This is a genomic window from Exiguobacterium sp. s145, assembly GCF_018618835.1.
Classification (GTDB): Bacteria; Bacillota; Bacilli; order Exiguobacteriales; family Exiguobacteriaceae; genus Exiguobacterium_A; species Exiguobacterium_A artemiae.
Genome location: NZ_JACSMV010000022.1, coordinates 1 through 51958 on the forward strand (window position 1 = coordinate 1; position 51958 = coordinate 51958).

Consider the following 51958-nt stretch of genomic DNA (forward strand, 5'->3'; position numbering starts at 1 on the left):
CGAAAATCTAGATGTAGCCATAGAAAAAGCTCCCTTCAAAGTAGACAGTTTTTGTTATTTCAACTGTCTACTTTTTGGGGAGCATATCATTGCTCCGAACCTGCTCCTTTTTCTTAACGCTGGATCCAGACTGCTCCAGCAGAGTTATCTTTCGCTTCACCGATGACTTGTACTTTAAGACCGTTGTTCGGGAGCAGTTTTCCTGCATCCGGAATCAATTGATCGATATACGATTTAGAATCATCAAACTTCGTTACGCCCGCAAGTCCTTTGTAATCGTAAAGACCACGTGATGGCGAATCGATGAGCCATGCTGGTGCTTTGTCGAAGCTGAAAGCCGCATCCGCGATTTGGTAACGTGTGCTTCCTGTGACGACTGGTTGTCCTTTGAGTGTTCCAACGATTGCTTTTGGATGCGAATCGACGACACCGAGGAATCCTTCACCCGGGTGAACGCCAACCCAGTTGTCTGTGAAGCTGCTATCGGCATACCAAACGACGAGACCCGTGTTGTATTTCACGCCACGTGCATGCTCAAGTGCTTTATCTGAGCCTGCATAGTTCCGCCATTCGAGGTAGTATGCGTTGTCCGCATAGCTGAAACCATCCGAAGCCACGAAACCGTCCAATTTAAATTTCGGAGTACCTTCTGCATCGTCTTCAAAGACGACTTTTCCGTCGACTGTCAGTTTTGCGTTATCAAGCGCAAAACCATCGAGGGCAAGACCGGCATCCCCTGTGTAGTCGAACGTTAATGTAACCTTTTTACCGGCAAATTCGCTGAGGTCATATGATTTGTCGACCCATGCACCTTTTGAAGATTCAGCGCGTTGATCGCCGTCCGTATCCTCGTCACCGATGACATCGATTACTTTTGATACGCCGCCAGCTGTTGCTGTGACTTTCAAGAAGTCATAATCGAATTCGACATCGAAGTATGCTTTGTAGTCAAACTTCGCAGATGTCGCAGCCGTCAAATCAAACTCCGGTGACGTCATTGACGTGTGGAGATCATTCCCTTTTGTGCTGTAGTAATACTTTTTACCGAAAGCTGGAGCGATTCCTTTAACCGGCTTTTTCGGTAAGTTCACTTTGATGATTCCAGGATTTTTTGATTTCGTGACACTTTGATCGAGGTATGAAGCCGTTCCCGCTTTTGAAAGTGAATCGAAATCAACGTTCTGGATGTTCGCCCAGTTCCCGCCCATGACGTTCTGGAAGAACTCTTTATTTTGTGGTGAGAAGCTTGTCGGTTCTGCTCCGGCAATTCTACCGTTCCAGCTACCGCCACTCATGATCGACCATGAAGCAACCGGCTCACCTTGACCTGTATACTGTGTATCATACTCATCCGGAAGTCCAAGATCGTGTCCGAATTCGTGAGCGAAGACGCCGACTGCACCGTCTTCCGGTTGAACCGTATAATCGAAGGCTGCCATCTTGCCGCCCCAGTTTGTAGAATTTGAAGTTGTATTCGCAACAGGATAAACTCCATCAAGTGTCCAACGGTGCGACCAGATTGCGTCGTCGCCGAGTGTACCGCCGCCTGCTTCTTGTCCTGTTCCGGCATGAAGAATCATCAAGTGATCGACGAGACCGTCCGGCTCATTCTGGTTGCCGTCACCGTCTAAATCGTACTGATCAAATTGATCATACTCTGCCAGGTTAATGCCGGATTTTACAGCTGCATTCAACGAATCTTTAACGAGACCGCGTGGTCCTTTTGCCCCCGGAAGGTTATCATTGCCGCCTTTCGGATTGTCTGAACCATAATCTTTTGCCGTCCCCGGTACTGTTAACCAGTTCGATACTTTCCCGTCGACTGAGTAGCTGCCGCCGGATTGTTCTTCGTAATATTGTTTGAACGTCTTGACCTTATCGCCGTTGAACAGCTCGAATTCTTTATCCCCGAACATCAGGTCTTGATAATGTTTTTGGTTAAAGTCGTTCGAATACATGTATCCCGGTTCTTGAACGACGTTGTTATGCTTGAAGTCGCTGTATTCGACAAGTAAGACGAGTACTTTGTCTGTGCGGGTAGCACCATTGTAAGCTGCTTGTTTGGCTTTATCGACTTTGACAAACCCATCTTTTTTACCTTTTTTGTAGTTATTGTGATTTTTAGCGAGTTGTTTCGCCAGTTGATCTTTCTGTTTCGTCAAGAAATCCTTTGTTTTTTGATCAAATTTCGCTTCTTTTTCCGTCTCATGATCATGATCGGCTTCCGGTTTCCCGTTTGCTTTTTTATCAAGATACTTTTGAACGGCTTTTTGTTTTTCTGCTGCAGATGCTGCTTTTGAGACGACCCCACGTTTTTCAAGCACTTTCAATAGACGTTCCTGATCAACCGTGTTTAAATCCATCGGTGCACCGGCTACTGCTTTTTCAGCAGCTTCAACAGATTTTACCTTCCCACCAGGTAAAACTGGACCAACGGCAAATGCGGCTGCCGTGATTCCGGATAAGACGGCTAAGCTAAGCTGTTTCTTTTTTCCCACGTGAACTGACCCCCTATGTAGTAGTGAAAAGCATGACTGAGATAACTTTTCTGAATATTCAAATCATATATTGTTTTAGTTGCTTAATCAATTACTTTTAGAACAATTAGTACTTTGTAACTATACCTATTTTTGGAATTTAGTTCATTTTTACGGAAATTGACCGATATTAATAATAAACCGTTCATCAATCGTTCCCCTCATTTTTTAAAAGAGAACAGATTGTCGGTTACGTATCGCGATACGCTACATACATGACTTAATTCAAAAAGGAGGCAACTCATGACACATCTCCAAAAATTCGAACGACAACTTTTGAAAAATTACTTGATTGGATCCTTTGTCGCTGTTTTCGGCGTCGGCTGTCTATTTATTTTCGAAACGTTGACATTCGATGCACGAGAACGTGTAACTTTGCTGACAATCATGTTTCTCTCTGTTGTTTTAATGTTCAGCTTCGAATATACGATCTATCGAAAACATATGCGTCCGCTCTATCAGTTCTTCCAGACATCGACTCCAAGCCAAGCACAACTTACTGCTGCTTTTCGGACGACTCACCGTTTTCCGTTACTGACCATCAAACGGATACTCGGACCTCATTTCCTGGGATTATCGATTCCTTCTTCTTCCTTAACGGCACTCGCCATTCATTTCCAATGGCTCGAAATGCCGTATTATCTGATCGGTCTTGCTTGCTTCGGTGCCATTCTCGTTGCCATCTTGCATGCTTTGATCGAATTTTTCTTAACGTATCGTGTCACGGAATCCATGTTGGCAGAATTAACGGTTCAATCGCAACAATATGGTCATGGTGAGCTTATCCTGACCAAAAAGGACTTCATCAGCCTCCGGCAAAAAATGTTAATCAGTACACTGATCATTGGTGTCTTCCCGATTTTATTGTTCGTTCTCGCTTCTGCCGTCCAGCTGACAGAGAACGAGAGCCTGCGCTCCTACTGGAGTTGGTCGACCTTAATCTTAATCGTCATCCTTTGTCTTGCGACATTTTGCAGTTTGCTTCTATATGAAAATATCCAAAAACCGATTTTGGCTTTGCAAGAAGGAGTTGCCCAGATTGAGTCGGGTCAGCTGAATACGATCAACAATCCTTTTTCCGATGAATTCTCTCAATTGGTTGGCGGCTTTAACCTGATGGTCGAAGGTATCCAAGGACGTGATCAGGAAAATGAGCAGTTACTCGATAGTTTGTTTACCTTGTTTGCTGCGACACTGGATGCCCGGGATCCTTATACCGCCGGACATTCCTTACGTGTTGCGGAATATTCGGTTGAGATTGCCCGGGCCGCCGGCTTGGCCGACGATCAAGTCGAGCTGTTGCGTAAATCTGCTCTTTTACACGACATTGGAAAAATCGGAATCCGGGATGATGTTCTCTTGAAGGAAGGACGCTTAACTGGTGAGGAATTCGATAAAATCAAACAACACCCCGTCATCGGCGTGCATATTTTATCGCAAGTTCATCTCCCGGAGAAGTTACAACCGATTCTTCCTGGGGTAAAGTACCATCACGAGCGTTACGATGGGAAAGGTTATCCAGAAGGTTTGGCGGGAGAATCGATTCCTGTCTTCGGACGGATCATGGCGATTGCTGATGCCTATGACGCGATGACATCCGATCGACCTTACCGGAAAGGAATGCCCGTTGCAAAAGCACTCGCCATTTTGGAAGAAGGTAGCGGGACACAATGGGATGCTTCCTTTACACAACTGTTTCTTGATTTGAAGAGACCTCCTGTCATCACTGCCTCTTGATTTTCATGAAAGGAGTTTCTTATGCACCCTAAAATTGTCGATCGTCACGAATTGTATGTTGTCGGACTTGGTTTGACATGCGAAGAAAATGAATTGCATACACTCATGCCGGAACTGTGGCGTGAATTTTCACGACGCTCGCATGAAATTCCCGCTGAACCGGGAAGTTATCCACTTGATTTGTCACTTGGACAACGCGGGACAAAACATATGCAGTGTATCGGTCTTCCGGTAGAATCGCTTGAGCATATTCCTAAAGGGATGAAAGGACATCACATTCCTCCTGCCCGTTATATTTTTTGGAAACATGAAGGGCCTGACATTGAGATTTGGAAATCGTTCGAGAAGATGCAGCGCTTTGCACAGAAGCAAGGTATTACACTGGATCCGCTGAATTTTAAAATTGACGAGACACGTGACAATACACATCATCTCTATCAACGTATCCTTTAAAACCGCTCTCTTGAGCGGTTTTTTTCTGTCATTCCTTATTTTTTTCTGTCACTTAACTATTCAGTCCGGGTATTAAGTACTATATTCAGAAAATTCTAATTAATGCGAACGGCTTATTCTCGTTTCATCCTTTCTTTGGCATAGTTAGACTCAACCCAAACAAGGAGGCGATTTATTTTGAAAAAGTTTCTCGCTACATCGCTTGTCGCAAGTGTACTTGTCGTTCCTACAGTCGTCGGAGCAGAAGGTCTTCAAGCCGGTAAACTGACGAAAGCATCATCAGAACCAGCTGCATCAATCGTTAAAGAGTACGTCAACAAAAAAGGTGATTTCTCTGTCCAAGATGTCCAAAAAGATGGATCATCTAACATCGTACGTCTCCAACAAGAAGTGGATGGCGTCCCGGTCTTCGGTAGTGTCGTCGTCGGTAACGTTGCGAAAGACGGTACTTTGAAAGCAGTCGTAAATGATGCAATCAACGTCAAAGGGAAACCTGGTCTCGCTAAAAAAGCATCACTCTCTGAGAAAAAAGCACTTAAACTTTATCAAAAAGCCATCAAAGCAACAGAATTCGAAGTGGCTCCTAAAGCAGAACTCGTCATCTATCCAGTCAAAGACGACGCGGTCTATGCTTACAAAGTCACATCAACTGTCCTCGCCGGCAAAGAGCCGTCACGCTGGACTTACTTCATCGATGCGAATTCAGGTAAAGTTCTTAATAAATACGACCAACTCGCTCACGCAAAACCGGTCAACACAGTTACCGGAACGACTTCTGTCGGTACAGGTACTACGGTTCTCGGAACTACTGCCACTTTCAACACAGTGAAGAGCGGTTCTTACTACTACTTACAAGATTCGACACGCGGTAAAGGGATCTACACGTACGATGCAAAAAACCGTAACACGCTTCCAGGTTCGCTTTGGGCGGATCTTGATAACCAATTCAATACAACATACGACCGTGCCGCTGTCAGCGCGCAAGTTAATGCAGTAAAAACGTATGATTTCTACAAAAACACTTACGGCCGCAACAGTTATGACAACGCAGGTGCTGCACTTAACTCTTCAGTCCACTATTCAACGAGCTACAACAATGCGTTCTGGGATGGAACGAAGATGGTCTATGGTGATGGAGACGGTTCAACATTCACATACCTCTCTGGCGCACTTGACGTTGTTGCCCACGAATTGACGCATGCCGTCACAGAATACACAGCTGGACTCGTCTATCAAAATGAGTCGGGTGCCATCAACGAAGCGGTTTCCGATATCATGGGAACAGTTGCTGAATACTCAGTCGGATCGAACTTCGATTGGCTTGTAGGAGAAGACATCTATACACCTGGTGTCAGCGGCGACGCACTCCGTTCGATGTCTAACCCGGCTGCTTACGGCGATCCGGACCACTACTCAAAACGCTACACAGGTACACAGGATAACGGTGGTGTCCACACGAACTCTGGTATCGTCAACAAAGCCGCTTACCTTCTCGGTAACGGTGGAACACACACTGGTGTCACAGTCACTGGTGTCGGCGTACCGAAACTCGGCGCAATCTACTACCGTGCCCTCAACGTTTACTTGACTCCGAACTCGAACTTCAGCTCGCTCCGTGCAGCAGTCGTTCAATCAGCGAAAGACCTTTACGGTTCAACAAGTGCAGAAGCAACAGCAGCAGCGAAATCATTTGATGCTGTCGGCGTCTACTAAGAAAACTTCCTCCCAAGGATTTTCGACCTCCTGAGTCCATGACTCGGGAGGTTTTTTTTACGAAAAAAAAACGATCTGTCAAAGACAGACCGTTCCGGTTTATTTCCCTGGGTCACGCGCGAGACGAAGTCGCGTTGATCCATTGTCCGGGAAAGCTTTCAATTGTAATTTCTCACCCTGGTACCATGTACCGTAACTCGTTTCAACGACAGGTTCCCCTAAAGCCGACAGACCGGAGGCTGATGCATTCGTCCAGTCGATCGCTTCGACGATTCCGTCGGATACGACAAGCAGATAACCCGCATTTGAGAAGTGATACGTGTTGACGGCATCTTTTTGCGTATTCCCGAGCTTACCGTACTTCGCTTCGAATTTTTCGAGCGGCTGCCCGAGGTATTGTTCCGGCTTCTCGATTGGTTGATTGGCAACGACTTGTGATAATGTCTCAAGCAATGTCTTGTCTTTGACGGACGACGGAACATCCATCCGGACATCTGTTTCCGGAATATAACCTTCGACAGCATCACTCAATTTCAAGTGAACCATCCCGTTCTCCGCATCTAAAATTTCATAGACATCCCCTAAATCAGCTTTATAGATAACGCTACTCCGATTGGCATCCTGATAGACATCCGCAAAAGGACGCGTGACCCATGCAGCTTGGCTGATTTCTGGTTTATCCGTCTTTTTCTTGGCTTTCTTCTCTTTTTTCTTTTGCTCAGCCGACGCTGATTTTTTCGTATCTTTCGCTTCTTTCTCTTGTTCGCCTCCGGTCGTTTTCGGTGACTCGACGGTCGACGTCGCTTGGCTGGCATCATTCGTCGACACCATATAACCCCATCCGCCGACAATCAGGACAGTCGCCAAAATACCGCCCAACGCAACGCTCCGGCGATTCCGCTTTTGCTTCCGGCGTTCTTTCCGGGATAACCGTTCTTGTTCTTTCTGTTGTTCATTTTGACTCATCTATTGTTCCTCCTGAATTGACCTAGACACTTTTTTAATCACTATACCACCGAATGCTGTGCCGGCAGTGGTTAAATTTCGATGACAGTTCTGCCTTGATGGGTTCCGTCAAGAAGTGACGCGACGACGTTTGAAATCTCACTCAGGCTTTTTGTATCGACCCACTCCCGAATCGGCAGTTTCCAGTCATTCGCCAGTTGATGCCACAGACGCACCCGTTCAGCAATCGGAAGTTGAACAGCATCAATCCCGATCAACCGAACCCCCCGTAAGATAAACGGATACACCGTCAACGTCATCTCGGCGCCTCCGACATTCCCGCATGTCGTAACCAGTCCACCGTATTGAACAGAGCGAATGACGGAGGCAAGCAACGGTCCTCCGACCGTATCGATGATGCCGGCATATATACCTTTTTTCAACGGACGGGCCGTCTCATCCAAAAACGATTGCCGGGATAAGACTTCTGTCACGCCTTCCTGTTTCAACCGATCGACTTCCGCTTCTTTGCCGGTGACGGCATGGACGACGAATCCCAGTTTCAGCAGAAGCGCAACGGCAATGCTGCCGACACCCCCGGTCGCACCGGTCACGAGAACCGGTCCGTCCTCCGGCTTGACCCGTTGCAAAAGTTCGTCGACGGATTGAGCAGCCGTTAATCCTGCTGTACCGTAAGCCATTGCTTCAAAGGTCGTGAATCCGTCCGGCAATGGTGTGATCCAGTCCCCCGGAACACGTATGTATTCTTGAAAACCACCGGACGTATTCATCCCGAAATCAAATCCATTGACGACAACCGCTTCCCCTTCTTGAAACCGCGGATCAGTTGACGTGACGACATGTCCTGCTGCATCCACTCCCGGTATATGCGGATATTCTTTTGTCACTCCCCGGTTGCCCGTAACCGACAGTGCATCCTTATAATTGATGCAGGAATAGTCGACGTGGATCAAGACATCTCCTTCGGGCAAGTCGGCAATGTGCTTCGTTTCCAGTGTTCCTGTAAATTCCCCATCCTGTTCCCGAACAACAAATGCTTTAAATGTATCTTTCATATCCAAGTCCCCTTCCATGAATCACTTCCAGTAAGCTATACCCGAACACTGTCCCCGGCATACCTGTTCTTGTCCGATTCCCATGAAAAAAACCGCGAATGCCGAAGCATTCACGGTTTTTGGCGTCTGACGAAAAGAAACTGGTTTTCCGCAGGTAGTCACGGGTGACAGGTAAACATGTCATCGGTCATGGGTCATTGGTGTGCCGTGGCCGTCGAGATTCCCGATTGGAAGAGGTTTGTGTCAGAAGCGCCGTCCTTGATCAGGAGTCTCACCTGATCAAGGCTTACATATAACGTGTACCGTCAAAATCAATTTCCGTCCGGTAATTGGCGGCGTTGATCGCATTGGAAATCCGGTGCGCTGCCCGTTCAACTTCCTGTGCTTTGATCCGGTATGCATCCGGATCGTACAGGGCATGCCGAATGACCGTCGTTCCTTCAAATCCGTATTGGAATTCACGTTTCGGACGGGCCGCAAGTTCTTGGAACTGGGTTGCCTTTGCCCGAAGTTGCGTTGCCAATTCAATCGCTTCGACGAGAGGCATTTCACCTTCCGTCGTCTCGATCATGGTCGACAAATTCGCTGCGTACACTAACCGATCGAGTGTCCGCATATCCCGTCGGACTTCATCCATCGCTGACTCGACATCCGGCAGCGTGCGTTCCTGAGCGGTCGGCAAAGCCTCACCTTTTTCAAGATCAACAAACGCAATCCGGTCCACTTCCTCGACCAGCTGTTCGAGTTGCTTCCGTAAGATACTTTTTAGTTTCACAGCATCTGCTAAGTACATCTCTTCAGTCCCCCATTTCTTGATACCGTTCTTCTAACCAGTACGCCTTACCGGTCAGAAAAGTTTCACTTCAATTGTCCGAGATAGGCGGAAAAGTCTTGCTCAATGTCGGTCAGTACCGTTTTTGTCATCTCAGACGATCGATTCGGATCATAGCGGACCGTCTCGTACAGCTGTTGCAATTCAGGCGACGGCTGAAAACCGATCCGGGCAAACCATTCCCGGAACGACTCCGTTTCCCGGCGTTTCAGTTTTTGCGGGAGATGACGGTTGAACAGGACGACCTGTTGCCGGACCTGTTCAACCGGTAATGGTGGCAGTTCGTCTGCTGGATTCGTTTCTTCCAGGCGTTTTTTGATTCGAACCGAACGGGGGCTTATTCCCTCTTCCGCAGAGTTCCATTTCTTCCGTTTCCGGAAACGGCGTCCGATCAGAAACAGTAAGATCACCCCGGCAAGACCGGTTGCGACCAGCAAATACGGAAAGCCCTTTTCACCTTCTTCACCCTCGCCTTTTGCGAATGAGTGAAAGCCAAGAGAAATGAATTTTTCTTTTTCTGGTTTTCCACCGCCTTCTCCTGGTTCATCCGTCTCATATCCATATTTAATTTGTCCAGGCGGTAATTCTTTTTTCTTAAACAAGTACGACCACCAAAACGTCAACGGTTCAGATTCACAGTTGCTTACACAACTCGGCTGCTGACCACCACCCGGAAACACTTCGACGTTTTGTAAAGCACCGTATCCTGCCTCAGCCAATGGTTTTATGATGCCAAGTCCTAAAATGACCACACCTATCAAAATAAGCAATCGACTTCGAAAGCGCACGTCCTCACCTCGTTAATGTCATTTTTATCCATTATATACGAGTCTGACCCTAATTATCGGAATTTTTTGTTTTTTAAAGAAAAGAGCTTGAATCCGGAGTGGGACGGGAAAAGGAAAGAAGTGATTTTTAGAGAGGGGTTTCAAGTATGTTGAACTTAGATCATACACATGATCCATATCAAAACGGACAACTGATTGCAGAATATACCGAAACGAAATCAAATCAAGAGGCCGTCTTCCGGGCGGAGCAACTGATGAAAGACAGCTCATTCGTCGCGCCGCGCCGTACACCTCACCCGAGCCGGTATCTCCGGTCCTTGATTTCACCGCTCTTTTTGACGGATCGGGATAAACACATCCTTCCGTTGACGAAAGCGTTCGTCAGTGAACAAGATGAAGTCCGGCCCAGCTGGTTCGGACGGCTGACGTATGAATTCGAGCAATTGATCAGTAACGTCGAAAAAGTCGATGTCAAAGACTATGGGGCGGTCGGTGACGGCGTGACCGACGATACGCTCGCTTTTAAGGAAGCACTCGCGGACGGGCACCGGCAAGTCCACGTTCCGGCCGGCACGTATCTGGTCCGCGGCATCCGCCTGCCGAGTTACACGATTTTGACCGGGGACGGAAAAGGACAGACAATTTTAAAACTGCATGACGCGGCACCGAAAGGACGCCGGTTGATTACGAATCAAAATTACTTACTCGGCAATCATCATCTGCTCGTTGAACGGATGACACTGGATTGGAACATCGAGCGGATCGGTGACGCCAAAAAAAGTAGCACGTGGGGCAATCATTCGAGTTGCTTGACCTATGCGCACGTGACGTACGGGTGGGTCTTTGACGTCGATGCGGTCAATCCGGGATTACACTGCTTTGATATTTCAACTCCGTACTACAACTATAACGGTGACGGGGCACGGGCCAATCTCAGCAGTTCGTTCATCTGGTTCGACGGTCTGACCGGATCCGGATTTGGTGATGACGGGATTACGACCCATCACAGTGACCATCTGTTCATCTCGAACTGTTTCATGCATGATCCGAGCGGACGCGCCCATGCGGCCGGCTTCTCGAACTCAAACGGGATTGAGATCGATGACGGTTCCCGGGATGTCTGGTTATTTAACAATGCGACGACCCGCTGCTTCGGCGGTCTTGAAATCAAGGCGCACGCGACGTCATCTGCCGCATCGACCGTTAAAATCGTCGGGCATCTGTCTGTCGATGATCACCGGTCATTTAACTTCCGTCATATCGGTCATCATCAAGCAACGGATCCGACGTCCCAAACGGCATACAACATCATTGCGACCCGGCTGATTGCCCAGACACCGCTGTATACGCCCCTGTATCAAAACTCGAAGCCGCGTGCTCTTATCGTCTCTGCCTATCGAAATGTCGTCATTCACGATTTCACGGTCCTCGGTGATCCGTATTATGATTATCAGGAACAGCCGATGATCGGGATTCAATACAAAGCCCGAAACGTCACATTGAGTCAGGTCAAGATGAGCGGCTTCCGTCAGGCGAAAACGGATATCCAGGTCTTCGGCGGAGACAACCGGGCAGAAGACGTCCGGCTGATTGATGTCCGGATTGAAGATTCAGCCAAACACGGCATCACGATTGGTCCGAACATCGAACACGTCCGGTTGACAAATGTCGCCATTAAGGGCGATGGAACAGTCGGTCTGAACGCCAAGTCTGAGCCGGAACTGGAACGGTTTATTGCGACCGGCTACAAAGTACCGGTCCGGACACACGCTACATTAAGTTGATTCACGAAAATAAGGCTGCTTCGACTCGTGTCGAAACAGCCTTATTTCATTGTGCCCGTAAATAGGCGAGGACCCGCGTATCAATCGACCGATCCGTCTGTTCCCGCATCTCGAAGTTTTCCGTATGCAGATACGTCCGGAACGCTTCTGCAAACGAACCGCGGTATCCGAGTTCAAGCAGCTTATCCATCAACTCCGATTCGAGCGCATCATCAATCGGTTTAATTTCTTCCGGCTTACTTGGTTGTAAATAGAGTGTATGCAACTGATAAATCCGCTCCAGTTCCTGAATCGGACTCGCATGATCATCGACACGCAAATCAATGTACCGGTCATTAAAACCACCGTAACCGCCGCCTTCTTTGACGACTAACAATGCTGCAGACTGCATGCCCCGTGAATCTCCGCCTGCTGCCTGACCGGCCGCAAGTGCCCGAAGCAACCGTTCTGCCAGTGGTCCTTCTGTCGTCTCAAACACACGCGCCATTTCCTTGACCGTATTGCCGTCGACGAGAATATTCCCTTGTGCCGCAAAGTGTTTTCCAGCGATGCCGCCGGCCCAGTCGTTGCATCCGTCACCTGTGAACGTCGCGCTCTTACCCGATGCATCCACGATTCCGACTTGGCGATCGGCCCGTCCTTCATCCGCTTCCGTCAAGCGTTTTAAGACTTCGTCCGCCGACTTACCTTCTTCAATCATTCGCAACCCTTCCGGTCCATAGGCTGTATTCGCAAACGATTGTGTCGCAATTGCGCCAACACCGGCTTTCGCAAACGGTACGGCACTGCCGACTGCTAAAAATTTAGATTGAACCGCTACACCCCAAGCCTGTTCTTTTTCACAATACCCAACGATTGAATATGTCATCTGTCTAAAATCCCCCTTGATTGTCATACGTATCCGTTCGTCGTAGGAATTCCCGTTTCCTGCATGTGAAAAACCTTCCGTTCATTTCGAACGAAAGGTTTGAAACGTACTTATTGAATTCCGAGGACGACTGCAAGCAGTAATGCACCACATGCCAGGACAATCCAGATTGCAAACAGTTTCCAGACGAATCGTAACCATTTTTCGTACGGAATACCGGCAATCGCCAGGAACGCCATCAAGTGCGCACTCGTCGGGAAGATCATATTCGTCAAACCGTCACCGTACTGAAAAGCGAGAACTGCGACTTGCCGCTCAATTCCGAGCAAGTCGGCAAGCGGCGCCATGATTGGCATCGTCGTTGCTGCTTGACCGCTTCCGGACGGGATAAAGAAGTTCGTAATCAATTGGACGACGTACATCCCGATGACGGCAAGGGACGTCGGTAACTGACCGACGGCATTCGACAAACCGTAAATCACGGTATCGATGACCCGACCATCTTCTAAAATGACGACGATTGCCCGGGCAAAACCAACGATCAAGGCACCAAACGTAACGGCCTTGGCTCCGTCGATTAAACTTTCGAATGTCCGGTTGACACCCATCGTCACGATTCCTGCGAGCAAGCCGATAATCAGGAACGAAGCCGTCAGTTCCGTCAAATACCAGCCCCACTCAAAGATGCCGATGACGTTTAGCGTGATTCCGCCAACAAGCACAACCAAAACAAACAGATGTTTTTTCGAGAATTGAGAAAAAGTTGCTGTTGTTTCTTGTTTCCGATGTTTCTCAAGGTCATGCACAAGACTCTGTTCCGGATTTTTTTTGACTTTCTGCGCATAGTTCATGACGTAAAGAATCGTCACGACTAAAAAGACAAGATAGACCGCCGTCCGGTAACCGAGTCCGCTGAACAACGGAACTTCCGCAATCGACTGCGCGACTCCAACCGTAAACGGATTCAGCATACCTCCAGCAAATCCGACGGCGGCACCGAGACTGACGATCGCCGCTCCCGTCATCGCGTCATAACCAAGGGCACGTGCCAACATGATGCCGATTGGGACGAAGATAATGGTTTCTTCCGCCATTCCAATTGTCGCACCGGCAACGGAAAAGACGAACATCGTCATCGGGATCATGATATGCCCTTTTTGACCGAACCGATTAATCAATTGATTGATGCCGGATTCAATCGCGCCCGTTTGCCGGATGATTCCAAACACACCACCGACCAAAAAGATGTAAAAGATAATGGCGGCACCTGCCTCCATCCCTTTTGGAATGGCTTCAAACAAACCGAAGAAATTGACGGGTGCAGATTCAACTGCACGATACGTCCCATCAATGACGACCGTTTGTCCGTCCTGCTTTTCGCGATCAAACTGACCGGCCGGTAATGTATACGTCAAGATGACTGCAATCAGTAAAATTCCCATGATAATCGCGTACGTGTGAGGCATCTTGAAGAAGGAGCGCTCCGAAGCATCTGCCTGTGGTTTTCGTTCATTCATCCATTTGCCTCCTGACATACCTTTAATTTTTTAAGTCTCTTCAAAGATAATGCCCTATTTTTGGAAAAAATAACAGTCTATTTCGTCATTTAATTTTTTTGTAATATATTAAATCAATGAGAAAAACAAAAAAACCCGACCGCAGTCAGGTTTTTCGGATGTAATTTACGCGTTAAATGATTGAACATCAAGCGGTTTCGCAAGCGCTGTTTGTGCAAATGCCACGAACTGCCCGAAATGTGCGCTCGTGTTATGGGATTCGATTGCTGCCTGATCTTCCCATTTTTCAATCATCATGAAGACATTTTCATCTTCCGTGCTTTGGAACAGGTCATAGCTGATATTGCCCGCTTCCAAGCGTGATCCTTTGATCAACGTTTTAGTAGCTTCTAAAAACTCTTGACGTTTTGCTGGTTGTACTTCTAATTTTGCTTCAATGGCGATCATTGGAAAGCCTCCTCTAAAATTTCATTAACTCAAGTATCGTAGCACCTTCCTTTCCCATTCTCCATTAAGATGCTCGGACGATTAAGGAAGTTATATTTCGGGTAAAAAAATGTATCATTTTTACGTCAGAGAGGAGTTCATTTTATGAACGTCGAGACTTTTTATTTTGAGGATGACGGCGAAATCCCCAACAACCCTAATTTACCTGTACTTATTTATCGACATGTTTTTGACGATCCTTCTTCTATTGAAGAGACGTTTCATACCCACAACTGGCAGAACAGCTGGGTGGACGGGATTTTTGATTTTCACCATTATCACAGTGTCGCCCATGAAGTCATCGGTATTCTCGAGGGACATGCGAGCATTCAATTAGGCGGACCGCTCGGAAAAACCTTTACGTTGACGGCCGGCGATGTCGTTATCCTTCCTGCCGGTACGGGCCACAGGGCTTTACACACAAGCCGGAAGTTTCAAGTCGTTGGTGCCTATCCTAAGGGACAGGACTACGATACCTTAACCGGTGATCCGTGTGAACGACCGGATAACCTGAAGCGGATTGCCCAGGTTGAACGTCCCGAGACAGATCCTGTTTATGGCCAACATGGACCGTTACTCGAGCACTGGTAATGGCGTCTGCTTTCCTTTAATCGGAAAGCAGACGTTTTTTTCTGTTACATCAGTGGTAAACCCTACTATTGTGCTTTTTAAAGGAGGAATTGAGATGAATGAGACAGAACGGACCGTCATACTGGCGGCACTGAAACAAAAGACCGTCACGCTTCCGGATCAGACACATGTCCGGGCACTTGGTCAAGGAACATGGCGAATGGGAGAAGATCAAAGTAAACGCCAAGCTGAAATCGAAGCGTTGCATGTCGGACTCGACAGTGGGATGGAATTGATCGATACAGCGGAAATGTACGGGGAAGGAGCTTCCGAACAACTGATTCGCGAGGTACTGAAAGAACGACGTGACGATGTGTTTCTCGTCTCGAAAGTCTACCCGCATAATGCCGGCGGCGAAAAATTACGGGCTGCATGTGAACAGTCGCTCAAAAATCTCGGAACGGATTACCTTGATCTCTACCTCTTGCACTGGCGCGGCAGCATTCCGCTTCAGGAGACGGTCGACGGGCTCGAGCAGTTAAAGGCAGAAGGTAAAATCCGCCGCTGGGGAGTCTCAAACTTCGACGTCTCTGATATGAAGGAACTGTTGTCACTTCGTAACGGCGATCAGTGTGCCGTCAACCAGGTACTGTATCACCTCGGTTCACGTGGCATCGAATACGAATTGATGCCGCTGTTAAAACAACACGGAATTCCTGTCATGGCGTACTGCCCGCTCGCGGAAGGCGGCGATTTACGGGAACAACTGCTGGATCATCCGACCGTCGAACGTCTTGCAGAAGAACACGGTGTCAAACCGGCACAAATTCTACTGGCCTGGGCGATTCGCAGCGGCGATGTCATCGCGATCCCGAAAGCCGGACAGGCTAAGCATGTCGAAGAAAACGGAAAAGCAGCGCTAGTTGAGTTAACGGACGAAGAATATGCAGCGCTCGATGAAGCATTCCCGGCACCCACTAAAAAAGAACCACTTGATATCGTCTAAGGAGGAACAGTCATGAACAAATCAGTCAAACTTGGAAAATCCAATTTAACGGTCAATCCAATCGGTCTCGGAACGAATGCGGTTGGTGGACACAACCTGTACCCGAACCTCGATGAGCAAGCCGGTCGTGATCTCGTCCGTGTCGCTTTGATGAACGGCATTAACTTCCTCGACACGGCTTATATTTATGGTCCGGAACGTTCGGAAGAATTGGTCGGCGAAGTGTGGAGCGAAACCGTGGAACGTGAAGAAGTCATTCTCGCGACAAAAGGAGCCCACCAACTGGTTGACGGAAAAGTTGTCATGAACAACTCACCCGAATTTTTGAAACAAGCGGTCGAAGACAGTCTGAAACGTCTGCGGACAGATTACATCGATTTGTATTACATTCACTTCCCGGATGAAGATACACCAAAAGATGAAGCCGTCGCGGCGCTTGCTGAGCTGAAAGCAGAAGGGAAAATCCGGGCAATCGGTGTCTCAAACTTCTCGCTCGAGCAATTAAAAGAAGCCAATAAGGACGGTCATGTCGACGTCTATCAAGGCGAGTACAATCTATTTAAACGTGACGCTGAAAAAGAGATTTTACCGTATATCCGCGAACATGGCATTTCATTCGTACCGTACTTCCCGCTTGCTGCCGGTCTGCTTGCCGGAAAATATGATGCCGAAACGAAATTTGATGACCTTCGGAAAAATGATCCGCTCTTCCAGGAGGATGTCTTTAAAGATAACCTGGCAAAAGTCGACTTGTTGCGTCCGATTGCAGAAGCAAAAGATGCCGAAGTCGCACATATCGTCCTTGCCTGGTACTTGGCACAGGACGGCATCGACGCCATCATCCCGGGTGCGAAACGGGCCGAACAGGTCACGGATACCATCCGGACACTTGATGTCGAACTGACGGAAGACGAGATTCGTCAAATCGATCACATCTTCAGCTGACACCACAACACCACGCCAGTTCGACTTGGCGTGGTGTTGCTTTGAGCAGATTAAGCGAAAAATTGAAGAATGGCTCGTATGATGAAGAAACAGGAGGCGATTACTATGAAACATCATTTTCACCTGACAGCAGATTGGCCGGGCAACCGCAATGACGTCGGTCAAATCGAGACCGGTGAATTAAAAACGAAGATTTCCATTCCGGACGCCATGGACGGTCCCGGGGTCGGTACCAACCCGGACGAAATGTTACTTGGCGCGGCAGCAACCTGTTACATCATCACACTTGCTGCGATGCTGGAACGGAATGACATTCCGAAAGTATCCCTGACGATGGAATCGGAAGGAATCGTCGACGTCACGAACGGGGTCTTTACGTATGATGCGATCATTCACCGCCCGACACTGATTCTGCCGGCAGAGACCACCGAAGCGAACCTGACAAAAGCACGCCGGCTGGCTGAAAAAGCAGAAGGATCGTGTATGATTACGCGGGCACTGGCCGGTAATGTGAAGGTTTCGTTAGAGGCGGTCGTGGAGTTGGAAGCCTGAGGATTCTTTTCGATGTATGCTGATACAGCACGACTTCATTTCTTTATTGAAATGAGGTCTTTTATTTTTGATTAGATTCTTGCTGCACAATTTTCAGTTCCTTCGTATACTGAACTTAGTTTGGAATTTACTGGAGGTCATCAGATGTCATCGTTTCAAGAAAAATTACGCAGTCAAAACACTGAATCTCATCCTTTTGAAAAAAGCTCTCCGATTCAGCCGGCAGATTATACCGCCGAATTACTGACACACTTAAATGAGCTCTTCTATAAATCGATTGTTGAACTTCAACGCAATCAACTGACCGGGGAAATGATTGAAACCACAAACCGTTGGCTCTCTGCATTAGATGAGCCGCTTTTGGTTGCGCCCTTGCATCGTGAATTAACATCTTCTACTACGACATCTGTATATTATGAAAAATCATTAAGAGCATGGGATTTAATTGCACCGGGACAGGAAAATCAGGAAAAACTGTTGCATCACTTGATCGATGAATTATCAACAGCCCAATCCGCCGACTGGATGGTCAGCTTTACACGCCATTCCGGAATCCAAGCACTCGTCCCTTCATTTCAAGAAGCGGAACGAATCAATAAACCGATTCGTATTTTAACTTCATTTTATATGAACATTACAGAAGCCAAGGCATTACGTACCCTGATGCAGTTTAAAAATATCGAGATTAAAATTTACGAACCGATCAAAAAAAATCAGGCTTTCCATCCAAAAGCTTATTTATTTACGCGGGAAACTAATTTACATAGTGCGATTATCGGTTCATCCAATTTATCAAAGTCTGCTTTAACCAACGGACTCGAGTGGAATGTTCGAATTCCCCATTCTCCTCTCACGTCTTTAGTTTCTCAAGCACAAACTCTGTTTAATAATCTCTGGAACAGTAACGAAGCCATTCCCTGCACCTCAGCAATTTTAGATCAATATGAACAACACCATTTAGACGCTCCGAAAATCAAACAGTTTATCGTCAATGACCGCGTTGCAGAGCCTCCTGTTGAATACGAAGTAATTCAGCCAAATGAGATGCAGCTTCCGGCTTTGGAACAATTACACCGTTTACGGTTAAAGCAACAAACAAAAGCCATGGTCATTGCAGCAACGGGAACAGGAAAAACTTATTTGGCTGCCTTTGATGTGAAACAGTTTGATGCCAAACGTGTTCTATTCGTTGCCCATCGTGGAAAACTGTTATCTCAAGCTGAAGAAACATTCAAAAAGATTTTCACAGATGGCGATGCTACTTTTGGTCGTTATCAAGCAAATCAAAAAGATCTTGATAAACAATTTATCTTTGCGACAATCCAAACGTTTTCAAAAGAAATTCATCTGGAGCAGTTCGATCCAAACACATTTGATTACATTATCATTGATGAGTTCCATCATGCCGCTTCAGAATCGTATCAAAAAATTCTCAACTACTTTACACCGCAATTTTTACTCGGAATTACGGCAACGCCGGAACGAATGGACGGTCTCAACATCTTTAAGTTAGTGGACCACAATATCGCGTATGAAATTCGATTATATGATGCTCTGGCCCAAGACTTATTAACACCGTTCCATTACTTTGGTATTCAAGATGATGAAGCGATTGATTATGAAGCCATTCCACAAAAAAACGGTTTATACATTGAAAAAGATTTAGTGGAAGCACTCGAACGTTCATCTCGAACAGAGTATATTCTTGAGATGATGACTAAGTTTGGTCACAGCGGCGCAAATCAAGTCGGTCTCGGCTTTTGTGTCAATATTGATCATGCCGAATACATGGCTGCTGAGTTTAACAAGCACCAGATCGAGTCACTGGCTATCACAAGTAAACAAACGGAAGCAGAACGGGAATACGCCATTCAACGGCTGGAAGATGACCGGGATCCGCTATCGTTTATCTTTACCGTTGATCTTTTCAATGAAGGTGTCGATATCCCTAAAATCAACGTCATGCTGTTTTTACGTCCTACGGAATCGCCGACGATTTTTATCCAGCAACTCGGTCGCGGTCTACGGAAACATGAATCAAAAGAGTACGTCACCATTTTAGACTTTATCGGCAACAGCCAACGCGCTTTTGTGGCACCGCTTGTGTTATCCGGCCAACAATCTTTCCATTCGATTGACCGTTATCATGTCGCAAACGCGGTTCAAAACCATTTCCCGATTTTGCCTGAAGGTTCCTTGGCAATTTTGGATCGTGTGACAGAGTCCTTTATCATTGAACAAATGAAAAAAATCGAGTTTTCGGCCAGTAAACAGTTACGTGAAAGCTACCAGCGTCTGATAACTATGATTGGCGACACTCCATCCTTAAACGATTTGGTGACGCATCCGGACGCCCCCGCAATCGAAACGATTATTCAACAGTGGAAAAGTGTCCTGCGGTTAAAACAGCTGGAGAAAGTGGCGACTGATGAAGAACTGGCTCTGTTGCTTAATCCGGATACACGACGTGTGCTCCAACATATCGAAAGTTGGTTCCCGATTCGCGAACCTTTCAGCTTATTGATGATTCAATTACTTCTCAATCAACAAACGATTTCAGCTGATGATGTCATTCAAGCGACTGCCACTCGCTTTGCCGTTTCACCAGAGGTCTTGGCACATCGTTTATCTTTGATTCAGCATCTATTTAATCGCTGGTCTACGTCTTTAACACATGACCGGATTGTATTGCTTGTTGAATCTGTTGCCGGTGAATACACATTCTCGGAAGAAGTGACACGTATTTTAGCTTCGTCGCCAACACTAGTCGACTATTTGCAGGAGCTGATGCACGCTGGGCTTCACTCCTTTGAGCAACTTTCTGGAGGAGAAAACTGGTTGACCGGTTCTCAATCGTTTATTTCGAGAATGACGTACAGCCGGGCTGTCATCCAACGATTATTACAATCTCCAAGCCAGGAAGGATCCTGGCGCGAAGGAGTCGCTCAAGCCGGGAATGATTATGTATTATTCGTCAACTTACACAAAAATGAATCGATTGAAGATCAATTAAATTACCAAGACTACTTTATCGATAAAGACCATTTCCACTGGCAATCGCAAAGTATCGCTACAGCAACCGGGAAATCTGGTGAACTTTACCGCCAACATGAAGCACGCGGAATCAAAATTCATCTCTTTATTCGAAAAGCTGACAAGGAACAAGGTCGCTCCCTGCCCTTTACATACTTCGGTGAACTGATTCACAAAAGCAGTCACGGATCAAAACCGATTAATGTGGAGTGGATTTTAAAAGAACCTTTAACAAGCGAAGAATTTATTTCGTGGAAAAAGCTTTCATGATTTTTTTAACAGCCGGAATGTCTGCCGGAGCCCAGTCTAAAGAATCCAACTGTTTGACGGGTACCCATCGTAATTCGGCATGTTCCAGTGCTTGAGGTTCACCTGATACAACCGTCGATTGAAAAGTCGATAACTCAACAATTACTTTGTCGTATTCATACCGCGTCGTTTCGATGTGATTACCTACTTGAATCGTACAATTTAACTCTTCCAGAATTTCGCGGCGGAGAGACTCTTCCGGACGTTCACCCGGTTCGATTTTCCCGCCCGGAAACTCCCATAAGTTCGGTAATGACATGACAGGACTGCGAAGAGCACACAGAATTTCGTTTTTTGAATTATTCACTACTGCACCTACAACGGAAATTGTCTTTTTTGACATGCTGTTCATCCTCTCTTTAGTCAATCATTTATGTTTATCCTAAACTACGACTCATGAAAAAGGATCACTTCTTTCATACGACTCCTACAGGAAAAAGCGCAGGAATCTGCGCTGTCAGAGACAAATAAGACCCGATGCTCGATTCCATGGAATTGAGCATTCTGGCTTATGTCTCGCCTGAGGAAAGCGCATGGAAAAGAGGTGACTCTTTTTTTACAAAAGTTATCCACACCAACAGCTATTTGCCTCAATCATTTTTTATTCAAATTATCCACATGTGGATAACTTTCAATATGCTATACTTTTACTACTTATCCACAACTAGAAATGAGGAAATCGTGTGCCACGTGAAATCTATCCGGTTGTCGTCAAAGCGACAGCCATCGAACAAATCAAAGACGGACAACCGCTTCTGTCTAAAGAACTGTTCCAAAAGACCAACCATCTTAAAGAAGCCGGTGCCTTGCTCCGGTTGACAACAGAAGATAAAGAATACCTTGCAACGGGTTATTTTGGCAAGCAGGAAAAAGGGATCGGTTGGTTACTGACGACTGATGAACTGCAAGACATCGACGAAACCTTCTTCAAAGAAAAAATCGAGGTTGCCCTCGATCGTCGAAATGATTTTTTTGAGAGTGATTTGATTGATACGTTCCGGGTCTTTAACGGTTCAGGAGACGGAATCGGCGGCCTGACAATCGATTGTTTTGATCACCATTATCTGATTACCTTTGAAAACGAAGGGATCTATTCTTTTAAATCTGATATCATGTCTGCCCTTGAATCCCTTATTCATTTTAAGAGTATTTACGAAAAACGGGCTTTCCAGATTGATGGACAACCCGTCAAAGGCGACGATTTCTTAGCCGGTGAACGCGGTGATTTCCCGGAAGTCTTGCAGGAAAACGGAATCCCTCTGCTGTATCATCTCGATGCCGGCATGCGCACCGGTCTTGATATTCAGCAGCGTGAACTCCGTTCCGTCGTCAAAGAACATGCTGCAGATCGATGTGTCCTGAATCTGTTTTCGGATACCGGTACGTTAACAGCGGCTGCCTTACTTGGTGGTGCAACCGAAACAACAAGCGTCGATTTCTCGACACGGAGCCGCAACAAAACGATCGAACAACTTGAATTGCATCAGCTGGATGCAACGACACAGACGATTCTTGTACAGGACGCGTTTGACTATATCGATCAAGCCGATAAGAAAACACGCTTTGATTTCGTCATCGTGCATCCGCCGACATTCGTCAAAACACAAGCCCGTCATTTCCGGGCGGAAGTCGATTTACCTGCTTTGATTCAACAAACGATCCACATGACACATCGCGGCGGTTTATTGCTGATTACGACAGACTGTCCCTTATTCGACCAAGCCCGCTTCATGAAGATGGTCGATCAAGCATTTAAAAAGCTACGTCAAACGTATGAAATCATTTGGGAAAGTACTCCTTTAGAAGACTTCCCGGAACATACTTCTTTAAAAGAAACAGCTTCAAAATCCGTCTTAGTCCGTCGTAAATAAGCATATGATTCATGATTCTGCTGATGAAAAAACCATCAGCAGAATTTTTTTGGGATTAAAAGGAAAAGTAAAATGAATATCGAATCATTATTCTTAGGAAAAATCAGTTACGATGCTGATTTTTCCAAAATGTGACCGCTGATCAAAGGTTTGATAGGCTGCATTCAACGCATCAAGTTGACGTGGTACACGCTCTTCGATGACGAGGTCAATGACTCCATCCGCGATGAGTTGTGCGACTTCCGCCAGATGCTGCTGTTGACGTACCATTTCTTCCTGTTTGTTTTTCAATAAAGGAAGAGCAACGAAAACAGCTTCGAGCGTCAATGCTTTACTGTGCATCGGTGTCAAATCCTGTGTCGTCCGGGTGGCGATTGAAATAATTTTCCCGCGTTCCTTCGCAAGGATGAACGACTCCTGCAAATGACCTCCGCCGACGGTATCAACGATGACATCGAATCCATCATGACCAAGACGCGCTAATAATTGTTCGGCTGACTCATCCCGATACCGGTGCGGGCGAATACCGTGTTCTTCTAACCACGTTGCCTTCTCATCACTTGAAGCACTCGCTGTCACGTCACATCCATAATGTTTAGCCAATTGTCCGACAAGATGGCCGACCCCACCCGTTCCACCTGCTACATATAATCGCATACCGGATTGAACGGCTGCCCGTTCCTTCAGCACTTCCATCGCTGTCAGACTGATAACCGGCAGGCAACCTGCTGCAGCAATATCTAGATTCTCCGGTCTGAGTACAGCCATCTGTTCAGGAACCAGCATTTCCTCCGCTAGTGCGCCGGACCGGTTGCCGAGTCCACCGCCAAATGCGATGACGTGATCGCCGACGGAAAAAGACGTCACACTCTCTCCGATTTCAATGATTTTCCCCGTAACATCGCCCTGGAGAATTCCAGTTGACGGAGCTGCTGCCACATGACCAAAAAACATTTTTGTGTCCAGTGGATTTAGGCTCGTACCCTCCACTTTAATCTTTAAATCGTAGTTCCCCGTTTGATTAAGTGTGACGTCTCTTTCTGTTAGTGCAGCGTCTTTTCCGTACTGTTCGACGACATAAGCTTTCATAAAAAATCCCCCTTTTTTCAAATCAGTTTATCCTGTTTCAGAATACTCTAACATTCGTACTTCATGCTATGATGAAGCTACCTTAACTCAGAAAGGACGTTTTTTCTTTGAAACATGATTTGATTCGTCGTTTGACTACATATGCGAAAATCGATACACAGTCTGACTACGCAAGTACGACCGTTCCGACAACAGACGGACAATGGACGCTCGCTCGTCTGCTTGTTGACGAACTGAAGGAAATTGGCATGAGTGATGTGACCGTTGATGCAAACGGATATGTCATGGCGACCCTTCCTGCCAATACCGATGCGGATATTCCGACAATCGGATTTTTAGCCCACTTGGATACGGCAACTGATTTCACGGGAACAAACGTCAATCCGCAAATCGTCGAAGCTTATGATGGAGAAGACTTGGTCCTCAATGCGACACTTCCTGTCATCCTGTCACCAAAGGATTTCCCAGCACTTAAAAACTACGTCGGACATACGTTGATGACAACAGATGGTACGACATTACTCGGTGCAGATAATAAGGCCGGCATCGCTGAAATCATGACAGCGATGCATCACCTTATCACCCATCCGGAAATCAAACACGGCCGGATTCGTGTCGCCTTCACACCGGATGAAGAAATCGGGCGCGGCCCGCATCATTTTGACGTCGCTGCTTTTGATGCAAAATTCGCCTATACGGTCGATGGAGGTCCGCTCGGTGAACTCGAGTATGAGAGTTTTAATGCCGCTGCTGCCGAAATCATTTTCCATGGCACGAACGTCCACCCGGGTACGGCAAAAGATAAGATGGTCAATTCGCAAAAACACGCGATGGCTTTCCAGAACCGGTTGCCGGGCGACGAAGCCCCTGAATTCACGGATGGATTCGAAGGATTCTACCACTTGATTTCGTTTGAAGGTTCGGTCGAAAAAACGACGGTCCAGTACATCATCCGTGATTTTGACCGTTCTAAATTCGAAGCCCGGAAACACTTCCTGACAGCTTTGGTCGAAGAATGGAACAAGAAATACGGGGCAGGCAGTGTCGAAATCAAACTAAATGATCAATACTACAACATGCGTGAAAAAATCGAACCACACATGGAAATCGTTGATATCGCCCATGCGGCGATGGAATCACGTGGTGTCACACCAATCATCAAACCAATTCGTGGCGGGACGGACGGTTCGCAACTGTCGTACATGGGACTCCCGACACCGAATATCTTCACCGGTGGCGAAAATTACCACGGAAAGTTTGAGTTCATCTCTGTTGATAATATGGTGAAGGCAACGGAAGTCGTTGTGGCAATTGCTGAACGATTCGCTCAGTCAGCTAAATAAGACGGTATAACGAAAGCAGATTCTCGACATGAGAATCTGCTTTTTTTCATGGTCTATATGGTTTCTCTAGACGATAGATACGCGTTCTGAAACCAAATGGATTTACTTTTCTTCTGTTGTTGTTTGCTGATCCGGAATCGGTAGTTGAACCATGCTGCCGGATCCGCTGACGAGTGGTGATTTTCCATCCCACTTCTTGACGGCTTCGTACTGAATCATCTCTTCCGTCAACGTTTTTTGTAGTTCTTTTTGCGCTTTCGCGAGACCCTGCGCTTCAATGAGTCGGGCATCCGCTGCTCCCTTTGCTTCTACGCGCAATCGTTCTGCTTCTGCTTTCGCAATCGCAAGATCTGTCTTCTTTTTATCCAGCTCTTGTGACGCTTTGACACGCGCATCAATCGCTTCCTGGGTTTTCGCATCCGGTTTCGGTGCTCCAAGTGCCACGTCTTCGATGATGAAACCAATCTTTTTCACATCTTCGGCAAACTGTGTCTGAATACTCGTCGAGACATTTCCAGACTGTTCCCCGAATAACTCAAGGACGGTGACTTTCGAAATCTGTTCACGGGACGCATCATAAAGGCGTTGTTTTAAGTAACCGGCTGCAATCTCATCAATTTCAATCGGACCAAACTTATTAAAGACTTCCGTCACCTGATCCGGTGAAACCGAAAAACTGTACGTAAAGTCGACGACGATGTTTTTCCCGTCCTTTGTTGCGAGTGTCATGTTGTCGAGCGATTTCGTCTGTGTCCGGATCGGATATTCAGTGACACGTGTGATCGGCGAAACGATATGCCAGCCTTGCGACAGGGTCTCGTCCTGGACACCGCTTGACGGTTTATAGACGACCCCGACCTGTCCGGGTTCAATTTGTTCGACGATGAATGGTGTCATCGCAAGCAGGGCGACGACGATCACACCTGCGATGATCATCGACGGCCTGATACGTTTTTTCGGTTTGATTTCTCTCATTTTGAGTCTCCTTTATCAATTTTATCTTGGATATACTTATACAGTTCAATGGCCAGCAAGACGATCAGTGCAAAAAATAACAACGTAAAAAGTGTTGCCACGCCGTCCTCCTCCTTCATGAATGTTGTACCTACTCTTACGCTTCAGATTGGAAAATGTTTCATTTTGTTTAAAACCACGGTTGCTAAATTTTGCAATCCGGTCTAAGATGTAAAGAACTTTGTCCTTGAAACGAGACGTATCATTTTGTGGTACACTCGTAACAGCACATCACACACTAGAAACGAGGGTTCATCTCTATATGATTACAGTACAAAACGTCGGTCTCCGCTTTGCGGACCGTAAATTATTCGAAGACGTCAACATCAAGTTCACACCGGGCAACTGCTACGGTCTCATCGGTGCAAACGGTGCCGGTAAATCAACATTCCTTAAAATTCTTGCCGGTGATATCGAAGCCCAGCAAGGAGACGTCATCATCACGCCGGGCGAACGCCTTGGTGTCCTTCGCCAGAACCACTATGAATATGAAGAATTCCAAGTCATCGAAACGGTCATGATGGGGCATAAGCGCCTTTATGAAGTCATGAAAGAAAAAGATGCTATCTATATGAAAGAAAACTTCTCGGACGAAGACGGCATGCGTGCTGCCGAGCTCGAAGGTGAGTTCGCAGAAATGAACGGATGGGAAGCAGAGTCGGAAGCGGCAATGCTTTTACAAGGTCTTGGTATTAAAGAAAACCTGCATACGAAAACAATGGCTGAATTAACAGGCGGAGAGAAAGTTAAAGTATTGCTTGCCCAAGCCTTGTTCGGTAAACCAGACATTCTGTTGCTCGATGAGCCTACCAATGGTCTTGATCTGAAAGCCGTTAAATGGCTTGAAGAGTTCTTGATCGGGTTTGAAAATACGGTCATCGTCATTTCCCACGACCGTCACTTCCTCAACAACGTGTGTACGCATATGGCCGATCTCGATTACGGGAAAATCCAACTGTATATCGGAAACTATGATTTCTGGTATGAGTCAAGTCAGCTCGCTTCACGTATGGCAGGCGATCAAAACAAGAAAAAAGAAGAAAAAATCAAAGAACTTCAAGCCTTCATCGCCCGTTTCAGCTCGAACGCTTCCAAAGCGAAACAGGCGACATCACGGAAAAAGTTGCTTGATAAAATTACACTCGACGACATCCGTCCGTCGTCACGCCGTTATCCGTTCGTCGGCTTCACACCGGAACGTGAAATCGGAAACGATCTGTTGATCGTCGACGGCATTTCGAAAACAATCGATGGTGTCAAAGTCCTTGATAATGTCCGTTTCTCGTTAAACAAAACGGATAAAGCCGTCTTTATCAGCCAAAATGACATCGCGATCACGACACTCTTCAAAATTCTGATGGGTGAGATGGAAGCGGACAGCGGAACATTCAAATGGGGCGTCACGACGTCACAATCTTATCTGCCAAAAGATAACTCCGCTTTCTTCGAAGGTTCGGACAAAACGATTCTCGATTGGTTGCGCCAGTATTCGCCGGCTGACGAGAGCGATACGTTCCTCCGTGGTTTCCTCGGCCGGATGCTCTTCTCCGGTGAAGAAGTCATGAAAAAAGCGTCTGTCTTATCCGGGGGAGAAAAAGTCCGTTGCATGTTATCAAAAGCGATGCTCAGCGGCTCAAACGTTCTTGTCCTCGACGATCCGACGAACCACTTGGATCTCGAATCGATCACGGCACTCAACGATGGTTTGATCGCTTACAAAGGCGCGATGCTCTTCAGTTCGCATGACCATCAGTTCGTTGAAACGATTGCAAACCGGATCATCGAATTGACACCAAACGGTATCGTCGATAAAGAAACAACATACGATGAATACCTCAACAACGAGTCTGTTCAACAACAATTGTCTACGTTGTACGCAACAAACTAATGCAGTCTACAAGAGACCTGTCCTAACGGATTGGGTCTCTTTTTTGTACACTAAACGTATGAATCGGAACAGAGGAGGAAATCATGTGCGTCACCGTGCCTGCGCAGCTTTGATTAAGAACAATCAGATTTTGATGGTCCGTCTTGAGACAAACGATCGAAGTTTCTGGACATTACCCGGAGGGGGGCTCGAGGAAAATGAAACCTTCGAACAAGCGGTCATTCGGGAGGTGCAAGAGGAAGTGAATCTCGCCATCCGCATCATCAAACCTCTTTACTCAGAAACTCACGCAAACGGACAAGAGATCTGCTTTTTAGTCAGACAGATTGATTCACGCGAACCGATTTTAGGATATGATCCAGAACGTTTAGAGGGAAATCAAGTTCTGACCGGAGTGAGATGGACGCCACTTTCGGAGATGACCGCCGATCGACAAGTCGCAAAAATTTAACGGCTTTGGGATATGACATACTCTTTTTGTAAAACCAAACGAAAGGCATCTGCTCCAGTCGAGTAGATGCCATTATTGATCATGTACGCAGTTGACTTGCCTCTTCTTCCACACGTCGGAGCAATTCCTGCACGATTTTTTCTGTTTCCCGTTCGCCGCCAAGCGAAAGCAGGCTTCGTCCGACGAAATTCGCCCCTTCGTTTTTCCCCGTATAAATCAGCTGACAACTTGTTTCGTCAAGCCGCTTTAACGTAAACGTCATTTCGAGTTTAAAGATTTTGGCAAGCGTAAAACCAATCGTATTTTGTTTGAAATCCGGTTGATTTGTATAGGCAAGATCCGTCACGATATATGTCTCGAGGCGATTCCCTTGCATATACGTTTGCCGGTATGTCGAACCGACGACACCCGGTTTCCGTTCGATCACCTCGTGCTGGACGACACCTGGAATCAGGCGTTGTAACCGATCGTGATCAAAGATATGCCAGGCTTCCTCGATTGGAACATCCAGTCGCTTTTCTTCATGCCACGTTACCACCCGAACACCTCCCTTTACTGAAAAATACCCTGATGCGTGCAGTTCTAACTTCAGACTGCACACATGCAGGGTATTTGGCCTATTTTAATCGGTCCGTGATGATTATTTTACGGTCTGACGTTCGAGGGCCGCACCAAGGAACTTCGCCAGTTCGAGCATTCCGAACTTACCGGCGGCCGCTTCCGCATCCGAGTTGTAGTTCGTATTCGTGTTGACGTCATACGTATAAATCGTTCCATCCGCATCCTTGATGAACTCGATGCCGGCGACGGCAATCTGATTCGCTTGCAGGAATGCTTCGTACTTTTGAATGATTGGATCATCAAATCCGTCAACGACTTTAAATTTCATCGGTGTTTGCGGTGCTTCTTCCCCGACCGGGCAGAATAAGTCATCGATCACACACGCATCCGCCGGGCACAGTTCAAAGCCTTCTGATGTATCAACTTGGACAGCGTAAACGAATTTTCCACCGACGAATTCACAGCGTGTAATATACGGTTCCGGTGCCTGGATATACTCTTGGATCAACGTGATTCCGTCGACCGGCTCATCAAACGTCGGACCGTCAAGATACGTCTCGAGTGCTTCAATCGAGTGGAACAACTGGACACCGAGTCCTTTTCCGGCACGGTTGTGTTTTGTGATGAACGAAGACACCCCGATATTTTTCGCCGCCTCGACGATTTGATCACGTCCGACGGCAGCCGTCGTTTTCGGCACCCGGATTCCGGCTTTTCGAAGCGCCGTATACTGATTGATTTTACTGACTTCCAGTCGCAACGCACGTGTTCCGTTGAAGACCGTCCGGTCGTGTTCTTCGAGCCATGCAAGGATTCCTTCCGTCAGTTCCGGTGCATAACGGTGGCCGCGCGTGTGCGACGATGCACTCATCCGGCTGTAAAAGACACCTTCCGGCGGCACTTCATCAAGCGGGACCTGTCCTTCGTCGAGATGCCACTGTTCGTACGGCAGTTCCAGTTCCTCCAGTCGTTTGATCAGATGATCCGTCCATTCCTGATTTTCGTGTAAGATATGAATTTTTGTCATTTGATTTGACCTACCTTTCGTTTTTCTTCGACGAGCGGCATGACGTCGCGCGCGAAGCGTTCCATTTCTTCCAGTTGTGGTGAGAATTGAAGGAGCAACAGAGTAACGCCGACTTCTTCAAACGCAAGAATCCGCTCGGCAATCTGTTCCGGTGTCCCAATTAAATCAGGACGGAGTCCGCGGTTCGAGACCGAATAGTCATTCCGTTTTACCTGTTGTTCGAGTTGCGATTTACTGACGAAGTCATCATACCCGGCGTACCCGGCACTGTCTTCCTTCACATCCGTAATCCGTTGCCACTCGCGCACCGCCTCTTCTTCCGTATCGCGGCAGATGATATAAGCTGCCAGTCCAAAACTTTCAAGTGGTGTCTGTCCCGTCGCATGGCGGCGTTTTTTCATGTCTTCAATCTTGACGGACACTTCTTCGACCGTTCCGCCGTGCATGACATAGGCATCACAGTGGTTGACGATGGTTTGCTTGCCGGCTTCACTTTCTCCACCTGCATACAATTTGATGCCCGGGCGTTGCGCCGGTTTTGGATGTAGTTGTGTCTTCTCGAGCGTATAGTAGTTACCGTCAAAGCTGTACGGGGAAGCATCTGCCCATAACCCTTTCATGATCGTGACAAACTCTTCCGTTCGGGCGTAACGTTCGTCGTGAGCCGTGAAGATCCCGTTGTACTGCCGGGCTTCTTCTTCCCACCAGGCGGAGACGACGTTCAGCGTAAAGCGCCCGTTGCTGAGTTGATCGATGTTTGCTGCCATCTTCGCGGTCGTCGCCGGATTATGGAATCCCGGACGGACGGCTGTCATGATTTCGAGACGCTCCGTCGTTGCGGCAATCGCCGCTGCTGTCGTCCAGGCTTCAAGACTTGGTGCTTCAAGCCCTTTGATGTCATTTAAGTTTAATTCCGCAATCAGTGTCGTCGAAAACCCGATTCGTTCTGCCGTTTGCGCGACCTGTTTCGCATAGTCGAACGTCGCCGGCATCTGTTCGTCCTCGACATTTCGTAACCACCCGCCAAAAATCGGTAACCAAAATCCATACTCCATCCGTTATGTCCCCCTTATAAAAAAAATCGCGCTTCTCGAAAATCGAAAAGAGCGACGGATTAATCATGTCTGCTCTTATCTTCAAAGGAAAAATTCCTTTTAGGAAGTAGCACCTTCCGCTGCACGCGGGGTTGCTGAAGTGTCTTCGGGCCATTCCCTCGACTTCTCTTGATAAGAATTATTGGAATTATCGTACACTTTTTAGCAGAGTAAAGCAACCATTAAACCTTGTTTTCCAATCGGAATTAAAAAAGGACGAGAGCTTGGCTCCCATCCTCTTCTCACATTAATATGGTGCTACAAACGTTGATTGTTCACCAGGTGCTTCTTCTCCGCGGATCCGGTCGTAGAATTTCGCAAGCGTGACGCTGACGTAAGGAATAATCCACAAGAATCCGATTCCGATCGTGATCAATCCAAGGAAAAACCAGCCTATGAAAGATAGAATCAACAGGAAAGCTTCCATTTTGTGTCCATCCATCATTTGACGTGACCGGGTGATTGCTTCCAATACACCAATCGAAGGTTCATCCCGCAAAATGTAGTAAGTCAACATATACGAAAATGATTTGATAATGGCCGGTACAACCAATAACAATGCCCATAGGAACAAGAATATAAATTGGACGATTGAAAGCAGGACGACTTTTACGAAATATTTATAGGGCTCAAATAAATCACTGATTTTTGTTTGTTCTCCCCGTGCGATAGAAAGTGAGAACCAGACCCATCCTGCACCAAGTGGGATTAATAAGACCGTTGCAATCAATCCGAGGAAGTCAATCGTTTGGAAAGGTTCGTCATAATCAGACGACAGCAGTTCCGGAATGACTTGCAGAATTGCGAATAATAAAAACATCAAGACCGTAAAGCCCCAACGACCGCTTAATGCTTCCTTTGCTGATTTTTTTAATTGTGATGACATAAATAAGATCCTCCTCAAAATAAGTTCTATCTCTATTTACGGCTAATTAGGAGAGGAGTTTCATCTTTTTTCAGGATTTTCCTGTTTTCAACTGATTTAAGCGGGCTTTTTCAAGTTGGCGCTGGCATGCCGTATACAAAGAACGCCGCCCATCCAGTCGTTCCATCGCAAACGGGATGTCATGTTTTTTCGCCTGGGCGATGACGTGTGCAGAAGCCGCATGGGATACCCGGCTTGTCACGACGACGATCGCATCGGTCTTTTTGGCAAGACTGGCGATTTTCTTCGCAGATTGAGCGTCACCCGACAGATGAATCAGTTCGATTCCAGTTTTTTCGAAAAACGTCCGGTAGACCGGAGCTTGCTGTTCATTTCCGACAATGACGAGCCGCATGCCTTCGAACGATGCAAAATCGAGCGGTTCCTTATCAACGAAGTCGATCGGTTGTCCCGGTACCGACGTAGTTACAAGCGGTGTCAACGATTCGGATTTCTTTTCACGAATCCGGCGTATTTTCCGTTCCTGTTTGATTTTTGCCTTGCGTTTCATTTGTTTCAGATAGCGTTCCGGCCTTTTCTTGACGGTTGCCCCTTCAGTCGTTTGAACTGCCGACGTCACCGGTTTTGACGCATCGTTTGAAACATCCAACAGCTGTACCGCCGGCTCTTCGTATTGAAACGGATATTTCCAGGCAATCGTCAGTGTTTCCGGATGCCCTTTCCACATGACGAGATCAACGAGCTGGCCTTCTTTCAAATGGAAAAAGCGCATATCGTCAACCGGTGTTGCATAGTAAAAGGGTTTCCCTGTCTCATCCGTTAACGGACCCTCGATTGTCGATTCGATGATGCCATGGTTCTTGACGATACATTTTTCAAAAACGATTCGTTCCGCCAAAGGCTTCATCCGGTCAGTCGCAACAACAGCCAGTACTTCGAGTGTCGTCCGGCGGGTATCCTGATGCATGATTTGAACACGGATTTCCATTCCATGTTCAAGGTTCCATTGCCGGATTTCACTTTCAGAAATATGGCTGTTCGGCCATTCCCGTACGGAACCACCCTTCAGCTCACGGACAAACGTATACGCGTAACGCGGTTTGAGGACAGAGCTGATCTGTACCGGAGGAACAATCGGTTGGTCGACGGTCACGTCTTCGTCCGGTTCGCTCCGGACGATATCGGGCTTTACAGCCGGCGTATAATAACGCGATAGTTGAACCCATTCGTCAATTCCCCGAATTTCTTCGAGCAGTAAATCCCATTCCTCCACCGTTTCGACAATATTCATTTTACCGGCAATCAATGCTTTCGCCTGCTCTACGATTTGTTGCATCATCTTCGACAACCCCTTTGCTTTTTTTCCAATATAGCAAGGGGCTGTCGGTTAGGTTGCTCAAAAAAAGACCAGGTTATTTTTTGTATATGGTTAGGATTTTATTTCGATTGAAGGATCACCGAGCCGGTATTTTTCGACGGAGACAATCAGAATCGTGATGATGACAAGTAAAAACCAGGACGATAACTTCCCGAAGTCGACCAGTTCCCATCCATCCTGCTGATTCGGATACACCCATCCTTTAAAAAAGGTCACGATGTTTTCCGCCAGCCAGATGAACCAGGCAATCAACCCAAACGAGAGGGTGAGCGGCATTCGGTAGACCGTTTCATCCAGACGGAAATAGACCCAGGACTTATAAAAGACGAGAGCAACAAGTCCCATCAAAATCCAACGGAAATCAAACAACCAATGATGGGTAAAGAAATTGACGTATACAAGCAGACCGGTCGCTAGAGCAAACAGAGGCCGGGGAAACTGTGTGATACGGAGGTCAAACCGGCGGAAGGCCTGACAGATATAACTGGCGACGCTCGCGTACATGAAGCCGGCATAAAGCGGTACACCCAACACCTTGCTGAAGGCATCTTCCGGATAACTCCAGGATCCGAATTGGACTTTAAATAACTCCAGTCCGAGTCCAATCGCATGAAAAATTAAAATCAATTTAAACTCTTCTTTCGTTTCATAACGCGTGACGAGTAAGACGATTTGAACGACGAGGCACCAGATCAGGAGCAAATCGTAACGGGCAATCGGTTCCGCCGGTAGATAACGGGATGCAGCAAGTGCCAGGAAAATCGCGACCGGAAACACACAACAGATGGCCTCAAGGTATGTAAAACGGAAAAAATGACGGATTTTTTGCATGGACGGACCTCCTTTTCATTAGTATACGGATCAGAAGAACAGATTCCCTCCATCTCAAGATGGAAAATATCGGATTTGCTTTAGTTTCTTTCGTCAAACATGGTACAGTTAATGAATCAATTTTATTTTGAAACGAGGTGTCTCTCATCCATGAAGCAGACCATTCAAACGTCTTGGCTGTTCCGTTCCGTTCTGAAATGGGCATTATTCTTATTCGGTCTTTTTTTACTCGCTGTCGGTTCATCAATGATGATCACGGCACAACTCGGCGTCTCGACTTGGGACGTTCTTCACCTTGGTCTGCAAAATAAAACGCCGTTTTCCGTCGGGACGATTATTCTTCTCGTCGGCCTGTTGTTGGTGTTCGTCAAATACTTGCTCGACCAGATTACACCGCAGGTCGGCACACTCGTCAACGCGATTTTTGTCGGCGTATTCATGAATCTCGTTCTCGGTTCAGGCCTCCTGCCCTCTTTCTCCTCGCTTTGGCAGAATACACTATGGTTGATTGCCGGCATCTTCATCATCGGGATGGGCGCGGGACTGTACGTCGCTGTCGGCTACGGAGCCGGACCGCGGGACGGACTGACCCTGACGCTCGCCGAGCGATTTGGTACATCCATCCGGATGATGCGGACGTTCATGGAAATCACCGCTTGCGGGATCGGTTGGTTGCTCGGAGGACCCGTGTTCTTCGGAACGATTTTATCGATTTTCCTGATTGGTCCGTTCCTGCAGTTTTGGTTGGGACATTTCCGCCGGATGATTGCAGCGATTGATGCCGGTACGATTCCCCGTAAACAACAAAAAATCAGTTAAGTCGTCTGACTCGATACCATTTCATCTGAAATGGTATCTTTTTTGTGGATGAAGCATATTAGTTGCGGCATGCAAGCAGACACGTTATATTCGTTTACATATCAATCTTTGATACGTCAAGGATTTTTCGGACGAAGGGAAGGATGTGATGAACTTGAGTATTTCCTGTACTGAAAAAGGACGACTGATTTATGCACTCGTCTCCGTCAATAAGACGATTGCTCAAAAATTCGATCTCTGTACGGACGGCTTCAGCCAAACCCGGATGGACTTATTAGCACAACTCGAGGTTGACACGACCATCAGTCAAAAAGAGTTGCAACAACGCGTCAACGTTGATAATGCAGCCGTGACACGACATTTAAAACACCTGGAAACGAAGGGTATGATTGAACGTGTCCGTTCCGCAACCGATAACCGTGTCATTCTCGTTTCGTTGACGGCAGAAGGCGCCACACGAATCACCCGGTTACGTCAGCAAAAAGATGAATTCCTCGAACAACTGCTTGAAGGATTCACGGCAGACGAACAGCACCAGCTGACACAAATGATTCAACGGATAGAAACAAATGCCCTTACCTTACCTAAAACAACTGTTACTTAAAAAGGAGACTTTCAAATGACTACACAAACTGCAACTGATTTTATGGAGATCGTTAAAGGACGCCGCTCGATCCGCAACTACGACACAAACGTCAAAATCTCAAAAGAAGAAATGACACAAATTCTTGAAGAAGCGACACTTGCTCCGTCTTCTGTCAACATGCAACCGTGGCGTTTCCTCGTCATCGACAGCGAAGAAGGAAAAGCAACACTCGCCCCGCTCGCTAAATTCAACCAGGTGCAAGTCGAGACATCATCTGCTGTCATCGCTGTCTTTGGTGACATGAAAGCAATCGATCAACTTGAAAACATCTATGATACAGCCGTTGAAAAAGGACTGATGCCGCAAGAAGTCCGCGATCGTCAAGTACCTGCCATTCAAGGAATGTATGAAAATGTACCGGCAAGTGCACTGAAAGACAGCATTTTGATCGACTCAGGTCTCGTCTCGATGCAATTGATGCTCGTTGCTCGTGCACACGGTTACGATACAAATCCGATTGGCGGTTATGAAAAAGACCAAATCGCTGAAGCGTTCGGCATGGAAAAAGATCGTTACGTACCGGTTATGCTTCTTTCAATCGGGAAAGCCGTCGACGCTGGTTATCCGTCAGTTCGTCTGCCGATCAACGATATCGCAGACTGGAAATAAGCAGTACCCGTATCCATCCAAAAAATAGAGAACAAAGAAAAGGGAGATTATTACTATGACAACTCAAACAACTACAGACTTTATGGAAATCGTTAAAGGACGCCGCTCGATCCGCAACTATGACACAAACGTTAAAATCTCAAAAGAAGAAATGACACAAATTCTTGAAGAAGCAACACTCGCTCCATCTTCTGTCAACATGCAACCGTGGCGTTTCCTCGTCATCGACAGTGCAGAAGGAAAAGCGACGCTTGCTCCACTCGCTAAATTCAACCAAGTGCAAGTCGAGACATCATCTGCTGTCATCGCTGTCTTCGGAGACATGAATGCTGTCGACAGCATCGAAACAATCTACGACATGGCTGTTGAAAAAGGCTTAATGCCGCAAGAAGTCCGCGATCGCCAAGTACCTGCCATCAAAGGCTTCTACAGCCCGGAAGATACAGATACGCTTCGTGACAGCATCCTGATTGACTCAGGTCTCGTCTCGATGCAATTGATGCTCGTCGCCCGTGCACACGGTTACGATACAAACCCGATCGGCGGCTACGAAAAAGATCAAATCGCTGAAGCTTTCGGTATGGATAAAGACCGTTACCTTCCTGTCATGCTCCTTTCAATCGGAAAAGCAGTTGACGCCGGGTACCCATCTGTTCGTCTGCCGATCAACGACATCACAGACTGGAAATAATCGTTTGAAAGCTCCGGATTCCTACTTCAGGAATCCGGTTTTTTTGTATACTGACAAAAAGGAGCTGATCCAACGATGTATGATGTGACGATTATCGGTGCCGGTGTCGCCGGAATCTTTCTGGCACACGAACTGATGGCACAAGGTCAGACGGTCCTGTTGATTGACGCCGGAAAGTCGCTTGAACAACGGACAACAAAGGAAGCCTATCTCGGCTTTGGCGGGCTCGGAAAATCGGAAGGAAAATACAACTATTCTGCCGGATTCGGTGGTGAACTCGCTGAGAAGCTGGGAACAGAGACGACGCTTCGTCTGATGCAACAAGTGGACGATGTCCTTTGCCGTTACGGCGCGGACGAGGTTGATACCTATTCAACCTCCAATCCAGAGCTCGCAGCCCGGGCGCGCGCTGCCGGTCTTGATACGATCGAAACGACGGTCCGTCATCTGGGCACCGGATTATCAGAACGTATCTTACAGCGCTTCGAAGCCGCTCTTCAGAAAGAGGTCACCTTTCGTTACGAGACGCTCATTGAACGGATTGAAAAACAGCCACACGGATTTCAGCTGACAACGGCCCGCGAAACATTTTTAAGTCAGCGCGTCGTCTTCGCGACCGGACGTTCCGGTACTGACTGGATGCAGACGCAACTGCGGATGCTTGGACTCACTCAAGACAAAACCCGCCTTGATCTCGGGATCCGGATTGAGCTGAAGGAAACCGCCTTTCGAACGTTGTTACAGGACACGTTTGAAACGAAGCTCGCCTATGCCTCAACCGCCGGAACGGCAGTCACGTACTGTATGAATCCGAAAGGACGAATCATCCGCAAACATCAGGAAAGTCTTGTCATGCCGGACGGTCAGAATTTCCGGGAACAAGCGTCCGGAACGACCAACTTGAACTTTACGCTGTTTTTACCCCGTTATTTTGCAACACTTGCAGAAGCGAATCACTATGCCGCTTCCGTCATCGGACGGATCAATCAGGGAACAGACCGGATCGTCGTGCAACGACTGGAGGATTTGCGTGCTGCCCGTCCGACTTCCTCAGCTGATCTTGCCGAAAATAAAATCAGACCGACTTTAGAAGCGACTGCCGGTCATCTGATGGAGGAAGTACCGGAAACCGACATCACGGTCTTGTTGGAATTTCTGGACCGACTTGAGCGGCTTCTCGAAACACCGCTCTCTCCGGATACGTTACTGTACGGTATGGACGGAAAATTTTATGCCCCGGTACTGTCGACGTCTCAGGTCTTTGAAACGGATCTTCCGGGACTGTATGCCATCGGCGATTGCTCCGGCGTGACCCACTCCCTGTCGCAAGCGGCAGCGAGCGGACTTTATCTCGGACAACACCTGACAAAAAAAACAGCCGTCTTAAGAGAATAAGATCTCTTAAAACGGCTGCTTGTGCTTATTTTTTAAACGCTTCATATACTTTCAGCTGTTTGCCCTTAACTTTTGTTGTCTTCATCGCCCGCAGGACGAGCGGACCTTTTCCGTTCAGGATTTCCACGTACGTGACCGTATCCTGAATCGTGATGATTCCGATATCCTGCGCAGTCATGCCTTCGATTTTCGCAATCGTTCCGACGAAATCAACGGCACGCAGTTTCTTTTTCTTGCCGCCGTTAAAGTACAGTTTCATGATATCGGCGTTGAGCTGCTCCGTTTTTGAAGCCCGGACATCAGCTGTCGTGATTTTCTCTTCAAATGCATCAGCTGTCCGGATCAGTTCCCGTTCAGTCGGTGCTTGGCGTCTTTCGATGGCCTCACCGCGGTACTGTTCGACTTCACGGAGACGACGCATATCCGACTCCGTCACTAAGCTGATGGCTTTTCCGAGTGCTCCGGCACGTCCTGTCCGGCCTGTCCGGTGGACGTAACTTTCTTTTTCAACCGGCATATCGTACTGGATGACGTGTGTGATGTTTTCAATATCAATCCCGCGGGCTGCGACGTCCGTCGCAACGAGGTAACGGAACTCACCGGCCCGGAAGGCTTTCATGACGGCGAGACGCTCGTCCTGTTCCATCCCACCGTGAATTTTTTCGACCGGATAATCCATCGATGACAGTCCTTGGGCGACGAAATCAACATGTTCTTTTGTCCGGCAGAAAATCATGCACCGGTCCGGGTTTTCAACGACAGTAACGTCTTTGAGGACAGCAAACTTCGTTTTATCCGTGACCTTGATATAGCTGTGTTCGATTTCTGCGATTTCCGTTGCCTTCGTCGTGATTTCAACTTGTTTCGGTGACTGCATGTAACGGTCGCTCAACTGATGAATATCTTGCGGGAACGTCGCTGAGAACAGCATCGTCGTCCGTTGTTTCGGCAATTGTTTTAAAATCGTATCCACTTGATCGAGGAAGCCCATGTTCAGCATTTCGTCCGCCTCGTCAAGGACCAGATATTTCACTTTTTCAAGCGATAACGTGCCCCGCTCCAAGTGATCGAGCACTCGTCCCGGAGTTCCGACGACGATGTGTGTCTTCTGTTTCAGTTCTGCGATCTGTCCGCGGAACGGTTGTTTCCCGAAGACAGCTGTTGCTTTAATCCGTTTATAACGGCCGATGTTCATGACATCTTCCGTGACTTGCAGAGCCAGCTCGCGCGTCGGTGTTAAAATCAATGCCTGCGGTTTGTTTTCTTCCCACTCGACGAGTTCGCAAAGGGGGATCCCGAATGATGCTGTCTTTCCGCTGCCGGTCCGTGATTTAACGATGATGTCTTTTTCCGACAAGGCGACCGGAATGACGGCTTGCTGGACATCGGTCGGTGTATGATAACCGAGCTGTTCGATTGCTTCTAGAATCGGTGTACTGAGTTGAAAATCAGTGAATGGTTTTTTGGACATAAGAATACCTCATTTATTTTTATAGTTTTATTTTTATAGTTTATGTGTTGGTTCGATGAATGGATCAGACGTGACCTCTCATTATGCGCTACTTTCAGCAGGACGTCAAAAGAGCTTCCCGTCAGAGTGACAGGAAGCTCCACTTGCTTATTTTGCTGCGACTGTATCTTTTTTGATTTGTTTACTGCGGAGCTGACCACATGCAGCATCGATATCCGTACCGTGCTCAAGACGGACACCACAGTTCAGACCGTTCTTTTTCAATGTGTCGTAGAACGTTGAAATGTCTTCCGACGTACTGCGTTGGTATTGACCGTGCTCGTCGACCGGGTTGTACGGAATCAAGTTGACGTACGTCAAATGACGTTTGTCTTCGAACAATTTCGCAAGCTCGATCGCTTGGGCTTTTTGGTCGTTGACGCCACGCAAGAGAATGTACTCGATCGTGATTTTCCGGTTCGTCGTCTTGACGTAGTAATCGATGGCAGGCATCAATTTCTCGAGCGGAATCGCACGGTTGATTTTCATGATTTGTGTCCGGAGTTCGTTGTTTGGCGCGTGTAATGAAATCGCCAAGTTAACTTGGAGTTTTAAATCTGCGAATTTGTAGATTTTGTCTGCGAGTCCACTTGTCGATACCGTGATGTGACGCGCACCGATTGCAAGACCGTTATGATCCTTGATGACGTTCAGGAAATCGACCATGTTGTCGAAGTTATCAAACGGCTCACCGATACCCATGACGACGACGTGGCTGACACGCTCTTCTTTACCGACAGCATCGAGGTGATGCTGAACGTTCATGATTTGCTCGACGATTTCTCCGGCCGAGAGATCACGGCTCTTCTTGATCAAGCCACTGGCGCAGAAGCTACAGCCGATGTTACAGCCGACTTGCGTCGTGACACAGACAGACAGACCGTACTTATGACGCATCAGAACCGTTTCGATCAGGCTGCCGTCATATAATTTGAAGAGGAACTTGATCGTTCCGTCTGCTGATTCTTGTTTAACGGCTTGCGTCATTGAATCAATCGCAAAACTCTGATCTAACAACTCAAGGCAATCCTTGTTGACATTCGTCATTTCTGCGAAAGTAGTGACACGTTTACGATACAACCAATCCCAGACTTGTTTTGCTCGGAACGGTTTGTGACCTTGATGCGATAACCATTCAGTCATCTGCTCAAGTGTTAATCCATAAATGGATGGTTTATTCATTAGTGAGACCTCATTTCTTTTTCCAGAACTATAACATTCCTTTATCTTAGTAAAAATCAGCCGCTTACGCAACGTTCAAATCCTAAATGTTCACTTTCTGTAAATTTTCATGTCCACTTTGGCTTGTTTTCCGGTCTAGTTGTGTCAAATCGACAAACTGCGCTTACGGAAACTGACAAAGGCACCGAGATGGAATAACAAACTGATACTCGCCAGCAGCAGGAGATGCAAAAAGAAGTGGTGGGTTCCTTCCAATAGTTGTTGGGTGTTGAACAAACTGAAAATCGATCCGTAACGCATCCATTCCGTTTTTTCGCTGAGACCGGAGCCGATCGTCAGGACGATTGACAGCACAAGCACACCGCCGGCAATCGAAAAGGCGCGTCGTTCATCATCAAATAGCGTCGCAATGCATAAGGTAAATCCACCGATTGCATACAGCAAGAACAGCGCGTTTACTTGAAAGCGGACGAGCGTCATCCCGTCAATCGAAACTCCGGAAACAAACCAGTCGGCCATCAATAAAACGAAGGTATTACATACTACCAGGCATGTACTGGCAAGAAACATGACAATCATCGCCGATGCTGTATATTGATGACGCGTAATCGGAGCTGCCAAGTATAAAATCAGTTCACCGTTATCAATCGGCCGTGCCAGTAAACGCGCAGCAAGTGACAATAAAAATAAAGACGCGATGATTTGAAAAATCAGCCCGTAATAATTGCCGCCCAGTAAATCAAGCACATTATCAAAACCGGTGATCTTATCGTACTGGAAAGCTTTCAAGACTTCCGGCGGCAGTGCCTGCAGTTTCGCTTCGAGTAACCCCGTCTTCATCATCGACGGATAAAGTGCCGCAAGCATCAAGAGATACAGACTTGTCCCGACCGCATAAGCTGTGATCGGTTTGCCGTTATGCTTGAGCAAAGACCAAACGATCGTCATCATGATGGTTCCTCCTCACTATAATAATGTAAGAAGACGTGTTCCAAATCATCTGCTGAAGTTTGAATCGCCCGGACATCGCATTCGGTCAACAGACGAATGATTTGATTTAATGTCCGTTCGTTGCTCGTAAAAAAGGAAACATGATTCTGAAACCGTTGACTTCCGATCTGAAGCGCAAACTGTTCAGCGTGTGCTTCGAGCCCAAATTCAATCGTGTACTGTTTTCGGCTCGACCGGACCAATTCATGAATGTCTGCTTCGATGATGATCCGTCCTTCTTTAATCAGCGCTGCCCGGTCACACGATTTTTCCATCTCCGGAAAATGGTGTGAACTCATTAAAATCGCTTTTCCGCGCTGCCGTTCCTTGTCGACCAGATTTAAAAAGCGTTCCTGCATCAACGGATCAAGTCCGCTCGTCGGTTCATCGAGCAGATAAACGGGAGCATCCTTCATGAAACAGCCGACCAATGCCAATTTTTGCTTCATCCCTTTCGACATCTTCCGGATTTTCGTTTTCGTTTCAAAAGGAAACTGCTCGAGTAACTCCGACTGACGTTCCGGTTTACTTTGGTGGAGTTGTTGCATCAAATGCAAAATCTGTTCACCCGTAAAATCACCGGGCAGATTAATCTCCCCCGGTAAATAACCGACGATTCGTTTTACTTCCTGAGATTGATTCCAACAGTCGTATCCACCGATCGTCGCATGACCAGAGTCCGCTTGAATCAATCCCATCAATTGTCGGATCGCCGTTGATTTCCCGGCCCCGTTTGGTCCGATAAAACCGAACACCATGCCCGGTTCAACCGTAAAGCTGACATCAAATAAACCTCGTTTCGGCGCAAATTCTTTCGTCACGTGTTGCAAATGAATCATCCGAATCGCCTCACTTTTCTGGTGATTGCCGTTAGTACCTTATACCCGTTTTGGTACTTCTTGGGACAGATCCACCCGATAAATCACGAACCGTTCGTCGTGATTTTTTTCGAAAAGTTCTTTCAGACGGACTTCTTCCACCTGTTCGAAAATCGTCTGATGTTCTAAATAATACCGGTATTCGTCTGCCGGATAATACAAAATTAAATCCAGCGGACGGGGACGTCGTTCAACGGATGCCAAGATTTGATCGACCACCTTCATGAAAATCTGGACGGAAAACGGATTAAAGAAGTAACATTTCGTGACATCATCCGGAATCGGATAGCTTTCCGCATACGTATGTTCAAAACGGATGCTGCCCTGACGTCGCTTCATTTTTTTCATGTAAGCCGCTTGATTCCTCAAAGCGTCTTCATAAAACTGTCCGTTCATCTCAACACCGATGACGGAACAATCAAACCGGTCATGCAGATAAAAGTTCAACCGACCTTTCCCGCAGCCGAAATCAATGACCGTATCCGTGTAATCGAAAGGATAGACGGCACATAACTCTTCCAGCGCTGCATAAGGCGTCGGTTCATAGCGATTGTAATGGCTGAACGCATTGTAAAGATGCTGAACATCAATCGTCTCGATGCGCAACCGTTCTTCGTACTCTTTTTCATTCATAATTGATTCCTTCTTTCAAGCATTATTGGTTTCATCGTACTATACTATGAATGTACACATTTCATTCTATAAGGGGGATAATCCAATGATCGTCGTTACGAATCGGATTAAAGTCAAAAAAGGAATGGCAGCCGCAATGGCACCACGTTTCACCCGTCCAAGCGGTCTTGATACGATGGAAGGATTTGTTCGTGTTGAAGTACTCTTGACGCAAGGACTCGAAGAACATGATGAAATGAATGTCAACATGTACTGGGAAGACATGAAGCATTTTGAAGCCTGGCGCAACAGCGATGACTTTAAAGCTTCTCATAAACGTCCGGAACCAACAGACGGAAAACAGGAAGAATCGCCGATGCTCGGCAGTGAAATCATCACGTATGAAGTCGCTTCTGTCAAAGAACGGACTTCTTTATAATTCATGTCAGAACCGCCTTGCCTCCAATTTGGTCGCAAGGTTTTTTTATTCTCAAGAGACCCCTCACTATATTGATATGGGTTTAAATTGTATGTAATACCATTATTTGTTATCATAAATCCCATACAGAAAGAGAGAGGATTTATTATGCTGAATTCATTATCGATTTTTGAACAGGCCATCCGGTCTTTACCGATTGATCGGCCTCTGACTCGCCAGGATTTGTGTGTGGACAGTTTTTTATTACAACAGGAACAGGATTTATCCGTTTATTATTCACCGATCGGCGAATACATCAATCCTTCCGCGAAAGTCGTTTTCATCGGGATTACTCCCGGATTCGAACAGATGCGAATTGCTTATGAAGAAGCGGCTGATGCCTTCCATCATGGCGCGACAATCGAAGAAACATCGAAAATCGTCAAATACAGTGCCAGTTTTGCCGGTCCGATGCGCCGTAATTTGACAACGATGTTAGACGAACTGGAACTGCATCATCTGCTGAATATTTCTTCAACCGCCACGTTATTTCATACAAATCAGGAACTGTTACACATGACTTCGATTCTGAGACATCCTGTTTTTTACCGGGATAAAAATTATACGGGACATCAACCGAAGATTGACCGGACACCACTGTTGCAACATTACGCTTATGAGCATTTTGCGGCGGAATTAAATCAGTTACCCGACCCTGTCATTTTGGTCCCGTTCGGACGCGTCGTCGAATCGACGGTCCGGACATTGCTTCATCAGGGACGAATCAAAAAACATACCGTTTTGTTCGGTTTCCCCCATCCTTCCGGAGCAAACGGACATCGGAAGCGACAGTTTGAAGAAAATAAAGACTATTTGATGAAGCAATTGAATTCTTATTTCAATACCTAACAAACATCCTTAATTTTTTTTTTGGAATGCGATAAAATTTTATTATGAAAAGAATATGACTATTTTATCGATGAGGTAGAGGCGCGGTCTTGATGAGTATTTGATCTGAGGATGACAACGAAGACGATCGAAGAAAGGTGAGACCGCCGAAGTATCGTCATGTGTCAGACATGACGATGCTGGTCGAACCGGGAAAGACCCGTTCGATTGCCATACGCGTATTGTATGGAGCACTCCAATTCGGCTAAGAAAGACGCATCCAGCAAGGGTGTCGGCTTTGTTGCCGGTGCCCTTGCTTTTTTCTGTGCAACGGGTCTCATCTTCTAAAAAAGGAGGAGAAACCACAACCATGGTCAATTATTCAGATTCTATCGTCGCACTCGTACCAGCACTTGTCGCCATCGTTTTAGCGATCGTTACACGCAAAGTCGTCATCTCACTCGGTGTCGGGATTTTGATTGGTGCCTTGCTGCTTCACAGCTTCAATCCGTTGGATACTGCAGTTTATCTCGGGAAAAACATCTTCAGCCTGTTTTGGGCAGACAGTGCGTTAAATGAATGGAATGTCTTATTACTTGTTTTCTTACTATTACTCGGTGTCTTGTCGACACTGATTCAAACATCCGGCGGTGCCCATGCCTTCGGTGAATGGGCGACGACGCATGTCAAGACGGCACGTGGTGCAAGACTCGCTGCTTTCGGGTTAGGGATTTTGATTTTCATCGATGATTACTTCAACAGTCTTGCTGTCGGAAACGTCAGTCGTCCGTTAACGGACCGTCGTGGCGTCTCACGTGCGAAGCTGGCGTATATCATCGACTCGACCGCTGCACCGGTCTGTGTCATCAGTCCGTTATCGAGTTGGGGTGCCTTCATCATCTCAATCATTGCCGGTATTTTAACGACGCATTCGATTACGGATTACTCGGCGTTCAGTGCCTTCATGATGATTGTGCCATTGAACTTTTATGCTATCTTTGCTTTGTTACTGACGCTCTACATTGCCTATACGGGAATTGCTGTCGGACCGATGCGGACGCACGAGTTGCGGGCTTTACAAGGCGAATTGTTTGATTCCAACAAAGGGACACCGATGGGAATGGCGGAAGAAGTCAAGGAACACGACGGCGGAAAAGTCCGCGATCTGGTTGTTCCGATCATCGTCCTAGTCATCGCGACTGTCACAGCACTCCTTTGGACAGGTGCACAAGCCCTTGCGGCGGACGGCCGATCCTTTACATTAATCGGTGCTTTTGAAGCGACGGACGTGACACGTTCCCTTGTTTCCGGTGTCGTCATCAGTTTAATCGTTGCGTTCCTGATGCTGATCGGTCGAAAAATTCCGGCACGTGATTACCGTATCAGCATCTGGGCAGGGCTAAAATCGATGTGGCCCGCTGTCGTCATTCTGTTGTTCGCCTGGACGATCATCGCAGTTATCGGCGATATGAAAACCGGGGATTATTTAGCCAGTTTCGTCAGCAAATCGATTCCTGCTTCTTACCTGCCGTTCTTATTGTTCTTGATTGCCAGTGTCATGGCGTTCTCAACCGGAACGAGTTGGGGAACGTTCGGGATCATGTTACCGATCGGAGCCGATTTGATCATGGCAGTCGATCCAAGTCTATTGTTACCGACACTTGCAGCTGTTCTTGCCGGATCCGTTTTCGGTGACCACTGTTCACCGATTTCCGATACGACGATTCTCAGTTCGACCGGTGCCGGTTCACATCATATTGACCATGTCACGACACAGCTACCGTACGCGTTGATCGGCGCAGCAGTATCCGCTGTCGGTTACCTCATTCTTGGTGTCACCGGTTCATCCGTATTCGGCTTCCTCGGTGCACTCGTCGCCTTCGTGATTTTCCTCGTCATGTTGAATGTTCTGTCACGCCGCGGTGAAGTGCCGTCGCAACTTCGCTCGGAGTAAGACGAAGTAAACAAGCCATCCAAAAAAGCCGGACCTGATGAATTCATCGGGTCCGGCTTTCTTTATACGATCTTTTTATGTCAGATCATCAAGGCGCAGACTTCATTTGCAAAGGCAACCGGATCTTCAATCGGCAACCCTTCCATCAACAACGCCTGTTGATACATCAGCTTCGTGTACCGTTCAAATTTCGAACGGTCTTCTGTATACGCTGTCTCAATCGCCTGGAAGACGTCATGTGATGTATTCAACTCCAGGATTTTGACCGCTGCGACATCCTGGTTGTTCGGCATCGCTTTGAGGATTTTCTCCATCTCGATCGATACTGCACCATCCGTCGCGAAACAGACCGGATGTGATTTTAGTCGGGTCGAAGCTTTGACTTCTTTGACGTGTCCTGCGAGTACTTCCTGCATCGCTTTAAACATCTCGGCTTGTGTTTCCGTCGTTTCCGCCTGCTCCGTCTGTTCAATCCCGAGATCACTGCTCATGACGGACTTGAATTCTTTTCCGTCATAGTTAAGGAGCATTTGAATCGCAAACTCATCGATTTCTTCCGTGAAGTACAGGATATCAAATCCTTTGTCTTTCACGAGCTCGGATTGCGGCAACTTATCCAGCCGGTCCGTACTTTCACCTGACGCGTAATAGATGTACTTCTGATCTTCCGGCATCGCAGCAACGTATTCGGCGAGCGTCACCAGTTTTTTCTCCTTGGCCGAATGGAACAGAACAAGATCTTTCACCGTATCTTTTTGCATGCCGTAATCGTTGTAGATGCCGAACTTCAGCTGACGACCGAATGCTTGGTAAAACGTCTCGTATTTTTCGCGGTCGTCACGCAGCAATGCTTCGAGCTGTGTCTTGATTTTGCTTTGGATGTTCTTCGCAATCAATTTTAACTGCCGGTCGTGTTGCAACATTTCACGCGAGATGTTGAGCGATAAATCTTCCGAATCGACCATTCCTTTGACGAAGCTGAAGTGATCCGGTAAGAGATCACTGCATTTTTCCATGATCAGAACGCCGTTCGCATACAGTTCGAGTCCTTTCTCGAACTCTTTCGAATAATAATCAAATGACGGTTGCTCCGGAATGAACAAAATGGACTGATAACGGACGGCCCCGTCGGCACTGATATGAATGTGTTTGATCGGTGCGTCAAATCCGTATCGTTTTTCCTGATAGAAGTTGCGGTAATCTTCATCCGTCAGCTCCCGTTTGTTCTTGCGCCAGATCGGTACCATACTATTGACCGTCTTCATGACCGTCACTGACTCTGTTTCATCTGATCCCTCGACCGGACGCTGTTCCGTCTCCTCCATCTCAATCGGATAGCGGATGAAGTCGGAGTATTTCTTGATGATGCTCCGGAGGCGGTACGGTTCTAGGTATTCATCGTAGTTCTCTTCTTCTTCGTTCGCTTTGATGTGCAACGTAATCTCTGTTCCGACTGCCTCTTTTTCGACCTCTTCGATCGTATAGCCGTCGACTCCGCGTGACTCCCACTTGTAGGCGACGTCACTGCCAAACGGTTTCGTCACGACCGTCACCGTATCTGCAACCATAAATGCGGAATAAAAACCGACACCAAACTGTCCGATGATGTCATGGCCGTCTTTTGACTCATTTTCCGCTTTAAAAGCGAGCGATCCGCTTTTGGCAATCGTTCCGAGGTTTTCTTCGAGCTCGTCTTTTGTCATCCCGATTCCCGTATCGCGCAAAATCAGCTGACGTGTTTCTTTATTCGGTTCAATCGTAATTTTATAGGCATCCTTGTCGAACGTGATCGTCTCGTCCGTCAACGCTTTATAATAAATCTTATCCATGGCGTCACTGGCATTCGAAATCAACTCACGTAAAAAAATTTCCTTATGCGTGTAGATGGAATGAATCATCATTTCGAGCAATCGTTTCGATTCGGCTTTAAATTGTTTCGTTTCCATTTTCGATACCTCCTGTTTGTTTTTAGCACTCTATCAACAAGAGTGCTAATTCATTTCCATTATTACGGATACGAAAACGACTGTCAATCCTCTGCCTCATAGAATGCCTCGAGTTTTTCGCGGACATGTTGTCCGATCTCCCGCAGCCCGTTCGTCGAGCCGTACGACCCATGACTCCGCCCATTTTCATCGACACGGCTACCGAGACCAAGGAATTGTTCGCCCGGTTTAAAATGAAGTCCGATGACAGGCAAATCAAGTCCAACCGAATACCCGAATTCAACGACGGCATCCGGATAATCGGGTAAAGGAACGGGATCTTCCCAGACGGTACTTGAATCCAGTTTCCGAAACCGGTCCGTATGTTCCCGACCGAGTAAAATGATGCCGTGCAGGGAAAACAGCGGAAGTAGTTTCATGAAAAAGGTTTGTCCAAAAACGGATTGCTCCAGTTCATGCCGCATCGAAATCGTCCCCATATACCGTTTCGTCGGGAACGGAAAGAAATCGGTATGGATGACGGACTGGAGAGAGGAATCGTACAGGGACGCACCCAGTCCGTTTAAGAATCCTTCCAGTTTTCCACCCTGTTCTTTTCCGAACCAGGTTTTGTAGATATCTTTTTGTTTAAAATAGTCATTAAACTTACGGATGCTTTGTTCCAGATTGTCATCGGTTAGATATGTCTCTAAAGACATGCCCGGATCCAGTAAAAAGAACGGTCCCGTCGAGTCAAACCGCAGCGTTCCATCCTTTTTTAAAAACTGTCCGGCGGATGGATTCGTCGCCACCGTCAACCAGCCTTTTTTAGTCGCATCACCAAACCATAAGACCGGTGTCGTTCCCTCAATCAGTTCTTCTTTCATCCGTCCATTCTTCAACTCGATCTGATGCTGAACGGCTTCCGTTAAGAGTTTTTTTGCTCGTTTTAACTGTCCGGATGTCAGCGTTCTCATTCCCTTCCTGTTGCGCTTTCCTGTTTGAGTTGTTCCCTTTCCTCCAAAACGTTAGACAGTTTGATGGGTTTAGCACGATGGACGCAGGGAATGTTTCATAAGGTGAAGCACAACAACGGACATTATTTTTTTAGGAGGAGATTTTTTATGAAACGACTTGAAAACAAAGTAGCCGTCATTACCGGCTCAGCCACAGGAATCGGTCAGGCAACGGCACTCGTCTTTGCCGAACAGGGTGCGACTGTCGTCTGCGCGGACGTTGATCTTGAAAAAGCACAAGTAACGGTCGAAAAAATTAAGAAAGCCGGCGGAAACGCAGAAGCCGTTCATGTCGATGTCTCACAAGTCGACAGCGTCAAACAACTTGCCGACCATCTAGAGTCTACATATGGAACGGTCGACGTCCTGTTCAACAATGCCGGGATTGACCAACAAGGCGGGAAAGTCCATGAATATCCGATCGAACTGTTTGATCAAATCATCGCCGTCGATTTACGCGGGACATTCTTAACGAGTAAATTCGTCATTCCATTGATGCTGAAGAACGGCGGATCAATCATCAATACGTCATCGATGTCGGGACGTGCAGCCGACTTGAATCGTTCCGGCTACAATGCCGCAAAAGGCGGCATTGCCAACTTCACACGGGCGATGGCGATTGATTATGCCCGCGACGGCATCCGTGTCAACTCGCTTTCTCCAGGGACGATTGAAACACCGCTCATCGATACACTCGTCGGTGGAAAAGAAGAAGAACAAGGCAAACAGTTCCGCGACGCCAACGCCTGGATTACACCGCTCGGCCGTCTCGGGAAACCGCGTGAGATGGCGACGGTCGCTCTGTTCCTTGCGTCAGATGACAGCTCTTACGTCACCGGCGAAGACATTACGGCCGACGGCGGCATTATGGCCTATACGTGGCCGGGTGAAATGTTAATCGACGATAAATGGAAAACAGACGCGGAATAAACGGCTACGGTTTTCTGTTCAGGGGCTGACTCAAAAGTCAGATTCTACAAAGAGAAGGGTGGCAGAATTGAAATCTGCCACCCTTTTCGCGTTAAAAAAGAAACACTCTTTCACGCGACTCTTACAGGAAAAGCGCAATTTTGCGCTGTCAGAGACAAACAAGACCCGCTTTCCTGCCTGATTCAGGCAGGGAAACTGGCTTATGTCTCGCCTGAGGAAAGAGCGTTAAAGAATGAGTGTTTCTTTTTTAAGTCAGCCCCTTTTTTGTTCATTTTCAAACGATTGAAGTTTAAGAAATTCAGTTCTTTTAAATATTTTGGAGATTCGTTTACCTCACGCAACTACCTGGAAACGGGAACAGGAAAGTAAAGGAGGAGAAATTATGTTGACAGAACCGATTACTTACTTGCAACGCTGTTTACAAATTCCAAGCACCAATCCACTCGACGGGGAAGAGAACGTCGCAACCTATGTCTATGAGTTGCTGACCTCTCACGGTATCCAGACAGACTGGATTGAAGTCTCTCCGAAACGGATTTGTCTTGTCGCCACGCTCGAGGCCGGTGCTGCTGCCGTTCATCCGAAAAAATCGGCTTCTCCGGTCACCTCGATACGGTCCCGGTTAAAATCAGTGAATGGACAAAAGATCCGTTCGGCGGTGTCATCGAGGACGCACGGATCTACGGACGCGGTGCTTCTGACATGAAGTCCGGTGTCATGGCGATGGTCAGTATGATGATCGAAGTGAACTACTCACCACTTATTTGCTTCGCAAATTGAAGTGGGAGCTTCTTGGGAAGACCGTACTTTTACGAGCTACGATTATTGACCAAGCTCATCGGGTGGTTCCCACCCTGAAGGGGTTTCAGTCTGCTAACAGCAACAAGTTGATACTTGCGTTGATATCTCGA

At 47.1% G+C, this 51958-nt stretch carries 47 protein-coding genes and 2 riboswitches; of the genes, 23 read left to right on the forward strand and 24 right to left on the reverse strand.

All coding sequences use genetic code 11. The annotated features are described in order from the left end of the window. Positions 1 to 113 precede the first annotated feature (113 nt). A complete protein-coding gene (locus KNQ07_RS13575) occupies positions 114 to 2498 on the reverse strand; it encodes an immune inhibitor A domain-containing protein (RefSeq protein ID WP_214767224.1) in 2385 nt (794 codons plus the stop codon). Between the two features lie 282 nt (positions 2499 to 2780). Here KNQ07_RS13575 and KNQ07_RS13580 point away from each other — a divergent pair, with 282 nt between their 5' ends. The 3 genes from KNQ07_RS13580 to KNQ07_RS13590 all read left to right on the forward strand — a co-directional run bounded on the left by KNQ07_RS13580 (position 2781) and on the right by KNQ07_RS13590 (position 6440). Continuing rightward, a complete protein-coding gene (locus KNQ07_RS13580) occupies positions 2781 to 4274 on the forward strand; it encodes an HD domain-containing phosphohydrolase (RefSeq protein ID WP_214767226.1) in 1494 nt (497 codons plus the stop codon). A 21-nt stretch (positions 4275 to 4295) separates the two neighbouring features. Beyond that, a complete protein-coding gene (locus KNQ07_RS13585; RefSeq protein WP_012371800.1) occupies positions 4296 to 4727 on the forward strand; it encodes a GyrI-like domain-containing protein in 432 nt (143 codons plus the stop codon). 177 nt (positions 4728 to 4904) lie between these two features. Further along, positions 4905 to 6440, forward strand: coding sequence for a M4 family metallopeptidase (locus KNQ07_RS13590; RefSeq protein WP_114596692.1), 1536 nt, complete (start codon positions 4905 to 4907; stop codon positions 6438 to 6440). Positions 6441 to 6539: 99 nt separating this feature from the next. Here KNQ07_RS13590 and KNQ07_RS13595 read toward each other — a convergent pair whose 3' ends face one another. The 4 genes from KNQ07_RS13595 to KNQ07_RS13610 form a co-directional block, all read right to left on the reverse strand. Next, the gene (locus KNQ07_RS13595; RefSeq protein ID WP_131973519.1) at positions 6540 to 7406 is read right to left on the reverse strand and encodes a hypothetical protein; all 867 of its coding nucleotides are present in this window, start codon (positions 7404 to 7406) and stop codon (positions 6540 to 6542) included. Between the two features lie 71 nt (positions 7407 to 7477). Further along, the gene (locus tag KNQ07_RS13600) at positions 7478 to 8461 is read right to left on the reverse strand and encodes a YhdH/YhfP family quinone oxidoreductase (protein WP_214767228.1); all 984 of its coding nucleotides are present in this window, start codon (positions 8459 to 8461) and stop codon (positions 7478 to 7480) included. Between the two features lie 286 nt (positions 8462 to 8747). Next, positions 8748 to 9254 (reverse strand): hypothetical protein, encoded by a 507-nt coding sequence (locus KNQ07_RS13605; protein ID WP_214767230.1) that lies wholly within the window; start codon positions 9252 to 9254, stop codon positions 8748 to 8750. A gap of 65 nt (positions 9255 to 9319) precedes the next feature. Then, complete coding sequence (locus KNQ07_RS13610) at positions 9320 to 10081, reverse strand: hypothetical protein (protein ID WP_214767232.1); 762 nt, start codon at positions 10079 to 10081, stop codon at positions 9320 to 9322. 146 nt (positions 10082 to 10227) lie between these two features. On the opposite strand from KNQ07_RS13610, the gene KNQ07_RS13615 reads away from it, so the two are divergent. Further along, positions 10228 to 11865 carry a glycosyl hydrolase family 28-related protein gene (locus KNQ07_RS13615; protein WP_214767234.1) on the forward strand — a complete coding sequence of 546 codons (1638 nt, stop codon included), beginning with the start codon at positions 10228 to 10230 and terminating at the stop codon, positions 11863 to 11865. 46 nt (positions 11866 to 11911) lie between these two features. Here the strand turns inward: KNQ07_RS13615 and KNQ07_RS13620 are convergent, their stop codons facing one another. The 3 genes from KNQ07_RS13620 to KNQ07_RS13630 all read right to left on the reverse strand — a co-directional run bounded on the left by KNQ07_RS13620 (position 11912) and on the right by KNQ07_RS13630 (position 14697). Further along, positions 11912 to 12733 (reverse strand): DUF1028 domain-containing protein, encoded by an 822-nt coding sequence (locus KNQ07_RS13620; protein WP_214767236.1) that lies wholly within the window; start codon positions 12731 to 12733, stop codon positions 11912 to 11914. Positions 12734 to 12843: 110 nt separating this feature from the next. Next, positions 12844 to 14250, reverse strand: a complete 1407-nt coding sequence (locus tag KNQ07_RS13625) for a YfcC family protein (RefSeq protein WP_012371808.1) — start codon at positions 14248 to 14250, stop codon at positions 12844 to 12846. 165 nt (positions 14251 to 14415) lie between these two features. Then, complete coding sequence (locus tag KNQ07_RS13630) at positions 14416 to 14697, reverse strand: putative quinol monooxygenase (RefSeq protein ID WP_214767238.1); 282 nt, start codon at positions 14695 to 14697, stop codon at positions 14416 to 14418. Between the two features lie 144 nt (positions 14698 to 14841). On the opposite strand from KNQ07_RS13630, the gene KNQ07_RS13635 reads away from it, so the two are divergent. From KNQ07_RS13635 to KNQ07_RS13655, 5 genes are all read left to right on the forward strand, one after another. Then, complete coding sequence (locus KNQ07_RS13635) at positions 14842 to 15327, forward strand: cupin domain-containing protein (protein WP_214767240.1); 486 nt, start codon at positions 14842 to 14844, stop codon at positions 15325 to 15327. A gap of 94 nt (positions 15328 to 15421) precedes the next feature. Then, complete coding sequence (locus KNQ07_RS13640; protein WP_251136010.1) at positions 15422 to 16312, forward strand: aldo/keto reductase; 891 nt, start codon at positions 15422 to 15424, stop codon at positions 16310 to 16312. A gap of 12 nt (positions 16313 to 16324) precedes the next feature. Further along, complete coding sequence (locus KNQ07_RS13645; RefSeq protein WP_214767242.1) at positions 16325 to 17257, forward strand: aldo/keto reductase; 933 nt, start codon at positions 16325 to 16327, stop codon at positions 17255 to 17257. A 105-nt stretch (positions 17258 to 17362) separates the two neighbouring features. Next, the gene (locus KNQ07_RS13650) at positions 17363 to 17809 is read left to right on the forward strand and encodes an OsmC family protein (protein WP_214767244.1); all 447 of its coding nucleotides are present in this window, start codon (positions 17363 to 17365) and stop codon (positions 17807 to 17809) included. Positions 17810 to 17953: 144 nt separating this feature from the next. After that, a complete protein-coding gene (locus tag KNQ07_RS13655; protein WP_214767246.1) occupies positions 17954 to 21112 on the forward strand; it encodes a DUF3427 domain-containing protein in 3159 nt (1052 codons plus the stop codon). Here the strand turns inward: KNQ07_RS13655 and KNQ07_RS13660 are convergent. Next, positions 21087 to 21494 carry a (deoxy)nucleoside triphosphate pyrophosphohydrolase gene (locus tag KNQ07_RS13660; RefSeq protein ID WP_012371815.1) on the reverse strand — a complete coding sequence of 136 codons (408 nt, stop codon included), beginning with the start codon at positions 21492 to 21494 and terminating at the stop codon, positions 21087 to 21089. The two genes, KNQ07_RS13655 and KNQ07_RS13660, sit on opposite strands and share 26 nt — an antisense overlap. Before the next feature lie 340 nt (positions 21495 to 21834). On the opposite strand from KNQ07_RS13660, the gene KNQ07_RS13665 reads away from it, so the two are divergent. Continuing rightward, complete coding sequence (locus KNQ07_RS13665; protein WP_214767248.1) at positions 21835 to 23022, forward strand: class I SAM-dependent rRNA methyltransferase; 1188 nt, start codon at positions 21835 to 21837, stop codon at positions 23020 to 23022. 93 nt (positions 23023 to 23115) lie between these two features. Here the strand turns inward: KNQ07_RS13665 and KNQ07_RS13670 are convergent, their stop codons facing one another. Further along, complete coding sequence (locus KNQ07_RS13670; protein ID WP_214767250.1) at positions 23116 to 24111, reverse strand: zinc-binding dehydrogenase; 996 nt, start codon at positions 24109 to 24111, stop codon at positions 23116 to 23118. Positions 24112 to 24218: 107 nt separating this feature from the next. Between KNQ07_RS13670 and pepT the strand changes: the two genes are divergently transcribed. Next, entirely contained in the window at positions 24219 to 25454 is a 1236-nt protein-coding gene (gene pepT / locus KNQ07_RS13675) for a peptidase T (RefSeq protein ID WP_012371818.1), read from the forward strand. Between the two features lie 102 nt (positions 25455 to 25556). Here the strand turns inward: pepT and KNQ07_RS13680 are convergent, their stop codons facing one another. After that, positions 25557 to 26429 carry a prohibitin family protein gene (locus KNQ07_RS13680; RefSeq protein ID WP_012371819.1) on the reverse strand — a complete coding sequence of 291 codons (873 nt, stop codon included), beginning with the start codon at positions 26427 to 26429 and terminating at the stop codon, positions 25557 to 25559. 301 nt (positions 26430 to 26730) lie between these two features. On the opposite strand from KNQ07_RS13680, the gene KNQ07_RS13685 reads away from it, so the two are divergent. Together KNQ07_RS13685 and KNQ07_RS13690 are read left to right on the forward strand one after the other, a co-directional pair. After that, a complete protein-coding gene (locus KNQ07_RS13685; RefSeq protein ID WP_012371821.1) occupies positions 26731 to 28356 on the forward strand; it encodes an ABC-F family ATP-binding cassette domain-containing protein in 1626 nt (541 codons plus the stop codon). Positions 28357 to 28441: 85 nt separating this feature from the next. Next, positions 28442 to 28807 (forward strand): NUDIX domain-containing protein, encoded by a 366-nt coding sequence (locus KNQ07_RS13690; protein WP_214767252.1) that lies wholly within the window; start codon positions 28442 to 28444, stop codon positions 28805 to 28807. Between the two features lie 79 nt (positions 28808 to 28886). On the opposite strand, the gene KNQ07_RS13695 is transcribed toward KNQ07_RS13690, so the two are convergent. The 6 genes from KNQ07_RS13695 to KNQ07_RS13720 all read right to left on the reverse strand — a co-directional run bounded on the left by KNQ07_RS13695 (position 28887) and on the right by KNQ07_RS13720 (position 34584). After that, entirely contained in the window at positions 28887 to 29345 is a 459-nt protein-coding gene (locus tag KNQ07_RS13695) for an SRPBCC family protein (RefSeq protein WP_214767254.1), read from the reverse strand. Positions 29346 to 29447: 102 nt separating this feature from the next. Continuing rightward, on the reverse strand, positions 29448 to 30395 hold the full coding sequence (locus KNQ07_RS13700) for an ATP-grasp domain-containing protein (protein ID WP_214767256.1): 948 nt from the start codon (positions 30393 to 30395) through the stop codon (positions 29448 to 29450). After that, entirely contained in the window at positions 30392 to 31450 is a 1059-nt protein-coding gene (locus KNQ07_RS13705) for an LLM class flavin-dependent oxidoreductase (protein WP_214767258.1), read from the reverse strand. Before KNQ07_RS13705 ends, KNQ07_RS13700 begins: the two co-directional genes overlap by 4 nt. A gap of 72 nt (positions 31451 to 31522) precedes the next feature. Next, a riboswitch (SAM riboswitch) is annotated at positions 31523 to 31628 on the reverse strand. A 108-nt stretch (positions 31629 to 31736) separates the two neighbouring features. After that, entirely contained in the window at positions 31737 to 32375 is a 639-nt protein-coding gene (locus KNQ07_RS13710; protein WP_214767260.1) for a DUF975 family protein, read from the reverse strand. 70 nt (positions 32376 to 32445) lie between these two features. Further along, positions 32446 to 33714: a DUF2325 domain-containing protein gene (locus tag KNQ07_RS13715; RefSeq protein WP_214767262.1), complete on the reverse strand. Its 1269-nt coding sequence runs from the start codon at positions 33712 to 33714 to the stop codon at positions 32446 to 32448. A 90-nt stretch (positions 33715 to 33804) separates the two neighbouring features. Further along, the gene (locus KNQ07_RS13720; RefSeq protein WP_214767264.1) at positions 33805 to 34584 is read right to left on the reverse strand and encodes a DUF817 domain-containing protein; all 780 of its coding nucleotides are present in this window, start codon (positions 34582 to 34584) and stop codon (positions 33805 to 33807) included. A 150-nt stretch (positions 34585 to 34734) separates the two neighbouring features. Between KNQ07_RS13720 and KNQ07_RS13725 the strand changes: the two genes are divergently transcribed. The 5 genes from KNQ07_RS13725 to KNQ07_RS13745 all read left to right on the forward strand — a co-directional run bounded on the left by KNQ07_RS13725 (position 34735) and on the right by KNQ07_RS13745 (position 38744). After that, on the forward strand, positions 34735 to 35403 hold the full coding sequence (locus KNQ07_RS13725; protein ID WP_214767266.1) for a YczE/YyaS/YitT family protein: 669 nt from the start codon (positions 34735 to 34737) through the stop codon (positions 35401 to 35403). A 148-nt stretch (positions 35404 to 35551) separates the two neighbouring features. Further along, positions 35552 to 36007 carry a MarR family winged helix-turn-helix transcriptional regulator gene (locus KNQ07_RS13730; protein ID WP_012371830.1) on the forward strand — a complete coding sequence of 152 codons (456 nt, stop codon included), beginning with the start codon at positions 35552 to 35554 and terminating at the stop codon, positions 36005 to 36007. 15 nt (positions 36008 to 36022) lie between these two features. Continuing rightward, the gene (locus tag KNQ07_RS13735) at positions 36023 to 36658 is read left to right on the forward strand and encodes a nitroreductase family protein (protein WP_012371831.1); all 636 of its coding nucleotides are present in this window, start codon (positions 36023 to 36025) and stop codon (positions 36656 to 36658) included. Positions 36659 to 36713: 55 nt separating this feature from the next. Then, positions 36714 to 37349, forward strand: a complete 636-nt coding sequence (locus KNQ07_RS13740) for a nitroreductase family protein (protein WP_012371832.1) — start codon at positions 36714 to 36716, stop codon at positions 37347 to 37349. Positions 37350 to 37424: 75 nt separating this feature from the next. Then, positions 37425 to 38744: an NAD(P)/FAD-dependent oxidoreductase gene (locus KNQ07_RS13745; protein WP_214767268.1), complete on the forward strand. Its 1320-nt coding sequence runs from the start codon at positions 37425 to 37427 to the stop codon at positions 38742 to 38744. 25 nt (positions 38745 to 38769) lie between these two features. Here the strand turns inward: KNQ07_RS13745 and KNQ07_RS13750 are convergent, their stop codons facing one another. The 5 genes from KNQ07_RS13750 to KNQ07_RS13770 all read right to left on the reverse strand — a co-directional run bounded on the left by KNQ07_RS13750 (position 38770) and on the right by KNQ07_RS13770 (position 43937). Further along, the gene (locus KNQ07_RS13750) at positions 38770 to 40215 is read right to left on the reverse strand and encodes a DEAD/DEAH box helicase (protein ID WP_214767270.1); all 1446 of its coding nucleotides are present in this window, start codon (positions 40213 to 40215) and stop codon (positions 38770 to 38772) included. A gap of 147 nt (positions 40216 to 40362) precedes the next feature. Next, on the reverse strand, positions 40363 to 41436 hold the full coding sequence (gene rlmN / locus KNQ07_RS13755) for a dual-specificity RNA methyltransferase RlmN (RefSeq protein ID WP_012371835.1): 1074 nt from the start codon (positions 41434 to 41436) through the stop codon (positions 40363 to 40365). A 144-nt stretch (positions 41437 to 41580) separates the two neighbouring features. Then, positions 41581 to 42387 (reverse strand): ABC transporter permease subunit, encoded by an 807-nt coding sequence (locus KNQ07_RS13760; protein ID WP_012371836.1) that lies wholly within the window; start codon positions 42385 to 42387, stop codon positions 41581 to 41583. After that, complete coding sequence (locus tag KNQ07_RS13765) at positions 42384 to 43265, reverse strand: ABC transporter ATP-binding protein (RefSeq protein ID WP_214767272.1); 882 nt, start codon at positions 43263 to 43265, stop codon at positions 42384 to 42386. Before KNQ07_RS13765 ends, KNQ07_RS13760 begins: the two co-directional genes overlap by 4 nt. A gap of 39 nt (positions 43266 to 43304) precedes the next feature. After that, entirely contained in the window at positions 43305 to 43937 is a 633-nt protein-coding gene (locus KNQ07_RS13770; protein ID WP_114596725.1) for a methyltransferase, read from the reverse strand. A gap of 85 nt (positions 43938 to 44022) precedes the next feature. Here KNQ07_RS13770 and KNQ07_RS13775 point away from each other — a divergent pair, with 85 nt between their 5' ends. The 3 genes from KNQ07_RS13775 (at position 44023) to KNQ07_RS13785 (ending at position 47176) form a co-directional block, all read left to right on the forward strand. Beyond that, a complete protein-coding gene (locus KNQ07_RS13775) occupies positions 44023 to 44355 on the forward strand; it encodes a heme oxygenase (protein WP_114596726.1) in 333 nt (110 codons plus the stop codon). A 147-nt stretch (positions 44356 to 44502) separates the two neighbouring features. Beyond that, entirely contained in the window at positions 44503 to 45243 is a 741-nt protein-coding gene (locus tag KNQ07_RS13780; protein WP_214767274.1) for a uracil-DNA glycosylase family protein, read from the forward strand. 68 nt (positions 45244 to 45311) lie between these two features. After that, positions 45312 to 45487, forward strand: a riboswitch (Lysine riboswitch). A gap of 105 nt (positions 45488 to 45592) precedes the next feature. After that, positions 45593 to 47176, forward strand: coding sequence for a Na+/H+ antiporter NhaC family protein (locus KNQ07_RS13785; RefSeq protein WP_214767276.1), 1584 nt, complete (start codon positions 45593 to 45595; stop codon positions 47174 to 47176). Between the two features lie 80 nt (positions 47177 to 47256). Here the strand turns inward: KNQ07_RS13785 and htpG are convergent, their stop codons facing one another. Both htpG and KNQ07_RS13795 read right to left on the reverse strand, forming a co-directional pair. After that, positions 47257 to 49122 (reverse strand): molecular chaperone HtpG, encoded by a 1866-nt coding sequence (htpG, locus tag KNQ07_RS13790; protein ID WP_214767278.1) that lies wholly within the window; start codon positions 49120 to 49122, stop codon positions 47257 to 47259. 83 nt (positions 49123 to 49205) lie between these two features. Continuing rightward, the gene (locus tag KNQ07_RS13795; protein ID WP_214767280.1) at positions 49206 to 50078 is read right to left on the reverse strand and encodes a hypothetical protein; all 873 of its coding nucleotides are present in this window, start codon (positions 50076 to 50078) and stop codon (positions 49206 to 49208) included. Between the two features lie 147 nt (positions 50079 to 50225). Here KNQ07_RS13795 and KNQ07_RS13800 point away from each other — a divergent pair, with 147 nt between their 5' ends. Both KNQ07_RS13800 and KNQ07_RS16150 read left to right on the forward strand, forming a co-directional pair. Beyond that, complete coding sequence (locus tag KNQ07_RS13800; protein WP_214767282.1) at positions 50226 to 51047, forward strand: SDR family oxidoreductase; 822 nt, start codon at positions 50226 to 50228, stop codon at positions 51045 to 51047. 537 nt (positions 51048 to 51584) lie between these two features. Then, a complete protein-coding gene (locus KNQ07_RS16150) occupies positions 51585 to 51827 on the forward strand; it encodes a M20/M25/M40 family metallo-hydrolase (protein WP_251139557.1) in 243 nt (80 codons plus the stop codon). The last annotated feature ends 131 nt before the right edge of the window (positions 51828 to 51958 follow it).

Excerpts from the sequence above, each read along its gene's own strand:
- KNQ07_RS13595 (WP_131973519.1), bottom strand. The coding sequence starts at position 7,406 with ATGAGTCAAAATGAACAACAGAAAGAACAAGAACGGTTATCCCGGAAA.
- KNQ07_RS13730 (WP_012371830.1), top strand. The coding sequence starts at position 35,552 with ATGAACTTGAGTATTTCCTGTACTGAAAAAGGACGACTGATTTATGCA.
- rlmN (WP_012371835.1), bottom strand. The coding sequence starts at position 41,436 with ATGAATAAACCATCCATTTATGGATTAACACTTGAGCAGATGACTGAA.
- KNQ07_RS13750 (WP_214767270.1), bottom strand. The coding sequence starts at position 40,215 with ATGTCCAAAAAACCATTCACTGATTTTCAACTCAGTACACCGATTCTA.
- KNQ07_RS13655 (WP_214767246.1), top strand. The coding sequence starts at position 17,954 with ATGTCATCGTTTCAAGAAAAATTACGCAGTCAAAACACTGAATCTCAT.
- KNQ07_RS13625 (WP_012371808.1), bottom strand. The coding sequence starts at position 14,250 with ATGAATGAACGAAAACCACAGGCAGATGCTTCGGAGCGCTCCTTCTTC.
- KNQ07_RS13605 (WP_214767230.1), bottom strand. The coding sequence starts at position 9,254 with ATGTACTTAGCAGATGCTGTGAAACTAAAAAGTATCTTACGGAAGCAA.
- KNQ07_RS13765 (WP_214767272.1), bottom strand. The coding sequence starts at position 43,265 with ATGATTCATTTGCAACACGTGACGAAAGAATTTGCGCCGAAACGAGGT.
- KNQ07_RS13720 (WP_214767264.1), bottom strand. The coding sequence starts at position 34,584 with ATGCAAAAAATCCGTCATTTTTTCCGTTTTACATACCTTGAGGCCATC.
- htpG (WP_214767278.1), bottom strand. The coding sequence starts at position 49,122 with ATGGAAACGAAACAATTTAAAGCCGAATCGAAACGATTGCTCGAAATG.
- KNQ07_RS13585 (WP_012371800.1), top strand. The coding sequence starts at position 4,296 with ATGCACCCTAAAATTGTCGATCGTCACGAATTGTATGTTGTCGGACTT.
- KNQ07_RS13660 (WP_012371815.1), bottom strand. The coding sequence starts at position 21,494 with ATGTCAAAAAAGACAATTTCCGTTGTAGGTGCAGTAGTGAATAATTCA.
- KNQ07_RS13795 (WP_214767280.1), bottom strand. The coding sequence starts at position 50,078 with ATGAGAACGCTGACATCCGGACAGTTAAAACGAGCAAAAAAACTCTTA.
- KNQ07_RS13770 (WP_114596725.1), bottom strand. The coding sequence starts at position 43,937 with ATGAATGAAAAAGAGTACGAAGAACGGTTGCGCATCGAGACGATTGAT.
- KNQ07_RS13735 (WP_012371831.1), top strand. The coding sequence starts at position 36,023 with ATGACTACACAAACTGCAACTGATTTTATGGAGATCGTTAAAGGACGC.
- KNQ07_RS13800 (WP_214767282.1), top strand. The coding sequence starts at position 50,226 with ATGAAACGACTTGAAAACAAAGTAGCCGTCATTACCGGCTCAGCCACA.
- KNQ07_RS13745 (WP_214767268.1), top strand. The coding sequence starts at position 37,425 with ATGTATGATGTGACGATTATCGGTGCCGGTGTCGCCGGAATCTTTCTG.
- KNQ07_RS13785 (WP_214767276.1), top strand. The coding sequence starts at position 45,593 with ATGGTCAATTATTCAGATTCTATCGTCGCACTCGTACCAGCACTTGTC.
- KNQ07_RS13635 (WP_214767240.1), top strand. The coding sequence starts at position 14,842 with ATGAACGTCGAGACTTTTTATTTTGAGGATGACGGCGAAATCCCCAAC.
- KNQ07_RS13640 (WP_251136010.1), top strand. The coding sequence starts at position 15,422 with ATGAATGAGACAGAACGGACCGTCATACTGGCGGCACTGAAACAAAAG.
- KNQ07_RS13780 (WP_214767274.1), top strand. The coding sequence starts at position 44,503 with ATGCTGAATTCATTATCGATTTTTGAACAGGCCATCCGGTCTTTACCG.
- KNQ07_RS13600 (WP_214767228.1), bottom strand. The coding sequence starts at position 8,461 with ATGAAAGATACATTTAAAGCATTTGTTGTTCGGGAACAGGATGGGGAA.
- KNQ07_RS13630 (WP_214767238.1), bottom strand. The coding sequence starts at position 14,697 with ATGATCGCCATTGAAGCAAAATTAGAAGTACAACCAGCAAAACGTCAA.
- KNQ07_RS13710 (WP_214767260.1), bottom strand. The coding sequence starts at position 32,375 with ATGTCATCACAATTAAAAAAATCAGCAAAGGAAGCATTAAGCGGTCGT.
- KNQ07_RS13670 (WP_214767250.1), bottom strand. The coding sequence starts at position 24,111 with ATGAAAGCTTATGTCGTCGAACAGTACGGAAAAGACGCTGCACTAACA.
- KNQ07_RS13725 (WP_214767266.1), top strand. The coding sequence starts at position 34,735 with ATGAAGCAGACCATTCAAACGTCTTGGCTGTTCCGTTCCGTTCTGAAA.
- KNQ07_RS13760 (WP_012371836.1), bottom strand. The coding sequence starts at position 42,387 with ATGATGACGATCGTTTGGTCTTTGCTCAAGCATAACGGCAAACCGATC.
- KNQ07_RS13705 (WP_214767258.1), bottom strand. The coding sequence starts at position 31,450 with ATGGAGTATGGATTTTGGTTACCGATTTTTGGCGGGTGGTTACGAAAT.
- KNQ07_RS13620 (WP_214767236.1), bottom strand. The coding sequence starts at position 12,733 with ATGACATATTCAATCGTTGGGTATTGTGAAAAAGAACAGGCTTGGGGT.
- KNQ07_RS13775 (WP_114596726.1), top strand. The coding sequence starts at position 44,023 with ATGATCGTCGTTACGAATCGGATTAAAGTCAAAAAAGGAATGGCAGCC.
- KNQ07_RS13680 (WP_012371819.1), bottom strand. The coding sequence starts at position 26,429 with ATGAGAGAAATCAAACCGAAAAAACGTATCAGGCCGTCGATGATCATC.
- KNQ07_RS13700 (WP_214767256.1), bottom strand. The coding sequence starts at position 30,395 with ATGACAAAAATTCATATCTTACACGAAAATCAGGAATGGACGGATCAT.
- KNQ07_RS13740 (WP_012371832.1), top strand. The coding sequence starts at position 36,714 with ATGACAACTCAAACAACTACAGACTTTATGGAAATCGTTAAAGGACGC.
- KNQ07_RS13615 (WP_214767234.1), top strand. The coding sequence starts at position 10,228 with ATGTTGAACTTAGATCATACACATGATCCATATCAAAACGGACAACTG.
- KNQ07_RS13650 (WP_214767244.1), top strand. The coding sequence starts at position 17,363 with ATGAAACATCATTTTCACCTGACAGCAGATTGGCCGGGCAACCGCAAT.
- KNQ07_RS13580 (WP_214767226.1), top strand. The coding sequence starts at position 2,781 with ATGACACATCTCCAAAAATTCGAACGACAACTTTTGAAAAATTACTTG.
- KNQ07_RS13715 (WP_214767262.1), bottom strand. The coding sequence starts at position 33,714 with ATGATGCAACAAATCGTAGAGCAGGCGAAAGCATTGATTGCCGGTAAA.
- KNQ07_RS13685 (WP_012371821.1), top strand. The coding sequence starts at position 26,731 with ATGATTACAGTACAAAACGTCGGTCTCCGCTTTGCGGACCGTAAATTA.
- KNQ07_RS13645 (WP_214767242.1), top strand. The coding sequence starts at position 16,325 with ATGAACAAATCAGTCAAACTTGGAAAATCCAATTTAACGGTCAATCCA.